Below are 56,658 nucleotides of genomic sequence, written 5' to 3' on the forward strand. Positions count from 1 at the left end.
GAAGACGGGCCCCACGTGCAATTCGGTTCAACCGCAACCCAAGTCGCATCGCGCCCGCCGGTGGGGAGGGTGCCGAAATCCGCCAGGCGAAGCCGTCGTGGATTTCGGTGCCCTCCCCACCGGCGTCAAGGGCGCGATGCCGCCGAGCGACAGCGAAGGCCAGCAAGCACAGCCAGCAAGCTCAGCTCAGCTCAGCTCAACTCAAAATACCGAGACGCCGTACGCGTTCAGGGCTTCGGTCACCGGCTGGAAGTACGTCGTGCCGCCGGTGGAGCAGTTGCCGCTGCCGCCCGAGGTCAGGCCGAGCGCGGTGGAGCCGGCGTAGAGCGGGCCGCCGCTGTCGCCCGGCTGGGCGCAGACGGTGGTCCGGATGAGGCCGGAGACCGAGCCTTCGGCGTAGTTCACCGTGCTGTTCAGCGCGGTGACGCGGCCGGAGCGGGTGCCGGTGGTGGAGCCGCGGCGGTAGACGGTCGCACCGACGGCCGGGGTGCCGGCGTTGGTGATGTCGATGTTGGTGCCGACGCCGCCGGTCTTGGTGATCGACGTGTTGGTGTAGCGGACGATGCCGTAGTCGTTGCCCGGGAAGCTGCTGCCGGCCGTGGTGCCGAGGGTGGTCGAGCCGTTGTTCCAGCTGGAGGAGCCGCGGGTGCAGTGGCCGGCGGTCAGGAAGTAGTTGGTGCCGGCGCTGTTGCGGACGTTGAAGCCGAGCGAGCAGCGGCCGCCGCCGGAGTAGATGGCGTCACCACCGGAGATCTTGATGCTCATCTTGCCGGTGACGCTCTCGATGCGGGCCGCGTCGCCGAGCTTGGCGACGGTGGCCTTGACCGCGGCGAGCTTCGCGCCGGTGACGGTTTCGTCGACGCTGACCACGACCTGGTTGCTGACCGGGTCGACGGCGAAGGCGGTGCCCGGCGTCTTCAGGTTGAGCTTGAGGTTCGCGTCGGCTGCCGCGAGGGTGGCGGCGCTGCGGGTCACGTAACGGGCGGTGGCGCCGGCGGCGGTCGCCTCGGCGGCGGTGGCGGCGTCGGTCACGTTGACCACCAGCTTGCCGGCCGCGTCGAGATAGGTGCCGGCGTCGCGGGCGCCCAGGCGGGAGTCGAGGGATGCGGCGAGGGCGGACGGTGCGAACGAGGGATCGCCGGCGACGGGCGCAGCCGTGGCGGGTGAGGCGGCGAGGCCACTGCCGACGAGAATGCCGACTGCCAGGCCGACGATCGGCCGGCGAAGCTTCGGGTTGAGCACGGTTCCTCCCAGGGGATGGGTGGGGGCTGGCACACCGGTCCGGCGTACCTGTGCTCACGAGTATTTAAATCGATCTATCGATAGGCAAGCTTCCGATTCGATCTTCGTTTATAGATCAAGAAGCCACTGAGCTGGGCGCATCGTGCCGCCATACCGCCGACTTATTACTCGTTCGGGATGAATGACTTATGAACGCCATTTGTCGGGCGAGATCGCTTGACCCGGCCGGCGACCCCGTGCCGCCGGCCGGATGCACAAGCACTAGGCACGATCGGTCACGGCGATCGGTGCGTCGTCGGCGAGGCGGTAGCCCAGGCCGTACACCGTGGTGATCAGCTCGGGATCGTCCAGTTTGGTCCGCAGCCGGCTGACGTGCACGTCGACGGTCCGGTTGGTGGTGTGCCGGTGGCCCCAGACGTGGGTGAGCAGCTGCGCCCGGCTGAACACCTGGCGCGGGTGGCGGGCCAGGAACAGCAGCAGGTCGTACTCCAGGCGGCTCAGCTCCAGGAGGTGACCGTCCCGGAAGGCGGTGCGCGCCCGCGGGTCCAGGCAGATCCGCCCGTCGGCACGCGGCTCGGCGGGGGCGTCCACCTCCACGGCGGCGGCCGGGCCGGCGGCGTCCACCAGCTCGCGCAGCGCGGCGAGCACCCGCTCCCGGCCGCTCGCGCCGCCGCTGATGCTGATCGTCACGGTCACCGGAGCGTCGTCGGCGGCGGTCTCCGGCGGGGGCGGGTCGGGCACCGGCCGCAACCGGACCGGGCGGGGGTACGTGGTATGCGGATGCGCGACTGCGAGAGCGGTCATGGCCTTCTCCTTCAATGACCGGGAGGACGTCGAGCGGCACCGATTGCGAGGCGACGCACAGCAAGGATACATTTCCTATCTGTTAGATAGGCATATCCGTCGCAGTGGCGGGCGTCATAACCTCATCGGTGGTAATTCCCCATCGGTTTACTAGGATATGGGACGGCGTTGACGGCACTGCTACCAGCCAGGACGGTAGAAGCATGCGTCGATCGCCGCAGGATTACTTTGAATCCCAACATGCGGTAAGGCCGCCAAGGGGGACCTCGTGACCGTCAGCTCGCTCGTGGACGCCAACCTCTTCCGGACCCTGCTGCGCCGCCACGCGGCGGCGGTGGTCGTCATCACCGCCCCCGGCCGGCCACCGGCCGGCTTCACCGCGACCTCGTTCACCTCGGTGTCGCTGGAGCCGCCGCTGGTGTCGTTCTGCCTGGCCCACACCGCCTCGGCGTGGCCGGCCGTGGCAGGCGCCGACGTCGTCGCCGTGCACGTGCTCACCGAGGAGCAGGAACACGTCGCGCGGACCTTCTCCACCCGCAACATCGACCGCTTCGCCACACACGGCGACTGGGAGCTCGGCCCCGGCGGGGTGCCGCTGCTCAACGGGGTGCTCGCCCGGCTGGTCTGCCGCGTGGTGCGCCGGGTGGAAGCCGGCGACCACAGCATCGTGCTGGCCGCTCCGGAAACCGGCGCGGTGCACGACGACCTGGCGGCCACGCCGTTGGTCTATCACGACGGTTCCTACACCCACCTACGCCGCGCGGCGTAGGCGACGACAGAAAGGAGGCGGACGCATGACGGCAATCGTGGTGGTGTCCGGCAACCCCCGCGCCGGGTCACGTACCTCGACGCTGGCCCTCGCGACGGGCGAGGCCATCGCGGCCCGGATCGGCTCACCGGGCCCGCGGGTGATCGAGGTCGGCGACCTCGGAGCGGGCCTGCTCACCCCCGGCGACGTGGCGACCAAGGACGCGGTCACCGCGCTGACCGAGGCACAGTTGCTCGTCATCGCCACGCCGACGTACAAGGGCAGCTACACCGGGATCCTCAAGGTGCTGCTGGACCAGCTCCCGGCCAACGCACTGGCCGGCAAACTCGCCGTCCCGGTGGTCACGGCCGGCGTCGCACCGCAGGCGGCCGCTGCCGAGGCGCTGCTGCGGCAGCTGCTGGTCGAGCTCGGCGCGATCGCGGTCCGCCCGGGACTGCCGGTGGTGGAGGCCGACCTGAACGACTCCGCCGTGATCGCGCAGAAGTACGCGGCCTCCCTGGACTGGTGACACGGCGAACGGCCGGCCGCGAGGGCGACCGGCCGTTCAGTTCGCCGGATCAGGAGGGCGCCGGGGCCTCGACGACCGGGATCACCACCTGGCGGGTGGCAATCTGCGGCACGTAGTCACTGAACCGCACCGTGACCGTCCAGGTGCCCGCCTGAGTCGCTGTGCCACGCAGGTAACCGGTGGACGAGAACGTCAGGCCCGGCGGCAGCGTCCCGCCGGCGAGCTTCCAGCTGCCCCGGCCGGTGGTGGTCCGGTTGAACTTGAAGATGTACGGGGTGCCGACGGTCACCGTGGTGGTCCGGGACGTTTTGATGCCGGGGGCCTTCGGCGGCGGCGCGGCGTAGAGCAGCCGGTCGGGCGAGCCGGCCCGGTGGGTGACCTTGCCCTTGGTCGAGTAGCCGACGAGCTTCTCCCGCACCTGGGCGGGAGTCAGCGCCGGGGCGGCGTCCAGCAGCATCGCGGCGGCGCCGGCCACGTGCGGGGCCGCCATCGAGGTGCCGCTGTAGGTGCCCCGCGCGGTGTCCGAGGCCGAGACCGCGGAGACGACATCGACGCCGGGCGCGAAGATGTCGACCACGCTGCCGTAGTTCGAGAACGGCGCGCGCCGGTCCCGGCTGTCGGTGGCGGCCACGGTGACCGCGGCGGGCAGGCCGGCCGGGCTGCCCAGCGAGGCGTTGACGTTCTCGTTGCCGGCCGCCACCACGAACGTGATGCCGGAGTTGATCGCCGTCTGCACGGCGGCCTCCATCGCCGGGCTGAAGCCGCCGCCCAGGCTCAGGTTGGCGACCGCCGGGTGGACCGCGTTGGCGGTGACCCAGTCGATGCCGTCGATCACGTCGGAGAGGCTGCCCTCGCCGTCGCAGTCCAGCACCCGCACCGCGACCAGCTTGACCTTCTTGGCCACGCCGTACGTGCTGCCGCCGATCGTCCCGGCCACGTGGGTGCCGTGCCCGTTGCAGTCCGCGGCCCGGGCGTCGCCGTCGACGAAGTCGTAGCCGTAGGTCGCCCGGCCACCGAACTGCTGGTGGGTGACCCGGATGCCGGTGTCCACCACATACGCGTGGACGTTGTCCCCGTCCGCGGTCGGCAGGTACGTCTTCGACCGGGTGCGCCCGCGCTGGTCGATCCGGTCCAGCCCCCAGGTGGGATTCTTCTGCACGCCGGCGACCCGGACCACCCGGTTCGGCTCGACCGAGCCGACCGACGGGTCGGCGGCCAGCGCGCGGGCCTGCGCGGCGGTCATCTCGGCGGTGTACCCGGGGAACTTCGCGAAGGTGCGCAGCACCCGGCCCCCACCGGCGCCGAGCGCCGAGACACCGGACCGCCGCTCCTTGAGCGTGACGATGTACTCGCCGGTCGGCGCCGGGGCAGCCTGGGTGGCGACCGGGGCGGCCAGGGTGGCGGAGGCAGCAACCGCCGCGGTCAGCACGGAGCCGAGGGTCCACTTACGCATACCCGAGGTGATCGGTACGCCAGGGGCCGGGTTGAGGTTTCAGGCCTGGTGCGCCAGCAGGGCCAGCCGGACCCGGTTCGGGCTGCCGGTCTTGGTCATCAACGCGGTGATGTGCGTCTTCACCGTGGTCACCCCGATGTGCATGCGCTCGGCGATCTCGGTGTTGCTCAATCCCTCGCCGACCAGCTCCAGGACCTCCCGCTCGCGGACGGTGAGATTCTCCACCCGTCGCGGGACGGCCGGCTTCGCGTCCACCGCGCGCCGGACCAGCCGGCGCAGCACGTCTTGGCTGAACGGGCTCTCCCCGCCCGCGGCCAGCCGGATCCCGTTGAGCAGCTCGGCGGGTGGCGCGTCCTTCAGCAGGAACCCGCAGGCCCCGGCCTGCAGCGCCGGATAGAGGTGGTCGTCGTCGCCGAACGTGGTCAGCACCAGCACCCGCACGGACGGCCGCTCCGCGACGATCCGGCTGGTCGCGGTGATCCCGTCGACGCCGGGCATGCGCAGGTCCATCACGATCACGTCGGGCACCAGCCGGGCGGCCAGCTCGATCGCGGTCCGCCCGTCGCCGGCCTCGCCGACGACCTCGATGCCGGGCTGCGCGTCGCAGAGCATCCGCAGTCCGGCACGGATCAGCTCCTGGTCGTCGACCAGCAACACCCTGATCACGCTCAATCCACCTCCCCCGGCAGCACGGTGGCGACCCGCCAGCCGCGGCCCGACGGCCCGGCGGTGAGTGCGCCGCCGAGCACCTCCACCCGTTCCCGCATGCCGGTCAGGCCGTGCCCGCCACCCGGAGGCGCCGGCGGAGCGGCGGCGAGGCCCCCGTCGTCGGTCACCTCCCAGTCGACATCGTCATCGGTCACCGTCACCCGCAGCCGGGCGGTGGCCGAGACGCCGGCGTGCTTGGCGACGTTGGTGAGCGCCTCCTGGGTGAGGCGCAGCACGGCCAGCCCGCGGACCGCGTCGAGGGCGCCCACCGCCGGGTCGATCTCGGCTTCCACGATCACGCCGGCCCGGCGGGCGGTCTCCACGGCGCCGTCCAGCGCGGCGGGCAGGGAAGCGGGATCGATGGCGGTCAAGGACGCGTCACCTCGTACGCCCTCGGGATTGCGGAGAACGGCAACCAGCCGCCGCAGATCCGCCAAGGCCGCCGTCCCGGTCCGATGGACGTCGTCGAAGACGTCGGCCACCTCGGGATCGACGTCCGACAGCACGTGCTGGGCCACTCCCACCCGCAGCACCATCGAGGCGACGTGGTGGGCGACCACGTCGTGCAACTCCCGGGCGATGGCGCCGCGTTCGTCGGCCCGCGCCACCCGGTGCTCGGACTCCCGGCGCTTCTGCTCCTCGATCGCCCGCTGCTCGGCCTGGCGGCCCAGCGCCTGGCTGGTCCGGACGAGCGTGCCGATCAGCACCGGCAGGCCCAGGTTGAAGACCAGCCCGACGATCGCCTCGGTGAGATCCGCGGCGTACGGCGCCTCGAAGATCAGGTAGACCGCCGCCACCAGGCCGACCGAGGCCCACAGATGCCACCGCCGGCGCGCCCAGAGCGTCATCTCGCCGACCGCCCACGCGGTCCCCACCTGATTGATCGTCGGGTCGTCCAGGGTCGCCAGGGCCACCGCGAAGAGTGCGGTCTGTGCCAGCAGGTTGGCCGGGACACGGTTGTGCAGCGCCAGCCCGAGGACGAACGCGGGCACCGCGAGGGCCCACTGCCCGGGGGTGGGCGGCTGCTGTCCCCGGCAGAGCACCAGCAGATAGACCAGGCCGCTCAGGTCCAGCAACAGCATCCGCGTGAGCCTGCTGCGGACGTCGAGGAGGCGGGCCATGCGGATCAGCCTAGGGTCTGCCATCGCGGGCGGATCGCCAGGTAGGCGGCCAGGCCGAGCGGGCCGAACAGGATCGTCAACAGCAGGATCGGGGCCATCACCAGGGCCGGCACCCCACGCTCGCGACTGTCCAGCCACGACCAGCGGCCGACGAACAGGTCGAAGGCGATCATGTGCGCCCAGCCCGCCGCCGCCCCGGCCGGGGAGCCGAGCAGCGCGGTCACCCCGGTCAGGGTCGGCGACGACACCGCGGCGAACACCGTGCCGAAGTCACCGATCACCAGCACCGCGTAGATCGCCACGATCGGCAGCACGATCAGCGGGGACGAGACGATCCGGCGGGTCCACGACCATCCGGGCACCAGGATCATCAGCGCCCAGAACGGCGCGGCCAGCAGGAAGGTCAGCTCGAACAGCACCTCGGTCATGCGTTGTTCCTACGGCCCGCGAGGAGCACCGCGGCGGCCGCCCCCGCCGATCCGATCGCCAGCGCGGCGAACGCGGCCAGGGTGAGCCCGTCCGGTCGCAGCAGCGGCTGCGCCCGCAGCGCCTGCCAGGTCAGCAGCAGCACGAGTACGCCGTAGGCACTCCCCGCGATCAGCACGAGCCCCGCCCGCACGCCCTCGGCGAGCCCGCCGGCCCACCGGCGCAGCGCGTACGCCAGCAGCGGCAGCGCCTGCAGCGCGTGCAGCCCGACGAAGTGACCGATCCGCAGGTCGCCGCCGGTGGTGCTCCAGCCGGTCAACGGCATGCCCGGGCCGCCGTCCGGCACGCCGACGTTGTGCGCGCCGACCATCCCGTCCACACCGCCCTGGCTGGTCATCAGGAAGGCGAGACCCATGCCGAGCAGGGCGACGAGCAGACCCAGGCGGATCGCGTACGCGGCCGGCCGGTCCGGGATGCGCTGCCGGAGCGCGATGATCGCGATCAGCACGTGCGCCAGGAACAGCACCATGATCGAGGTGCCCATCACCGACCAGAGCGTCGCGGAAAGCGGCGTGCTGACGTTGTAGTGGCTGGTCGTGCCCCGGACCACCTGGATCACGATGACGGCCAGCTCGATCACCGAGACACCGACGATGACGGCGGCGGCCCGCTCGGCCAGGCGGCTGCGGCGCGGCAGGATCGCCAGCATCCAGGCGAGCGTCCAGGCGTAGACGGCGAACGAGACGGCGAACTTGAACGGCTTCAGCCAGATCGGCACGCCGGTCAGGATCCGGTCGTCGACCAGGACCCCCACACCGGCCACGACCGCCAGCAGGGCCGCCACCGCGGTCATCACGAGCAACGGGCGGTTCCAGCGCATCGCACCGCGCTGAGCGGGAAGGTTGTCAACCGGAGGCGAATCAATGGTGGTCATGCGAGCAGCGTCCCGTTCGCCGAGCGCCCGGAGCGCCCGACCGGCGGCCCGTTCACCGGCCGTTCGAAGGAGCGCTTCTCCTCCCCTGGTAGGAGAAAGGTGATACTGAGGCCGTGGATCACACCCCCGGGCTGACCGAATTCCCCGCCGACGACGCCGGACGACGCAGCAGCACCGCGTTCGGCCGGGCCGTCGTCGCCGACGCTCTCCGTCACGTCGACCCGGCCGCCGCCGCAGCCGTCGAACGGGAGACCGACTGGCGTCGCGGCTACCTGCGCCATTTCAAGGCCCTGGTCGAGGCGGGACTCGCCGCCGACGGGGCGGTCGGCTACGAGATCGCCGAGGCCGGGCTCGCCTCGGTGCACGCCCGGATGCGGTACGTCCGTGACGACGGCGAGTTCACGCTGGCCCAGGCCCTGCTGGCGGCGCCGGACCAGCCGCTGGAGACGGTCGAGGTGACCGGCTCCGGCACGGCCGAGCGGGAACTCGTCCTGCCGTACCACGGCGAACTGCTGCGCGGCGACCAGCTGAGCCGGCGACTCGACGCCTGGATCGCCGCCGGTGTGGTCGAGGAGTCGTGCGCCGAGGCAGTGCGTGAGGTCGCCGCCAACCCGGACTGGCTGGATCTGAGCGACCAGCGTCTGGTGGCCCTGGGCGCGGGCGCGGAGATGGGCCCGGTCAGCGCGGTGCTCGGCTGGGGCGGCACGGTCCTCGCCGTCGACCTGCCCCGGCCCGACCTGTGGCAGCGGGTGTCCGGCGCCGCCGCGGCGAGCGCCGGCCGGTTGCTCGCCCCGGCGTCCGCCCCCGATCGGACGCCCGGCGCCGACCTGCTCCGGGACCTGGGCGCGGTCGCCCAGTGGCTGCTCACCTTCGACGACCGGCTGATCCTCGGCAACTACGGGTACGCCCCCGGTGCCGCCTATCCCCGGCTGGCGGCCGCCGTCGACGCGCTCGGCGTGCACCTGCGCCACCTGCGCCCGGACACCGCGCTGGCGGTGCTGGCCACCCCGACCGACGTCTACGCCGTGCCGGCGGAGGCCGTCGCCCAGGCGAGTGCCCGTTTCCACGACCGGTCCCGGCTGGCCGGGCTGACCGGCACCCTGGCCGGCGGCCGGCTGCTGCGCCCGAACTATCCGTGCGACGCGAGCCCCGGCATCAACGACAGCCTGGTCCCGCAGCAGGGGCCCAACTACGCCCTGGCCAAACGCATCCACCGCTGGCGTGCCACGGTCGCCCGCCGCGACGGCGTGGTCAGCTTCGCGGTGGCCCCGCCGACGCGCACCCGATCGGTCACCAGCAACCGGATGCTCGCCGCCGCCTACGCCGGCGCGCACCTCTTCCAGGTCGAGATCTTCGAGCCGGCGACGGCGAGCAAGCTGATGGCGGCGCTGATGGTCCACCAGATCCGCAAACCCCGCCCGGCCTCCCCGGCCGCCTGGCGGGACGAGGCGGTGGCGGCGGCGCACGGCGGACTGTGGCGGACCGGGTACCACCCGCGGACAGCGCTGCCGCTGGCGGCGGTGCGCGGCCTGCTGCCCGGCGCATGACGACCGCGGGGCTCGTTCTGGCAGCGGGCGGGGGGCGGCGGTACGGCGGGCCCAAGGCGCTCGCCGTGCACGAGGGCCGGCTCTTCGTCCAGCATGCCGCCGACACCTTGCGCTCGGCCGGCTGCGACCCGGTCGTCGTGGTGCTCGGTGCGGCCGCCGAAGAGGTCCGGCGGGCCGCCCCCGGACTGCCCGAGACGGTCGTCAACCCCGGCTGGGAGACCGGCATGGCCTCGTCGCTGCGAACCGGCCTGGCCGCGCTCCACGAGCGGGCGGACGCCGTCGTGGTCCTGCTGGTCGACATGCCCGGCGTCACCGCGGAAGCGGTCCGCCGGGTGATCGCCGACGCGGGGCCCGGCGCGCTGGCGATGGGCGGGTACGGCGACCGCCGCGGCCACCCGGTGCTGATCGGCCGCGACCACTGGGCCGGTGTCGCCGCATCCGCCTCCGGTGACACCGGCGCCCGCGACTATCTGCGCGCCAACAAGGTGACGGTCGTCCCGGTCGGCGACGTCGCCGACGACACCGACATCGACGTGCCGCCGCCCGCTACAGGTGGCCGGGCAGGTCGCGCAGCGACCTGATCCGGTCCGGTTCGCCGTGCGGCCCGGTCCCCGGCCGGTCCAGGTGCACTGCCCGCAGGCCCGCGATCCGCGCCGCCCGCACGTCGAACTCGTGCCTGTCGCCGACGCTGAGCACCTCCCCCGGCGCGATACCCCAGCGCCGGCAGGCGAGCCGGAAAGCCGCCGGGTCCGGCTTGGCCACACCCAGGTTCTCGGGGGTGAAGACCGGCCCGATCCCGGCCATCGAAATCCCGGCGAGCTTGGCCCGCTGCTGGGCCGTGGACCCGTTGGTCAGGACCGCGACGTCGAGCCCGGCGGACCGGACCGCGGCGAGAGCGTCGAGGGCGTCGTCGTAGGGCCGGTAGGCCGCCTGGTAGGCGTCGACGTAGCCGGCGAAGACGAGATCGAGGTCGCCGTCCGCCGGCCGGCCCACCGCCGGCAGAAAGTCGCGCAGCCGTCGCCGGCGTTGCTCGGCGAAGTCGACCTCGCGGGTACGCCACGCGGCCAGGTGCCGCTCGGCGATCTCGTCCCAGAGCGCGTGCACCGCGGCATCGAAGGGCACCCCGAGCGCCGGCAACCACGCCGCGAGCGCCGCCGCGACCGAGGCGTCATGGTCACCGAGCGTCCCGTCCAGGTCGAAGAGCACGCCGCGCAGAGTCACGCGGCCACCGTACGGGCACGCAGCCGCCGCAACATCCGGGCGTCCCCGAATCCGACCGCCCGCGCCGCCGCCTCCACCGTGGAGCCGTGGCCGATCAGATATTCGGCCCGTTCGACCCGCAACATCTGCTGGTAGCGCAGCGGCGTGCTGCCCGTCGCCGCGGTGAACAGCCGGGTGAGCGTGCGCTCGCTGACCCCGGCCGCACCGGCCAGCTCGGCCAGCGGCAACGGCGACGCGAAGCCGGCGTCGATCCGGTCCTGCACCCGGTGCACCACGTCGCTGAGGTGCGCCCGGTGCCGCAGCATCGCGCTCTCCTGCTGCTCGTCGCCGTTGCGCCGGGCGTAGACCACCATCTCCCGGGCCACTCGCGCGGCCACCGCCGGGCCGTGCCGCAACGCCACCAGGTGCAGGGCCAGGTCGATGCCGCTGGCGATGCCGGCCGACGTGACGACCCGGTCGTCGGCGACGTAGAGCACGTCGCGCACCACGCCGGCGGCCGGATGCCGCCGGGCCAGCTGATCCTGCAGATCGTGGTGGGTGGTGCAGCGCCGCCCGTCGAGCAGCCCGGCCCGGCCGAGCGCGTCGGCGCCGGCGCAGACACTGGCCACGGTCCCGCCCGCCGCGTGGTGGGCGGCGATCAGCTCCAGCGTCGCGGCGGTGAAGTGGCCGAAGCCGTCGCGCCATCCCGGGACGACGACCAGGTCCTGCCGATCGAGCGCCGGCCAGGAGAGCGACGCCTCCAGCGCCACGCCCTGCCAGGTCGGCACCGGGGATGCCTCGGCGTAATACGCCAACTCGTAGCCCGGCGCGGTGGAGAACACCTGCGCCGGGCCGGCCAGGTCGAGCAGGTGCACCTGCGGGGTCAGCACGAACAGCACCCTGCTCACGATCCGGTCACACCCCCACGAGCTCCGCGACGGAACGGATCGTGGCGAAACGGCCGGCCAGCGCGTACTCCGTCCGGGCCACCACGTCCTCGGCCGCCAGCGTACGGGGATCGTCCAGGTCGTCGGGGGCGTCCCGGTGCGGGATCGGGAACGTGGCGGTGGCGTCGGTGACAAAGGTGACCGCGTAGCCGAGGTCGGAGGCCACCCGTGTCGTCGTCTCCACGCACTGCTCGGTGCGCAGGCCGCACACGGTGATCGACCGGATCCCGGCGACGGTCAGCCGGTGCTGCAGGTCGGTGCTGGTGAACGCGTTGTGCACGGTCTTCACCAGCACCGGCTCGCCCGGCGCCACCGTCAGCTCGTCGACGACGCGCACGAAGCCGCTCGCCGGGTCGAAGACGCCGCCGGTGCCCGGTTCGGCGTGCACCACCCAGATGACCGGATCGCCGGCCGAGCGGGCGGCCTCGACCAGCCGGCGCACGTTGTCCACCACCGCCGGGTTGTTCACCCGCTGCCAGAGGGGGCGGGCACGGAACGATTCCTGAACGTCGATCACGACGAGAGCGTTGGTCATGCTTGTCATCAAACGCCGTCGGCGGGCTCGGCGGCAGACACCATCGCGTCCACCGCCGGACCGATCCGGTCACGCTTACCACTTTCCGGCGGTACGAGCCATCGCCTGCCAACTTCCCGAGTGTGTGAACTTGAGGTGCGAAACGAACCCCAAGTCCCCACGCGAGCGTGGTGGGGGTCAGCGGTGGCGGGTGGTGGAGCGGGTGCGGGCGTGGGACAGGAGCCGCTCGACCTCGCCGGCCGTCCACGGGCCCGGGTTCACCACGCTCGCCCAGCCCTGCACCGCGTACGCCGGGTGCGGCATCAACCGGTCCGCGGCGGTGAAGTCGATCCCGTCGCGATGCGCCGTGAACTCCTCCGGCCCGTACCCGAAAAGGCTCGTGAACTCGGCCCGGCCCACCTCGATGTTGAGCCGGTACGCATAGGGCCGGTCCAGCTCCGACCGGGTGTCGAAGTCCGGGACGTCATGCCCGACGATCGTGGCGAACGGATGCTTCCGCTGGTCGCCGGTGAAGAAGAACCGATCGCCCCAGGTATAGGACGGCATCCCCGATTCCGGCTCGATCCGGTGCTCCGCGACGCCGGGCAGCGCCAGAACCCGGGCCGCGGTCTCGGCCGCCGGGTCGTCACCGCGCCCCACGTGCAGGATCCCGTCGCTGCCGGCGACCGTCTCCGGGTCCAGCGGGAAATACCGTGGCTCCGCCGTCACCCGCGGCTCTCCGCGCACCGACCCGGTCGCGAACCAGCCGGTGCCGGCACCCATCACCCCTTCGAAGCTGTCCGCCGCGGGCGGCGCCATGCCCAGTGACGGGCTCTCCCCCAGGCTGCCGGCCACGAAGACATATCCGGACCCCTGCACCGTCGACAGGATCGCGCCGGCACCGAACCACTCGAGGTCCATCCCGGCGAGCTCCCACCGGCTCGGGTGCCGTTGCAGGTGGCGGTTGTGCGCGAACACCAGCGTCGGGCCGCGGCCGCGTTCGATCTGCCGGATGTCGAGCAGGTTCTGGGCCATCAGCGCGTCCCGGACACTCAGCAGCCGGTGGATGCGGTCGTCCTGCGGGGCCGGCACGGCCGCCGTCGCGTGATAGCGGAGCAGGCCGAGTGCGGCGTCGGCGTGTGCCACGGCCCGCTGCCAGGACTGCCGGGAGGACTCCGCGACGAGACGGGGCGCGTGGGCGTACAACATGGTCCGGAAGTCGTCGGCGATGGCCCGCAGCGCGGCAGCCTCGGGTGACCCGCCGGGCGATCGCGTCGCCTCCATGATCGCCGCGGTGTCGCTCCAGCGGGTCTCGTCGCCGAGCAACCGGTCCAGGTCGGCGGCGTCGGCGCCCAGATAGTCGCGCACGTGCCGCAGGTAACGGCCGGGGCTGGGCGCCGACATCATCTCGACCGGGGCGTCGAAACCGTGGAAGGTGAGCCGGTCGGCCGGCGGCACCTTCTCGTTGTGGGCCCGCATCCACGCGACCAGCTCACGGTTGGCGGTGAGGTGGCCCAGGCCGTGGCTGAAACCGGACGACCAGGGCGGCTCGTCACTGTCGCCGCGGAGGTAGTCGTCCACGGCCAGCCCGGCGATCCGGTCCGACTCGATCGCGAACGAGCGGAAGCCGTGCTCCACCAGGACCGCGAAGATCTCGTTGCGCAGCCGGGGGAACGCCGGCTCGACGTGGGTCGGCTCGCCCAGCGCCAGCACTTCCGGACGGTGCGCGGCCAGCAGGGACAGCAGCTCGGGTTCAAAAGCCATGACCTTCACCGTATCGTTGAACCGCCCAGTGAAGGTTTCGCTCGCACAGTCGAGGTGAGTGCTCCTGAAGCCTCAAAGACCGGTCGACCTCGCCCGGCGGCACGGGCTGTCCGCGCAGGCGATCCGCAACTATGAGCGCCAAGGCGTGATCCCGCCCGCGGAGCGCACCCCGAGCGGCTATCGGATCTACACCGAGCTGCACGTGCTGGCGCTGGACGCGTTCCTCGCGCTGGTCCGGGGGTTCGGCCACCGCACCGCCGGTGTGATCATGCGAGCCGCCGCCGAGGGCGACGTGGAGACGATGCTCTCCGCCCTCGATGCCGCGCACCTGCAACTGCACCGGGACCGGCAGACGCTGGCAGCCGTCGCGGCCGCGGCCACCCACCTGGCCGCGGGCCCGGCGGCGGCCGAACCATCCACCGCACCGGTCCCGGTCGGCACGCTCGCCCACCGGCTGTCGGTGCGGCCGGCGACGCTGCGCAAATGGGAGAAGGCCGGGATCCTCACGCCGGAACGGGACCGGGTCACCCGGCACCGGACGTACGCATCCGGCGACGTGCGGGACGCCGAACTGGCGCACCTGCTGCGGCGCGGCGGTTACCGGCTCGATCACATCGCCACCGTGGTGGCGCAGGTCCGGGCGGCGGGCGGAGCCGAGGCGCTCGCCGGTTCCCTGGCCGGATGGCGGGAACGGCTCACCGACCGCGGGCGGGCCATGCTGACCGGCGCCGCCCGGCTCGACGATTATCTGACACACGCCGGCCCCGCCTGAGGGGGATGACAGGCGGGGCCGGCGGCTCGTGCCGGTCAGTGCGGGTAGTCGCGGTAACTGCCGCTGTAGTACTCCCCGACCGACTCGCGGTACTCGTGTGAGTCGAAGGTGTCCTTGTCGTACTCCGGGGAGCCCTTGATCTGCTCCTTGGTCCGGTCCACGTAGACCTTCTTCTCCGCGTGATCGACGGTCTGCACCGTGCCGGCGGGCAGGAGAACCTTCCGCCCGAAGATCCACGGTCCGGTGTCGACCACCAGGAACGCGCTGCCGACGTCGTAGCTCGCCTGGTCGATCGAGCCGATGTGGCCATCGGTCGCCTCGACCTTGAAACCGACCAGGTCCACGCCGGACGGCACGCCCTCCTGGACGTCGTCCGCGTCGCCCGGCTGCGCTGCGGCGCCGATCGACGGGTCACGCCACGACCACGGGGTGAACGGCGTAGGTTGCATCACGGCCTCCTTCGCATCGACGGATCTGCCGTTGCCCGGGTCGTACCCGTCCGGTCCGTGGGCTAATCGTCGCCGTCGATCTCAGCGGTTGATGTCGCCTCCGCCCAGGGCGGCCAGGTCGGCGCGCGTGGGCAGCCCCTCGCAGTCACCCGGCACGGTCACCGCGAACGCGCCGGCCGCGATCGCCGTCCGCAGCCGCTGCTCCGGGTCCGCGCCGGCCTGCCGATCGGCGAGATATCCGGCGACGAACGCGTCCCCCGCACCGACCGGATCGAGTGACGTCACCGCCAGCGCGGGCAGCTGATGCCGGGCGCCGCCGATCAGCGCCTGGCAGCCCCGGGCGCCGTCCTTGACGATCACCTCGGACGGCCCGAGTTTCGCCAGACCGTCCACCGGGTCGCCGGTGTCCACGAAGATGGCCGCCTCCTCCGGGCCGGCGAAGACCACGTCGGCGCGGCTGACCAGGTCGCGCAGCACCGGCGCGGCGTCGAACCGGGACCAGAGCTTGCTGCGGTAGTTGACGTCCACCGAGACCGGCACGCCGGCCGACCGCGCGGACTCCACCGCGTGGAACACCGCGGCCCGGGCGCTGTCGCTGAGCGCGGGCGTGATGCCGGTGACGTGCAGGACACCGGCCGCCTCGATCTCGGCGACCGGGACGTCGGCCGGGCCCAGCCGGGAGCCGGCGCTGCCCGCCCGGTGGTAGTCGGCGTGGATGAACTGGCCGGACCGCTGGAAACGGATCATCAGACCGGTGAACGACTCGTCCTGGAGCGCGATCACCCGCACCCCGAAGGAGCGCAACCGGGATGCGATCAGCGCGCCCGTCGCGTCCGGGCCGAGCCGGCCCAGCCAGGTGGCGTCGCCGCCCAGGCGCGCCACCCCGACCGCGACGTTGCTCTCCGCCCCGGCGACGCCGAGGGTGAAACCGCGGGCGCTCTCCAGGGTGCCGACGCCGTCCGCGACGAAGATCCCCATGGACTCGCCGAAGGTGAGGATCCCGGTCATGAGCGCGCGAACGTCACCGCGTCAGCGGCGTGCCGGGCCCGGGTGGCCAGGGCGGTGAGGCTGCCACCGGTGGCGGCGTCGCCGATCAGCGGGCCGCCGACGCCGACCGCGACCGCGCCCGCGGCGATCCACTTGGCGATGTCGTCGAGGCCGATCCCGCCGGTGGGCATGATCTTCACATCCGGCAGCGGGCCGTGCAGGTCCTTCAGATACTGCGGGCCGAGACCGCCGGCCGGGAAGAGCTTGACCACCGGGGCGCCGTTCAGGTGCGCGGCGTAGACCTCGCTCGGCGTGTACGCCCCCGGGTAGAGCGGGACGTCCTGGCCGAGGTTCACGCCGATCGGCGAGACCAGGAAGGTGGCGCCCGCGTCGACGGCGGCCTTGGCGTCGTCCGGGGTGAGCACGGTGCCCGCGCCGACCACCACCGACTCGGGCAGTTGCCGGCGCAGACCGGCGATCGCCTCGATCGCACCGCGCGAGGTCAACGTGACCTCCATGGCGGTGATCCCGGCGGCGACCAGCACGTCGGCCACCGCGGCGAAGCCGTCGGCGCTGGGGGCACGGAGGATGGCGACGAGGCCGCTGTCGATGATGGCGGCGGAGACAGGATCGAGAGAAGTGTGTCGGTCGGTCACGTCTTCGATCCTGCCCGATGCAACTCGTTTGCAGTAAGCCCCCAGCTGCGGGTCAGCCGCCGACGAGGCGGCCGATCGTCTCGAGGATGTCCGCGTAGAACGTGCCGCCGATCCGGCGGAACAGCTCGAACGGCTTGTCCGGGCTGCCGAAGAACGGGCGCAGCGTCCAGGCGAGCTGGGTGCCGACGAAGCCGAACAGCAGGATCCAGATGTAGAGCAGCGTCATGCTGGTCGAGCCCTCGGGGCGGATCGGCGGGGCCGGGCGGGCGCCGATCGCGGAGAGCGGCTTGGCCGGGGCGGTGAGGACGGCGGTGCCACCACTGCCGTTGGCCGCCGGCGCGGCCTCGGCCGCCTTCTCCACGGCGGGCGGGGTCGCCGTCACCACGGCCAGCTTCTCCTGGTGGGCGTTGAGCGCTCGCATGCCGGCGGTCAGGAACCGCAGACCCACCAGCGCGGTCAGCACCAGGATCGCCACGTTGAGCAGCTTGAAGAACGAATAGCTCTGCGCGGTGATCAGGAAGAACAGGCTGATCGGGGCGAACGCCAGGGTCAGCACCGCGGTCACCGTGATGGTCACCATGATCAGGGTGAGCGCCTGGAGCACCGACAGTCGCGCCCCGAAGACGAGGTTGAACAGATAGAGCGTCGGCAGACAGATGGCCAGGGTGGCGAGGAACAGCAGGGGCAGCTTGACGAACGACGAGAGCGCCTGCAGCGCGCTGTTGGAGGCGCCCAGGACCGCGCCGTAGAACGCCAGGCTGAGCGCCGAGCTGATCAGCATCTGACCGGTCAGCTGCTTGAGGTCGCGCTCCTCGATGATCTGCTGCCAGACGCCGTCACGGTCGCGGAGCAGGCGTTCGATGATGAGAAGACTGCTCCCGGAGGGGTTGGCCATGCTGACTCCCGAGGGGGTGAGTGAAAAGTCCGCGGAGGCTACCCTGACGCCGTGACCGACCCAACGATCAGGGCCTCCGACGCGGAACGGTACCGTATCGTCGCAATGCTTGAAAAGCATGCGGCGTCCGGACGGCTCACCCTGGACGAATACACCGAACGCGTCGACCGCGTGCTGACCTGCGCGACGCACGGCGACCTGGCCGCCGTCACAGCGGACCTACCGGTGCTGGAGGAGTCCCGGGACGACTCCCATCACCTGCTGTGGGCGTTCCTCGCCGCGGCGGCGGTGCTGGTGCTCTTCACGATCGTTCTCGGTCTCGCCCGCTGAGCCCCCGCACCGCCCCGTTCGACGCCTCCACCGGCTCCGGCGGCGCGTCCCGAATGCTCAGCTCCTCGCGGACAGCCGCCTCGAACTGCTGCATCACCAGCGGCACCTGAGCCATCAGCTCACGGAAGTGGATCTGCGGCTGCACGCCGACCACCCCGGCCGGATTCATCTCGCTGTGCAGCCGCTCCAGCTGCAGGTGGACGGCGAGGGCGGCGCTGCGGACCGGGCCCGAGGCGAGCAGCCGGACCGTCATCAGCGCCGGGCCGACCTGATCCACGTACGCCAGACCGCTCGGCGGCTTCTCACCCGCCTCGTACGCCGACCGCAGCCGGTGAATCGCATGCTCGAAGGCGGTCAGCAGCTGGACGTACGCGTCACGGCGCTCCGAGTACCACCGGCGGGTGCGGCGCCGCCGGCTGAGCAGACTGTTGGTCCGGGTCTGGACGAGGACAGTCACAGCCGCCCCGGCAAGGGCGAACACGACTGCCACCAGAGGCAGTCCCCACCACGGAATCTGAGACACCCGCTTACCGTATCGACCCGGCCCCCGGACGGCTGTCAACCAGGCAGCCGCGCGAGCGCCGCGTCGATCGCCCGCGCCGCCTCGCCGGCGATCCCCGCGGCCCCGAGCAGGGCGGCGCGACGCCGCAGCGCCGCCACCCGATCCGGTCCCAGCCGCTCGGCGGCCGCCGCACGCGCCCGCTCAAGCCGGGCGGCCTCCGCCGGATAGACCTCGGCCGGCGGGGCCGCGGCGTCGATCAGCAACGCCGTCTCGTCCGCGCCGACCCGCACCAGCAGCACGACCAGGTTGCGCAGCGCGGCCGCGTGCAGGGTGTCGTTGCCGGCCCGCCGCCACAGCCGCAACACCTCCCGGAACGCGGCGAGTGCGGGCGCCGGGTCGCCGTGCCGGCTGCGCACCGCCACCGCGGCCGTGCCCGCCGCCGCCTGGAACAGCCGGTCGTCCACCGTCGCCGCGAGCGTGGCCGCCTCGTCGAGCACCTCCAGCGCCCGCTGAGGGTCGGCGTCGCCCAGCGCCTCGCCGAGCGCGTATCGTGCCTCGGCCCGCGCGCTCGGATTGCCGGTCACGTCCGCGATCTCCACCGCCGTCGCCGCCAGCTCGACCGCCTGGCTCACCTGCCCCGACCAGGCCCGGACCAGTGCTTCCCCGGCCAGCCCGGACACCCGGACAACTGGTTCGCCGGTCATCGCCCGGTAGTGCGCGATCGCCGTGGCAGCGTCACAGGTGACCAGGGCGACGTCCCCGAGCACCTCGTGTGCCGGCGGTCCCGGCGGCTCGGCCAGGCCCGCCAGCCGCCGCGCCTCGTCGAGGTCACCACGACCCCAGGCGTGGGTGGCGGCCGCCGCGAGCGCGTCCGGGTGGCGGGGGCCGTCCACGGCGGCCAGCCCCCAGGCCAGCACCTCGTACTGCTGGCACCGGTAGCCGTACCGGTACATCGCGGCGGCCAGCCGCACCCGGACCTCGGCCGGCCCGCGGGCGAAGGCCAGCCGCAGATCCGGCAGCAGCGCGTCGATCTCGCGCACCGCGCCGGCCTGGTCCGGCGCCCGCATCCGCCGGTCGAGGTCCTCGGCCAGGCCGGCCATCACCACCGCGTGCCGCTCCTCGGTCCCGGCGCGATCCTCGGCCGGCGACAGCGGCGCGACCTCCTCCCCGGCCATCCCCGCCGGCCCGGTGCGGCTCCTCGGCCGCTTCCCCGGCACCGTCCCGGTCCCGCCGGCCCGGGCGGCGGCCCGCTCCACGAGATCCCCACCCGGCTGCCCGCCCTGCCCGGGCGCCTCCGCCGCATAGGTCCGCACCGTCTCCAGCAGCCGGAACCGCCCCGCCCCGTGCCGGGCCACCAGCGACCGGTCCACCAGCCCGGCCAGCAGTCCCGCCACCCGGGCGCGCGGCAGCCTCTCGTCCGCGGCCACCGCCTCCGCCGCCGCGACGGTGAACCCACCGGCGAACACCGCCAGCCGCCGCAGCAGCCGTTCCGACGCCGGATCCAGCAGCCCGAACGACCACCCCACCACGGCCCGCAACGTCTGATGCCGCGGATCGCCACCCCGCCGCCCCCGGCTCAGCAGGTCCAGCCGGTCGTCCAGCCGCGCGTGCAGCTCCGCCACCCCCAGCGCCGCCGCCTGCGTGGCCGCCAACTCGATTGCCAGCGGCAACAGGTCCAGCCGCTCCACCACCTCGCCCACGGCCGGCGACATCGGCACCCGCGCCCGCTCACAGAACAGCCGCCGGGCCGTCTCCGGAGTCAACGGCCCCAGCCGCAGAACCCGCTCACCCTCCACCCGCAGGCTCTCCTGGCTGGTCACCACCACCCGCACCGCCCGCAAAGCTCCGGCCAGCTCCGCCGCCGCGCCGAGCACATGCTCACAGTTGTCCAGCACCACCACCGGGAACCGCTCGGCAGCCGCGGCGATCACCTGGAGCGGCTCCTCGTGCGGCGCCACCCGGGCGCCCACCGCGACCGCCACCGCCGCGAGGAAGTCCGGTTCGCCCACATCCGCCGCATCCACCCACGCCACCCGGGACGCCGCCCGCACCGTCTCCGCCACCAGCCGCGTCTTGCCCACCCCGCCGGGCCCCACCACACTCACCAGGCCCGGCGCCGCGAGCATCCCGGCCAATTGCCGCTGCTCGGCCTCCCGACCCAGAAAAGACGAGAAACGCAGGGGTACGCCCAATGCCGGGTCCCGTGGCTCCGAAGCGGCCTGGCTGCCGGGTCCGGGCGGTGCCGCCCGTTCCGGGCTCATCCGCCGATCACCCGGGCCGCTCCGGCTGCCCGCTCCAGCCGCTGCCGCCGCCTCGGGCTGAGCTACCACCCCGTTGACCGCGGCCCCGTCAGCGCGCACCCCGTGGGGCGCCGCCCCGTCAGCTCGTGCCCCGTTGGATGCCGCCGCGCCGTTCTCGCTCGTGCCCGCAACACCGCTCAGTTCGGCCGGTTCCGGCGCTCGATGCCTTCCCGGCAGGGTCCTCACCGACGTACCGGCGTGAGTGGCCGGAGTGCCGCGGAGCAGCGAGATCTGCGCCTGCCGGACCCGGTCGGACGGGTCCAGGCCCAGCCGCTCGACGACAGCATCGGAGTGGCGGCGCAACACCTCGAGGGCTTCACCGCGGCATCCGGCCGAGGTGAGGGCGGCGGCCAGGGCCAGGGCACCTTCCTCCCAGCACGGATCGGCGTCCACGACGACATGCAACTCGGCTGCCGCGTCGGCAGCGGGCACCTCGCCGGCGTGGCGGAGCAGCACCGTCCGGTGCAAGCTGACCAACCGGGTCGCCACGCCCCGGAACGGTTCACCGGCGAACTCGGGAAGTGGCAGCCCGCGCCACAGTCCGAGCGCCTCGGCCGGCGCGGCCCGGTCACGAACCAGGTCCTCGAAGCGCAACGCGTCCACATCGGCGCGACGCAGGCCCAGCCGGTACCCGGCCGGCTCCAGCGTGATGATTCCGGGCACGCCGAGCCGGGCACGCAACCGGGCCACATGCGACTGCAGGCTGTTGCGCGCCGACGGCGGGGGATCCTCCGGCCAGAGGGCGTCGATCAGCTCGGGCACCCCGACCGGTTGGCCGGCCCGCAACGCGAGCAGTGCCAGCACCACGCGCTGCGCGGCTCCAGCCAGGGTGACCGGCCCGTCGTCGCCCTCGACTTCGAGGGGTCCCAATACCCGGACCAGCACCACCTGACCGTAGGCCCCCGCCCCCGCCCCACCGCAACAAAAATCGGCGCATCGACGGATCCCCGACTCTTTTGATCTCCGAAGCCCTGTTCTTGGCCGGCTGCCAGGGCCGTCCCTTCGCTTCGGACCGCCTTCGAGCTTGCACTCACGGCGTGCTCGTCGGTTGGTTCCCAGTGCGTCCGGACGTGTCGCCTGCGGTGGGCTTGTGCCTCCGGCGGGAAATCTTCAAGCCTCTGGGATGGGGGACGCCATCCCGTCGTCCGTCGGGTCAGTGGAGGTGATAGAAGCGCCAGAAGTCGTTGTCGATGTCGAGCACCTCCGGGTGCCCGAAACCGGCGGCACGGGCCCACCCGAGCAGCGTCGGGGCACGCAGAACCGTGCCGTTGGCGACCACCGGGTTCTCGGCCCGGGTGGCGGGGAGGCAGTGCAGGACGCTGAACGCGTACTGCAGGCGCTCCACCTCACCGGCGGGCGCGGTGAACGTGTCGGCGACCCGCTCGTCGGCGACGAAGACGCTTCCGCCGGCCCGGAGCAGCGACCGGGCGTTGCGCAGCACTCCCACCGGATCACCCATGTCGTGCAGGGCCTCGAAGATCGTGACCAGGTCGAAGGTCCCGTCGAGCCGGCCGGCCGCGTCCGCCACCACGAAGCTCACCCGGTCGGCGACTCCGGCCGAGGCCGCCACCTCCCGTGCCGTGGCCACCGAGTCGGGGTCGAGGTCCACCCCGCGCACCGTGATCGACGGGTAGGCGAGCGCCATGGCCACCGACGAATATCCCATTCCGCATCCCAGGTCGAGCACCCGTGCCGGCGATCGCAGGGCGGCGTCGACGGCGGGCACCGCGGGCAGCCACGCCGTCGTCAGCAGGTGGTCGAACATCGGCCGGTTGAAGCCCGCGATCCCGTGGCGCACGTGGCCGTACGCCGAGTAGGGCACGCCTTCGCCGGTGCGGAAGGCGTCGATCACCCGTGGGGTGAGCAGCGCCGCGCCGAGGGCGAACTCCGTCGCCGCCCCGGCGTAGGCCGGCCCGCCCTCGTCGAGGAGCACCTCCGCGACACCGGGTGCCAGGGCGAACGACCACACCGGCGGCGAAGGGAGCGGGGACGCGGTCAGGAACCCGGCCGCGGCCTGCTGTTCCAGCCACTCCTGGGCATATCGTTCGTCGATTTCGGCGGCCTTGGCAAGCTCGGCCGGGGTGAGCGGGCCGTTCCGCAGGGCGGCATAGAGCCCGAGCCGGCGGCCCACCTCGACGGTGAGCAGTTCCACCGCGCCGGTGAGGGCGCCGATCAGGCGTTCGGCCAGTACGTCAGCAGTCATGCGGGACACCCTGCCCGGCTCCGCGTGCACGCCGGGTGCAGAGCGCTTGACCTCAACTTGAGTTCAGCTTGCAGGGTGTGCGCATGAGAGCTGCTGTCTTCGACAGGTACGGTCCGCCCGAGGTGTTGCGCATCGCCGAGCTGCCTGATCCGGTGCCCGGCCCGGGCGAGGTCCTGGTCCGGGTGCGCGCGGCCGGGGTGCAACCCTTCGACGTCGCCGTGCGCACCGGCACCATGTCCTGGATCCGAGCGGCCTTTCCGCAGCAGGTCGGCCAGGAGTACGCGGGCGTCGTGGAACGGGCCGGCCCGGATGTCGCCGATCTGGAGCCCGGCACGCCGGTCCTCGGTTCGACGATGCTGAACGCGGTGGCCGACCTGGTCACCGTCAAGGCGGAGAACGTCGTCCGTAAACCGCCGGAGCTGGACTTCCCGACCGCCGCGGGCCTGGTGGCGGCGTCCCAGACAGCGAGCGGTGCCCTGCAGGAGCTGAAGGTCACCGGGGACGACGTCGTCCTGATCCACGCCGCCGCCGGCAGTGTCGGCACGATCGCCACCCAGCTGGCCAGGATCACCGGTGCCACGGTCGTCGGTACCGCGAGCCCGGCCAACCATGAGTACCTCAGGACTCTGGGCGCGGTGCCCGTGTCGTACGGACCGGATCTGATCGAAGCCGTCCGCGCCACCGGGCTGCAGCCGACCGTCGCTCTCGACGCCGCCGGCGGGGAGGCGATCGGCCAGTCCGTCGCTGTCGGTATCGCGCCGGACCGGGTCGGCACCATCGTCGACGACGTGGCCGCCGCCGAGCACGACGCCCGGGTGGTCCGCGCCGGCCGTTCCCCGCAGCGCCTGGCCACGGTGGTCGACCTCGCCGCCCGGGGCCGGATCGTGCTGCCGGTCCGCGTCTTCGGACTGGAGCGGATCGCCGACGCCCATGCCGTCGTGGAGTCCCGCCACGGCCGCGGGAAGGTGGTGCTGACCCTGTGACGGGAACATTTCAGTAGCCGGCGGTTGCGGAAGTGGATCAATCGGTCAGTGCCCGGCGACCGCCGACGAAACGCCGGGCATGCGCTTGATGAGGCACTTCACCGGAAACGGCCCGGCCCCGATGCTCGCCGCCGCAGCGATGGCCCTCGCGATCGCCCTGTCCTCGGGCGCCGAGGCGGTGGCCGGTCCCGGCCCGGCCAGGGACAACGCGATCCGGATCATGCCGCTCGGTGACAGTCTCACGTTCGGCAAGGGCGACCCGTCCGAGAACGGCTACCGGCGTGACCTCTACGCCTGGCTCACCGAGTCCGGTGTCCGCACCGACTTCGTCGGCTCGCAGCGCAACGGCACCGGAGGCGACCTCGCGCACGAGGGTCACCCCGGCTGGCGGATCGACTGGATCACCCGGCACGTCGACGAGTGGATGCTGAGGTTCCAGCCGCAGGTCGTCCTCCTCGACATCGGCACCAACGACCTGCTGCGCAACCGGGCCGCCGGCGCGCCGCAGCGTCTCGCGGAGCTGGTGGACCGGATCGTCACCGCCGACCCGGCGGTCCGGGTCGTCCTGGCGAAGCTGCTGGTGGTGCCGGGCCGGCACGAGAAGGAGTTCCGCTCGTTCAACGCCGCGGTGACCCGGTTGGCGGCCCGCTATCCCGGCCACGTCACGCTCGTCGACATGTCGCGGATCCCGGCCCGGAACACCGTCGACAACGTGCACCCGAACGTGCTCGGCTATCGGCAGATGGCCTACCAGTGGTATCAGGGCCTGCGCGGGGCCCTGCCGACCAGCCGCACGCTGGCGCCGGTGCCCAGCCCGTTCGTCGCCGGGTGAGCGCGGCCACCGTCAGCGCAGGTAGGCGAGCCCGTCCAGGATGACGGGGCCGAGCGCCTGCACCCGGACGGTGTGCTCGCCACCGGTGGCCCAGGACCGGGTCCACACCGCCTGACGGTATTTCGCGGTCGCCGAGCGCAGATCCACGATGCCCGCGTCCTGCCCGTCGACGAAGATCCGGACCCGGCCGGACGACGCGGTCCGCCCGGTCACCAGGGCCGCCGAGCGGCCGGTGAAGGTCCAGCTCATGGTCGGGCCGGCGGCCGAGGTGGCGGCAGCGACGCTGCCGAGGTGGCCGGGGTCGCGCAGGGTGCGCCACGTTCCGGTCCGTGCGGTGCCGGCTTCGGACGACACCACCGGGGTACGCGTGACCGAAGCGTTCCGCAGGTTCCCCGCCGGGTCGGCCACCGTGACGGTCCACGCGCCCGCCTCCCCGGCGCGGGTGGTCGCGTTCAGGGCCCGGGCGGTTCCGCCCAGCACGGCCCGGGACGTGCCGGTCACGCGGACCGAGCGCAGCCCGTTGGGGTCGGTGGCCGCCCAGCCGAGGCGTACCGGCACCGAGGTGCTCAGCGTCCCGGCCCGCAACGTCACGGCGGGTGCGCTGGTGAATGCCGGCGGCACCGCGTCCGAGACCACTCGTGCGCTGGTCACCGTGGTTCGCCCGGACAGGTGCACGGCTTTGACGGCGACCGTGTGCGTCCCCGGGGTGAGCCGGATCCGTGCGGTGCGGTGACCGGCCGGGGTGGCGGTGAGCATCCGCCCGTCCAGCCAGACCTCGAACCGGTCCAGCATCCGGGTGGCGGTGCTGAGGTTCCAGAGCGGCCGCAGCAGTCCCTTGCTGTGGTACCTCCCGGCGTACGCACTCGCGCCGTTGAGCCGCGCGTACCGCAGCCCGGCCGGCGCGGCGCCGGCCAGCGCGCGGATCGACGGCAGCTGGGCGTAGAGCGCGTTGCCCGGGCACTCGGTCTTCCCGGTGTCCCGGTGCCCGGCGATCCGGTGCAGCACCGCCTTGCGCCCGACCGGGAACCGGTCGCTGCCGCCCGAGGTCAGCACCACCCGGCCGGCCGGCGGGCTGCCCCAGGCGCCCAGCTTGTACGCAGCGAGCTGCGCCACCGAGGCGCGGGCCGCCGCCGGGATCTGCACGCCGCCGAAGTTGCCGATCACCGCGATGGCGCTGGCGTTGTCGTTGAACCCGAGCGTGTGCGCGCCGAGCACCGACCGGTGCACGCCGCCCGCGCGTCCCTCGTAGATCCGCCCGCACTTGTCGACCAGGAAGTTGTAGCCGACGTCGTTCCAGCCCTTGCTGCGCACCTGGTAGGTCTGGATGCCGCGGAGCACGCCGGCGGCCTGGGCGCAGGAGTAGTCGTTGCCGGTGGCGGTGTGGTGCACGAACACGACCTGGATCCCGCCGGTGTATGCGGGACGTTCCTTCACGATCGCCTCGTTGGCGCCCCAGCCGGCCCGGGTCACCATCCTCGGCACCGGGCGCGGCGGCAGCCCCGGCGCCCGCTTCGGTTCCGCCGTCACGTCCCGGCGGGCCGCCACCATCTCCGGCCGGCCCCCGCCGTCCCGGACGTCCGGGTTGACCAGATCGACCCGCAGTCCGGCCGGGAGCGGCCGCCCGGCGGTGACCATCCGGGCCTGGATCCCGTCGGACGGACCGACCCAGAGCGGGTCGCTGGCCCCGCGCACGTGCGGGCCGCCGGCCCCGCCGGAGGCGTCCGGGTTGTCGGTCTCCAGCAGCTTCCAGGACGTCCACCGCCCGGTGCCGATCGAGCGGGTGCGCACCTCGATGGGCCCTTCGGCCTCCGCGCGCGGGTCCGCCCACGTCACGCCGACCAGGCTGAACGGCCCGGTGTCCCGGCGCGGCAGTTCGGCCGTGCGGACGCCGCCGCTCTGTTCCGCGATCAGGCGCAGGTCGCCGGACCGGGGGCCGGCCGATGCGAGCGGGAACGTCTGCAGCGCCGCCGGCGCCGGTTCCCCGGCTGCTTGTCCGGCGTAGAGGCCGGTCAGGGCCAGGGTGGCGGTGAGCGGTAGGGCGAGCCGGTTGCGGCGCATGGAGAACTCCCCGGCCACCGGCGGAAGGCGTCATTTCGGGCGGACCGGCGGCCATGTGACACCTTGCCGGGACCGTGATCCACCCGTGGCGAGTTTTGCGAAAAATCCTCTGATTTATTGGTTCGCGAGCCAAATGGCCGCATTCAGCGCCGTCGCGTAACTCACCCACACCCAGTACGGCAGCAGCAGCGCCGCGGCCGGGCGGGACACCGGCCGGAACTTCCACACGGTGATCCCGATCAGGACCCAGAGAACCACGATGTCGAGCAGGGCGAGGCCGTACTGACCGAATCCGAAGAAGATGGGCGTCCAGATCGCGTTCAGCGCCAGCTGCGCGGCGTACCAGTTGAGCGCGGGCGTCCAGCCGGCCCGCCGCCAGACCAGCCAGCCGCTCACCGCGATCATCACGTAGAGCACCGTCCAGACCGGCCCGAACAGCCACGACGGCGGCGCCCAGGCGGGACGCTCCAGCGCCTGGTACTCCGAGGCGGTGCCGGCCACCCCGAGCCCGCCGAGCAGGGCGGCGAACGCGGCCGCGGCGCCGAACCCGGCCAGCGCCAGCCACGGGTTGACGGAGCGGCCCGGACGCACCACGTGACTGGTCATGCGGTTCGGGTACCCCGGGATCAGGGGAACGAATCCGCCGCCTGCCGGACCAGGCCGGTGATCACCCAGTCCGCGACCCGGGCGAAGTCCGGCGCCGGGCCGCCCGCCCCCTCGGCGAAGACCGCGGCCAGCCGGGGGAACCCACCGCTCGTGATCACCTCGCCCAGCTGCGTGGCCTGCTCGGCCCCGGTCGGGTCCCCGGCCAGCTCGCCGGCGACATAGGTGGCGACGAAGCCGGTCAGCATGCCGAGCAAGGTCATCCGGGTCATCCCGGGCAGTCCGGCCGGCTCCAGCGCGCCCAGCCCGTGCTCCAGATAGCCGATCAGGTTGCGGCCGGTCAGCGCCCGCCCGGCCAGGGCGCCGGGCAGCCACGGGTGCCGGCGCATGAGGTCGCGCTGGGTGCAGACCAGGGCGAACACGTCGGCGCGCCAGTCACCGGTGAGCGCGGGCAGCTCCGGCTCGCCGGCCACCGCGTCCACCATCAGGTCGATCAGGCGCTCCCGGTCCGGCACATAGGTGTAGAGCGACATCGCGCCCGCGCCGATCTCCGCGGCCACCCGCCGCATGGTGACGGCGTCCAGCCCGTCGGCGTCGGCCAGCCGGATCGCGGCGTCGACGACCTGCTCACGTGTGTACGCCGGAGGACGACCTCGAGCCATGTGACATCTCCTGTTACTATTTTCGGTACAGCGTACGAAAAAGGGAGCCGGACATGCGCAGACTGCCCTTGCCCCTCCGATTGATGCAGCGCCGGGCCCGCAGGGGCCCCGCCGCACGCTACGACGTCGCCTGGGAGCCGGCCGTGCCGGTGCCCGGCCCGGCCGGGAAGCTGCTCACCGACCACTACGCGCCGATCACCACCGAGCCGTGCCCGACCGTCCTGCTGCGGGCGCCGTACATCCGGGCCGGCTTCCCGTTCAACTGGCTCTACGGCCTGCTCGTCGCCGAGCAGGGGTTCCACGTGCTGTTGCAGACCACCCGCGGCACCGGCGGCTCGGACGGCGAGTTCCACTCCTGGGGCAACGAGACGGCCGACGGCCTGGCCGCGGTCGAGTGGATCCGCAAGCAGGAGTGGTTCACCGGCGACCTGTTCACGCTCGGCGCCAGCTACACGGCGTACACCCAGGCCAGGCTCGCGGAGAACCCGCCACCGGAGTGGCGCGCCGCGATCGTGCAGCTGGCGCACTTCGACCCGCACCGGTTCTTCTGGTCGGGCGGCGCGTTCGCCCTCGAACGCGCCCTGGTGGGCGGGATGGGCCTGTTCGACGGTGCCGCGCAGACGCTCTGGACCAACGTCAAGGCCATCGCCCGGCTCCAGCGGCACCTGAAGCGGACCCTCTTCGAGGTGCCGTTGTCCGAGAGCTATCAGCTGCTCTACAAGGGCCGGCGCCCGGAGTTCGAGCGCTGGCTGTCCTCGCCGGACGCCGCCGACGAGAAGTGGGCGGGCGCCGACGGCACCGCGGCGATCTCCGCGGTGGAGATCCCGGTGAGCCTGAGCGCCGGCTGGCACGACCTCTCCACCGATCAGGTGATCGACGTCTATCAGCGGCGCCGCGCCGCCGGGCTGCCGGTCGACCTGCTGATCGGCCCGTGGACCCACACCAGCGCCCTGGAGCAGGGCTGGGCGGAGGTCTTCGGCCAGACGATGCGCACGCTGCGCGGCGAGACGCCGGCGCAGCCGGTGCGGATCCACGTCGGCGGCGCCGACGAGTGGCGCGATCTCCCCGACTGGCCGCCGGCCGCGACCGCGCTCCGCCTGCACCTGGGTGAGCAGACGTTGCAGTCAGACCCAGGACCGAATTCGACCACTTTTCGGTACGACCCACAGGATCCGACCCCGAGCATCGGCGGAGCTCTGCAGTCACCGACCCAGGGCACGCGCGACAACGCGCCGCTGGAGAAGCGCCCGGACGTGGCCGTCTTCACCGGACCGGTGCTGGACGAGGCGGTCGAGGTGATCGGCGAGGTGCACGCCGAGTTCGACGCGACCACCACCGCGGTCAGCGGCGACCTGTTCGCCCGGCTCTGCGACGTCGACCCGTCCGGAAAGTCGATCAATGTCTGCGACGGCCTCACCCGGTTCACCGGCGACAGCCGGGTCGCCGTGGCGATGGGCTCCACCGCGCACCGGTTCCGGCCCGGGCACCGGATCCGGCTGCTCGTCGCGGGCGGGGCGCACCCGAGGTTCCTGCGCAATTACGGCACCGGCGAACCGCCCGGCCCGGCCACCCGGATGGTCGCGACCGAGACCACCGTCCGGCACACGTCGGTTCTGGTGCTCCCGGTTGTTTAGCGCTCCTCGATGCGGGGGTAAGGCGTCGCCGCCCCCATCTCGCGTGGTGATCCGCCGATGCGCCGAGCGTCGGCGAATCACCACGCGAGCACTTCCCCACATCGAGGAGCTCTCATGTCCCTTCCCGGCCTCTTCTACATCATCGCGGTCATCCTGCTGATCCTGGCGGCGTTGCCGATCAGCACCCGCGGTATCAGCCTGGCCCTGCTGGGCGCGGCCTTCGCCCTGCTCGGGTTCTCCTGGGACACCATCACGGCCTGACCGTTCTGCTCCTCCGTCACCGTCACGCGGTGGCCGTGGTGCTCACAGCCACCGTCACGCGGTGACCGTCCGGCGGTAGACGACGGCCTGCCACGGGCCGAGAGTGAGGTCCACCGGCGCCGGTTCCACGTTGGTCAGCAACAACTCGGCCGACGACCAGGCGCCCGCGTCCTCGATCTCGGCCCGTACCGTCTCCCCGGTGAAGTTGCCGATCACCAGCAGTTCGGTGCCGCCGAGGCACCGGGTGAAGGCGTAGAGCCGCTCGTCCTCGGGCAGCAGCATGGTGAAGTCACCGCCGGCCACCGCCGGCTCGGTGTGCCGCAGCTCGATCAGCTTGCGGTAGTAGTGGAAGACCGACTCGGGGTCGGCCCGCTGTGCCGCGGCGTTGATCTCGGCATGGTTCGGGTTCACGGCCAGCCAGGGCGTGCCGGTGGTGAAACCGGCCTGCGGCGAGCCGTCCCACTGCATCGGGGTCCGCGCGTTGTCCCGGCCGCGGGCCCGCAGGACGGTCAGCACCTCTTCGGCGGAGCGCCCCTCCAGTTCGAGGGCCTGCCGGTACTGCCCGAGCGCCTCGATGTCGCGGAAGTCCTCGATCCCGCCGAACGGGTAGTTCGTCATCCCGAGCTCTTCGCCCTGATAGACGTACGGCGTGCCGCGGTGCAGGTGCAGCACGGTGCCGAGCATCTTCGCCGACGCCACCCGGTACGCGGGGCTGTCGTCGCCGTACCGGGAGACGACCCGCGGCTGGTCGTGGTTGTTCCAGTAGAGGCTGTTCCAGCCCAGGTCGGCGAGCCCGGCCTGCCATCGCCCGAGGATCGCCTTGAGCTGGGTGAGCTGGAGCGGCATCAGCAGCCACGGGTCGGGTCCCCGGTCCACCCAGACGTGGTCGAACTGGAAGACCATGTCGACCTCGTGCCGGTCCGGGTCGGTGTGCAGCCGGGCCTCCGCCACCGTGACACCGGGCATCTCACCGACGGTCAGCAGACCCTCCCGGCCGGCGAAGACCTCGCGGTGCATCTCCTGGAGGAACTCGTGCAGGCGGGGACCACCGATGAAACCGGCCGAGCCGTCCGCGTACGCGGCGCCGGCGCTCAGCCGCCCGTCCGGCAGGGAGCCGTCCGGACCGACCGCCTTGGAGATCATGTTGATGACGTCCATCCGGAAGCCGTCCACCCCGCGGTCCAGCCACCAGCGCATCATGGCGTAGACAGCCTGCCGGACCTCAGGGTTCTCCCAGTTCAGGTCCGGCTGCTTGGGTGAGAACAGGTGCAGGTAGTACTCGCCGGTCTTCTCGTCGTACTCCCAGGCCGGCCCGCCGAACACGGAGCCCCAGTTGGTCGGCTCGGCCCCCGGCGTCCCCGCCTGGATCCCGGCCCGCGCCGGCCGCCACCAGTACCAGTCCCGTTTCGGGTTGTCCGGTGACGAGCGGCTCTCCAGGAACCACGGGTGCTCGTCCGAGCTGTGGTTCACCACCAGATCCATGATCAGCTTCATGCCGCGCTCGTGCACGCCGGCCAACAGCTCGTCGAACGTCGCCAGGTCACCGAAGGCCGGCTCGATGTCCTGGTAGTCGCTGATGTCGTACCCGTTGTCGTCCTGCGGCGAGGGGTAGATGGGGGACAGCCACAACACGTCCACACCGAGCTCGGCCAGGTGGTCGAGGTGGTCGATGATGCCGCGCAGGTCGCCCATGCCGTCGCCGTCGGAGTCCGCGAAGCTCCGCGGGTAGATCTGGTAGACGACCGCCTTCTTCCACCACGAATCCGTCATTCGTCTTCTCTAACACGAGAACGGGGCCGGGACCGGGCATGCATACTGACCACGTGGTTATGACCAGAAATTCTTTTTTGTCATGAAGGTCGCACTGTTGGGGCCGATCGCCTGGCGTACGCCGCCACGGCACTACGGCCCCTGGGAGTTGATCACCAGCCTGCTGGCCGAGGGGCTGACCGCACGGGGCGTCGACGTCACGCTCTTCGCCACCCTCGACTCGGTCACCGGAGCCACCCTCGACGGCGTCGTGCCGACCGGGTACGAGGAGAGCGACGAGATCGACGGCCGGGTCTGGGAGGCCATCCACGTCAGTCACGCGCTGGCCCGCTCCGGCGAGTTCGACCTGATCCACAACCACCTGGACTGGCTTCCGCTCGCCTTCTCCGCGCACTGCCGGGCGCCGATGCTCACCACCGTGCACGGCTTCTCGGGGCAGAACATCCTCCCCGCGTACCGCCGGGCCCGGTCGCACTTCGTCTCGATCTCGGACAGCGACCGCTCCCCCGACCTGGACTATCTGGCCACCGTCCACCACGGCGTCGACCTGTCCGGGCTCCCGGTGCATCCGGACGGCGGCGACGACCTGATCCTCTTCGGGCGGATCCACCCCGACAAAGGGACCGACATCGCCATCGAAATCGCCCGCCGGGCCGGCCGGCGTCTGGTGATGTGCGGAATCGTGCAAGATCGTGAGTTCTTCGCCGAACGCGTGGAACCGCACGTCGACGGCGACCGGGTGGTCTATCTCGGTTCGATCGGGCCGGACGAGCGCGGAACCATTCTCGGATCCGGCGCCGCGCTGCTGCACCCGATCCGGTTCGCCGAGCCGTTCGGGCTCTCCGTGGTCGAGTCGATGGCCTGCGGCACGCCGGTGGTCGCGTACCGCAGAGGGTCGATGCCCGAGGTGGTCGACGAGGGGGTGACCGGCCGCCTGGTCGACACGGTCGACCAGGCGGTCGCCGCGGTCGAGCGGATCGGGGAGATCGACCGGGTCGCCTGCTCCGCGCGTGCCCGGCAGCGGTTCTCGGCCGACCGGATGGTCGACGAGTACCTGACGATTTACCGAAAAATCGTCAGCTGATTAGGTAGATCTTGTTAACGTCGCAATGTGAATTGCGCGTTAACCGGGCCCTTTTTTCGGACCGTCTCCGCGCCGTTCTCGCGCGGTTTACGACACCGTGCCCGCGCGCGCTGAGTCCGTGCTGCGGATAGGCAGCCGGCCGAGGAGAAAGGCCCTGTCATGCCCGCGACATACGGGTTCCTGAGCACTTATCCCCCCACCCAATGCGGTTTGGCGACATTCAATGCCGCACTGGCGACACATCTCACCGCCGGCGCCGCCGGCTCCGGTGTGGTGCGGTTGCTCGCCGGCGACAGCGCCGGCGGAGGGATCGCTCTGGACCGGGCCGCGCCCCGCGTCGTGCACACCTGGCACACCGACCGGCCCGGCGGCTGGGTCGCCGCCACCACCGCCCTCAACCGCTTCGACGTGGCGATCGTGCAGCACGAGTACGGCATCTACCCGGGCGACGCGGGCGCCGAGATCCTGCCGGTGCTGCGCGCCCTGCGAGTGCCGGTGATCGTCGTGCTGCACACCGTGCTGACCCACCCGGACCCGTTGCAGCGCAGCGTCCTGGAACAGATCGGCGCGGCCGCCGACGCCGTCGTCACGATGACCGACACCGCCCGGTGCCGGCTCACCACGCACTACGACGTCGACTCCCGCAAGATCACGGTGATCCCGCACGGCGCCGGCAGCCACGCCGGTGTGCCCCGCGAGGACCACGACCGTCCGCACCTGCTCACCTGGGGACTGCTCGGGCCGGGCAAGGGCATCGAGTGGGCGCTACGGGCGCTCGCGCTGCTCGGCGACGTGGCGCCGAGCCCGGTCTACACAGTGGCCGGGCGGACCCACCCCAAGGTGCTGGAACAGCAGGGCGACGTCTACCGGGACTCGCTGAAGGCGCTCGCCGAGGAGCTGGGCGTCGCCGACCAGGTGCGCTGGTCGGACGTCTATCTGGAGGCGGCCGACCTGTCCCGGCTGATCCGCTCGGCGGACGCCGTGGTGCTCCCCTACGACTCGACCGAGCAGGTCACCTCCGGGGTGCTGATCGAGGCGGTCGGCGCCGGGGTGCCGGTGGTGGCCACCGAGTTCCCGCACGCCGTGGAGCTGCTGGCGGACGGGCCGGGGCTGCTCGTACCACATCAGGATCCGGAGGCGATGGCGATGGCCGTCCGCCGGGTGCTCGCCGAGCCCGGTCTGCCCGGCCGGCTCACCGGCCTGGCCGGCGGCCCGACGCTGCGCTGGCCCGCGGTGGCCGCGCGCTACCAGTCCCTGGCGGCCCGCCTGGTGGCCGGCCGCCGCCCGCTGGCCGCCGCCACGATCCCCGCATGAGCACTTTCCGGCGTGGTGACTCGGCATCCGGAGCGCACCCCACGAACCAGCGTGGGGACTTCGGGTGCGGAGCGCGCCGCAGGTCACCACACAGGTTCGAGGGGCCGGGAGGTGGGGTGGCGTGACGTCCCCGCTGCGGCTGATCCCTCCGCCGATCCGGCTCGTGGACGCTCCGGAACCGCGCTGGGACCACGTGTTCCGGCTCTCCGACGACACCGGGCTGCTCGAGCACGCGCGCAACGCGATCGCCCGGCGCGAGCACGGCTACTGCGTCGACGACGTGTCGCGTGGCCTGCTGCTCGCCTGCCGGGAGCCGCGCCCGGCACCGGAGCTGATCCGGCACGCCGAGCGCTACCTGGCCTTCCTCACCCACGCGCAGGGCGCCGACGGCTCGTTCCGCAACCGGCTGAGCTACGACCGGCGGTGGCTGGACGAACCGTCGCCGGGCGACTGGTGGGGCCGGGCCCTGTGGGGGCTCGGCACCGCCGCCGCCCGGGGCGGGACCGGCGGGATCCGGCGCGAGGCGATGAACGCGTTCCGCCAGGGCGTGCGCTGCCGGTCGCCCTGGCCGCGCGCGATGGCCTTCGCCGGGCTCGGCGCCGCCGAGGTGCTGCGCGCCGACCCGCACGACCGGGACGCCGCCCGGCTGCTCGGCGACGCGGCGACCGTGGTCGGGGTGCCCGGCTCGGACCCGGACTGGGCCTGGCCGGAACGCGAGCTGACGTACGCGAACCCGTCGCTCGCCGAGGTGGTGATCGCCGCCGGCGACCTGCTCGGCGACGAGGGCCTGCTCGCCGACGGGCTGCGGATGCTCTCCTGGCTCTGCGACATGCAGGACAACCACGGCCACCTCTCGACCGTCCCGGTCGGCGGGTGGCGGCCCGGGGTCGCGCGGCACCGGTTCGACCAGCAGCCGATCGAGGCCGCCGCCACCGCGGACGCCTGCGCCACGGCCGCCGCGGTCACCGGGGACGAGCGCTGGGACGCCCCGCTGTTCCAGGCGATCACCTGGTTCCTCGGCGACAACGACACCGGAACGGTGATGTACGACCCGGAGACTTCCGGTTGTTATGACGGATTGACGGCTGATGGTCCTAATCTGAACCAAGGAGCCGAATCCACCCTCGCGCTCGTCTCCACGCTGCAGCATGCCCGCACGCTGGCGAGCCGGAGCGCGACCCGACCGTCAGGCGGCCTAGCGTGACCGCAACTGTGAATACGCAAGACGTCACCCGTCACAACATCACCATGACGCCGGATGCCCGCCGGGTGGTGATCAAGCTGTTCGTGCCGGGCGAGGACGCGCACATCACCCACAACCGGGCGTCCTGCCTGATCGAACGGGTCCTCCAGCTCGACGAGTCGGACATCAGCACGCTGCTGGACGACGTGCTGAGCCGGTTCTCCGGCCGGCACCACGACGTCCTCGGCGTCTTCCAGCACCACTACGAGGTGGTCCAGCACCGGGTCCCGGCCGAGATCGAGCTGTCCCCGGCCGCCCGCACCCTGATCGGCGCGTACTTCAGCCACGAGTTCTCGGTGGAGGCCGCGGCCCTGTGCAACCCGTCGATCGTGCCGCACCCGGACCAGAGCGACCTCGCGCCGGGCGAGCTGCGCGCCGCGCTCAGCCTGCGGCAGATCGGCGAAGGACACATCTCCTCGATCGGGTTCTGCAGCGTGGTGCTCGGCCCGGGCTCGGCGATGCGGCTGGAGGACCGGGGCGGCCCGCTGGGCATCGGCCAGCGGGTCGGCGCGAAACACATGAAGCACCAGCTCTTCGCGGCGCTGGGCGACGAGGACATCGACAACGAGGCCTCGGCGTACGTGCTCGGCGCCCTGCCGGACCGGTACGACGACCAGATCTTCGAGGACATCCTGAGTCACCTGCCGGCGGAGATCCTGGCCCGGCCCAGCACCCCGATGACCCTGGAGCTGATCCGGCGGATCGTCGGCGACGACTACGCGGTCACCTTCCCTGCCACCATGCCGCTGCACCAGCGGGTGATGTGGCCCACCACGCCCTCGGAGAGCCGGGGCATGGAGGACGCCCGCTTCGTGCAGGTGATCGACCCGGACGGGCGGCCGGCCTACCAGGCGACCTACACGGCGTACGACGGGTTCAACATCGCCGGCCGGGTGATCTACAGCCGGGACCTGCGGCACTTCGAGGTGACAGCGCTGCACGGCCCGGCCGCCCGCAACAAGGGCATGGCCCTGTTCCCGCGTTACATCAACGGCCGGAAGATGGCCCTCTGCCGTTCCGACGGCGAGACGCTCGGCCTCGCCATCCGCGACGAACAGCACCGCTGGCAGCCGGCCGGTCCGCTGCTCGTCCCGCACCGCGGCTGGGACCTGATCCAGGTCGGCAACTGCGGTTCACCGATCGAGACCGAGGCCGGGTGGCTGGTGCTCACCCACGGCGTCGGCCCGATGCGGCGGTACGCGATCGGCGCGATGCTGCTCGACCTGGAGAACCCGGAGCGGGTCATCGCGGACCTGCCGCAAGGCCTGATCGACCCGGACGAGATCGAACGGGAGGGGTACGTGCCGAACGTGCTCTACTCCTGCGGTGGGCTCGTGCACGACGGGCGGTTCTGGCTGCCGTACGCCTCCAGCGACGTGCGGATCAGTTTCGCCAGCATGCCGCTGGACCGCCTGCTGCACCGGATGGTCCCGGTCACCTGACCGCTTCGTCCTCCCGGCGCCGCACCCGATCCCGGGTGCGGCGCCAACCTTTCACGGCCCCGCGTCGTCTGGAAAACCATGAGTACGGACGACTCCTTCGTGGCGTTCGTGTCCGCCCGCTCCGCGCGGCTGGTCGCCTACGCGGAGCTGCTCTGCGGCGACCGCGAGCGGGCCCGCGACCTGGTACAGACCGTGCTGACCCGGGCCTACCCCCGCTGGGACCGGATCGAGCAGGACGACCCGTACGGCTACGTGTGCCGGGCCGTCACCAACTCGGTGACGGACTGGTGGCGCCGGGCGCACCGGCGACGCGAACAGCTGGTGGAGACGCTGCCGGAGAACTCGTCGACGGTGGACGAGACAGCCGCCCTCGCCGACCGGCACACCCTGGTGGCCGCGTTGCAGCAGCTGACCGTCGCCGAGCGGTCCGTGGTGGTGCTGCGGTACCTGCACGACTACACGGAACGTGACGTCGCCCAGATCCTCGGGGTCCAGGTCGGCACGGTGAAATCGACGTGCCACAAGGCGCTCCGCAAGTTGCGGGTGGCCATCGACCCCGATCCGGGCATGGCGGCCACCCGGACGAGCCGAGGGGACAACTGATGCGCACCTCCGACCTTCGGGACGCCCTGAACGAGGTCGCGGCCGGGACGGCGCCCCTGTCGGCCGCCGACGTGCTCGCCGCCGGCAAACGGCACCGGCGCCACCGGCGGGCGGCCGCTGTCACCGGTGCGGCGCTGGCGGTCTTCGCTGTCACGGCGGTCGTGCTGGTGGCGCCGTGGCGGCAGGACGCCCAGCCCGTACCCCTGCCGGCAGAACCGCGACCGACCGCTTCCGTGACGTGGTCGCCGAGTGCGCCGCCGCCCTCGTCGGCGGCACCCGCGTACCCGGATCCCTCGGCGATGTCGCAGCGTTACGAGTTCTTCCCGGAGACGAAGCTGGGCCCGATCTCCAGCCGCACCATGATCGCCGACCGGGAGACCGAGGGGCCCGGCAAGCGGATCGAGCTGCTGCGCACCCGCGAGCGCTTCGCCCTGCCGCCGGGCCACCCGCACGCCGACCGGCAGGAGGACACGACGATCTCCGGGGTGCCGGTCCGGATCGAAGTGATCGGCGCCGCGCAGCAGATCTCCTGGATCCAGAGCGGGAACCTTTACACGCTGACCGTGGTGGACCGGACCGAGGCGGACACCCGGGAGCTGGTCAGCTTCATCATGCTCTGGTACCAGCGGAAGCGTTAACCCGGGCTACACGGTGCCGGCCACCACCCAGATGGTCAGGACGGCCAGGAAGGTGCCACTCGCCCCGGCCGCGTCGACGCACGCCAGCCACTCGTCGCGCAGGCCCGGCGGGGTGGCCCAGGCTTCCTCCGGCACGTGCGGGTTGACCATCGGCAGCACCACGGCAGCCGAGGCCGGAGTGTCGAAGAAGCAGGTCACCGGGGTCGCCTCGAGCGCGGAGAGCCCGGCCGCGACGAGCCGGCGGCGCAGCGTACGCCCCATGTCGAACTGTGTCGGGGTGAAGTGCCCGCGGGTGTGTGACATGACCATGTCGCCCAGCCCGGACGGCATCCCGTCGAAGGCCAGCGACGCCCAGTCGGTGTCGATCAGGCAGATCCGGCCGCCGGGGCGGGTCACCCGGATCAGCTCGGAGATCGCCAGCTCGGCGTCCTCGACGTGCTGGAGGACCCGCTCGCACCAGACGCCGTCGACGCTGTCGTCGCGCAGGTCCAGCCTGCACACGTCGCCGGTCAGGTACCGCACGTTGCTGCCGTCGTGCCGGCCGATCGCGGCGGCGGTGATCGCCGCGGAGTGGTCGAGGGCCACGACCTCACCCTCGTCGCCCACCTCGGCGGCCAGCAGCCGGGCCACCTCACCGCCGCCGGAGCCCGCGTCCATCAGACGCTGCCCGAGCGCCGGGCGGAGCGCGCCGAGCGCCGCCGCGCGAACCCGGCGGATCTCCGGGTGCCGACCCATCGCGGTCAGCGCGTCCAACACCAGCGCGGTCATCGGCTCGGGAAGACCGTCGATGTCGGAAAACGGAGTCCGTTCTTTCTGCATCGCTCGATTGTTCCCGCGCGAAGGGCTGTTCGACGGTCCCCGTCATCCATCCGACATGAGCCTCATTCATCACGCTGTGTAGTGAGGCGTGCGTCACTGGTAACGGTGGGGCTGGTGTGCAACAGGACGGCAACGGATGTGAAAAACTTCCGGGCATGATCGAGCGGGTTAGGTTCGGGCTGGTCGGGTACGGCACCGGCGGCCGGGTGTTTCACGCGCCGCTGATCGCCTCGGCGGAGAACATCGACTTCGCCGGAGTGGTCACCACGTCGGCCGACCGTCGCGCCCAGGTCGCGGCGGATCTCCCCGGCGTCCGGACATATGATTCGATCGCCGGCCTGGCCGCCGACGGGGTGCAGGGGGTGGCGATCTCCACGCCGGTCGCGACCCACGCCACGCTGGCCCGGGAAGCGATCGCGCTCGGCCTGGCCGTGGTGGTCGACAAGCCGTTCGCCGGGGACGCCGAGACCGCCCGCAAGGTCGTCACTGAGGCCGAGGCGGCGGGCGTGCCGCTGACGGTCTATCAGAACCGGCGCTGGGACTCCGACTTTCTGACCATCCGCAAGCTGCTCGAGAAGGGCTCGCTCGGCGAGGCCCGCCGCTTCGAGTCCCGGATGGAGCGCTGGGCGCCGGACCGCACACCCAAGGCCGCCGGCGGTGGCACCCTCCTCGACTTCGGCTCGCACCTGGTCGACCAGGCGCTCCAGCTGCACGGCCCGGCCACCCGGGTGTACGCGGAGATGCGCGGCGAACCCCTCGACGACGACTTCTTCGTGGCGTTGCACCACACCTCGGGCGTCGAGTCCCACCTGTGGGGCAGCTGGCGGCAGGCCGGCCCCGGGCCGCGGTTCCGGGTGACCGGCTCGGCCGGCACCTACATCTCCCGGGAGCTCGACCACCAGGAGACGCTGCTCAAGGACGGCCGCACCCCGGCGAAGCTCGGCGACCGCTGGGGCGTGGAACCCGAGCACCGCTGGGGCCACCTGTTCCGCGGCGCGACCGGCGCCCCGGTCGAGAGCTGCCGCGGCCGGTGGGACACCTTCTACCCGGCGGTCGCCTCGGCGGTGCTGGGCTCCGGCCCGCTGCCGGTCGACCCGTGGGACTCGGTGCGCGCCATAGAGGTCCTCGACGCCGCCCGCCGCAGCGCCGCCACCGGCACCGCGATCTCCCTGACCTGACCCGGGCAGCCCACCGCAGTTCCGCCAGCCGGCGCTACCCACCCGACGCCCGCCCACCCGACGCCGCCCAACCGGTGTGTGAAGTTTCGGTTCGATATGAGCCGAAACTTCACACGCGGCATGATGCCGGCGCGTTTCGGCTGCCTCACCGCCGGCTGGGTCGTGGTCACGGGTAGGCGCGTGGCTGGACGTCGTCGTCGATCACGCGGGCGGTGGCCAGCACGTCGGCGAAACGGTCCGGGCCGAGGTCGAGTCCGGCCGGGACCCAGCTGATCTCGGTGCTGTCAGCTTCGGTCATCGCGGTCAGAACCTGTCCAGGTGCGAGACCGGCCGACTGCAGCGCGCGGATCTCCCGGACATTGATCCCCGGCGGGAGCGGCCCGTTGCCGAGGTCTGTGCCGTAGCGGACACTCCCGCCGTGCTCCAGGAAGCCCCGCAGATTGCCGACGGCGACCTCACGCGCCGGGTCGGGATCACCCCAGCCGTGGATGTCGAGCGTGCTGATCCAGCGCATCCGGGCGGCACAGTCCCGCAGGAGAGCGTCCTCGAGCCGCTCTGTCCAGGGCGTATGCGCCAGGATGTCGGCACCGGCGGCGTAGGCGGCGGCAACCGTCCCGGGCCCCTCGGCGTGCACGACGACCTCCAGGCCGGCGGCGTGCGCGGCGTCGGCGAGAGCCCTGAGCGTCGGTTGCGGCAGTAGAGGACCACCGGCGTGAGCGGTCACCTTGATCAACGTCGCGCCGCCGGACCAGGCGGCCGCCACCGCGTCGCCGGCGTCCGCCGGGGAGTGGACCTCTCGCCAACTGCCGGCCGGTGCCCACGCGCGGTCACTGGGATAGCCGCCGGGAGCGGTCAGGAAAAAACCGGCATATCGGATCTGCGGCAGCTTCGACCCGGGCCGCCGGGCTCGGGTCGCCAGTTCTTCGACCTTTGCCGGTACGCCACCGAGGTCCCACACCGACGCGATCCCCCCGGTGCGAACCGTGCCGAGGTCGACCAGCGCCGAGTGCACATGGGCATCGACCAGCCCCGGCAGCAGCGTGCCCGGGAAACGGCGGGTGCCCTCGGCCGGCGCGAGCTCGGCCGGAACCGGCTTGACCACCCCGTCCGCGGCGACGCGCAACGCCACACCGGCCCGGAGCCGTCCACCCCACCACACCGTGTCGGCAGTCAGCCACCCGATCCGCGGCGTGACCGTCGGCCGCCGTCCCCCGGCAGCGGCTCCGCCCGGAGCCCCGGCCCCACCGCCGGACGTGCCGCACGCCGACCGCAGACCGGCCAACGCACAGCCGCCCCCTGACGCCCCACCACAGCAGCCCGCGCCGGGCGCCGAGCCCGGCGAAGAACCCGCGCCAGAAGTGGACGCCGGGCCGGCGGCGGACGCCGGCTCCTGGGTCTCCCGGCTCACCGCTGCTTCTCGACCAGGTCGCGCAGGACCGACAGCCCCTGACAGACCTCACCGAAGCTGGTGCTCAACGGCGCCGGCCCGATGCGCAGCCCGTCCGGCCGCCGATAGTCCGGGATCACCCCGCTGTCCCACAGCGGCTCCAGCAGCTGCTCGAAGCCGGCCCGCCGCAACGTCACGTGCCCACCCCGGCGGCCGGCCTCCCGCGGGCTTGCCACGGTCACCCCGTGCGGGGCCAGCCAGGCCTCCGCCAGCTCCAGCACGAACCCGGTCAGCAGCAGTGACTTGGCCCGCACCGCGTCGATCCCGGCTTCGGCGAGCATGTCCAGGTTGGCGTGCAACGGCACCATGGCCAGGATCGGCGGTGTCCCGCTGAGCAGGGCCCGGATGCCCGGCGCCGGCTCGTACCCGTGGCCCATCTCGAACGACGCCCGGTGCCCCATCCAGCCTTGGATGGGCTGGCGCACCGTGTCCTGCAGCGAGCGCCGCAGATAGGCGAAGGCCGGCGCCCCGGGCCCGCCGTTCAGATATTTGTAGGTGCACCCGACGGCGAGGTCGACGCCCCACTCGTCGAGGGAGATCGGCACCGATCCGGCCGAGTGGCACAGGTCCCACATGGTCAGCGCGCCGGCCGCGTGCGCGATCCGGTTGATCTCCGCCACGTCGGCGAGCCACCCGGACCGGTACGCCACGTGGGAGAACAGCACCAGCGCGGTGTCCTCGTCGACGGCTTCGGCAACCTGGGACGGCTCGATGCCGGTCAGCGGGTCCGTGGTGATCCAGACGAGCGAGAGGCCCTGCGCGGCGGCGATGCCTTCCAGGACGTACCGATCGGTGGGGAAGTTGTCGGTGTCGAGCACGACCTTGCGCCGCCCCGGCCGGGCGGCCACCGCGGCCGTCGCGAGTTTGTAGATCAGCACCGTGGTGGAGTCGGCGATCACGGTCTGCCCGGGCGCTGCGCCCAGCGCCACCGCGCCGAGCCGGTCGCCGAGGGTGAGCGGCCATTCCAGCCAGCCTTCGGTCCAGCCGCGGATCAGCCGGCCGCCCCACCGGTCGCGGACGAACTCGTCCATCAGCCGGGCGGTGGCTTCGAGGGGCCGCCCGAGCGAGTTGCCGTCCAGATAGGAGAGCAGTTCACCGGCGGGTGGGGTGATGAATCTGTCCCGGTAGGGGGCGAGCGGGTCGGCCGCGTCCAGAGCCGCGGCGCGGGCCGGCAGATCGTCGCTCAACGAGGCACTCCGACTTCGGTACGAACGGCGTAGAGCTCCGGGAAGAATGTCAGGTCGAGCGCCGCCTTCAGGAACGCGACCCCGCTGGAGCCGCCGGTGCCGCGTTTGAAGCCGATGGTGCGTTCCACCGTCTTGAGGTGGCGGAACCGCCAGAGCTGGAAGTTCTCCTCCAGGTCGACGAGTTCCTCGCACGCCTCGTAGACGTCCCAGTTCTGTTCGGCGTTCTCATAGATGTGCTGGAAGACCGGCACCAGGTCGGCGTGGTACTCGTACGGCTCGGTGACGTCGCGCTGCAGGATCTCCACCGGCACCTGGTGGCCGCGGCGGGCCAGGAAGTGCAGGAACTCGTCGTAGACGCTGGGCGTCCCGAGCGCGTCCTCGAGCAGGGCGAGCGCCGCCGGGTGGTCCTTGAAGAGTGCGAGCATCCGCCGGTCCTTGTTGCCGAGCCGGAACTCGATCGCCCGGTACTGGTACGACTGGAAGCCCGAGGACGTGCCCAGGAAGCTGCGGAACTCCGCGTACTCGCTGGGGGTGAGGGTGGCCAGCACCGACCACTGCTCGGTGAGGGTGCGCTGGATGTGCTTGACCCGGGCCAGCCCCTTGAGCGCCGGGCGCAGCTCGTCCTTGGCCAGGTGCTCCTGCACCGCGCGCAGCTCGTGGATGACCAGTTTCAGCCACAGCTCCGAGGTCTGGTGCTGGAGGATGAACAGCAGCTCGTCATGGTGCTCGGGCACGCTGACCGGATGCTGGGCGTTGAGGATCTCGTCGAGGCGCAGGTACTCCCCGTACGAGAGATTGACCTTGAAGTCCTTGACGATGCCGTCTTCGAGGGGCCGTTGTGCCGACATGATCACTTCCTTGGGGACAGGGTCACAGCGGGCCCCAATACACCCACTGACCGTCGTGGCGGACGAACCGGCTCTTCTCCTCCAGCACGCCCGCGGTGCCTCCGTCGCGATAGTGCGCCCGGAATTCGACGGTACCCTCGGCGTCGAACAGACCGCCGCCACCGGTGCTCAGCACCTCGAGCCGCACCCAGCGCAGCCCGGGGTCGCCGGCGGCCGACTCGGGACGGGTCTGCGGATGCCAGGTGCGCAGCAGGTGGTCGGCCCGGTCCAGCGCGAACGCGCTGAAGCGCGAGCGCATCAGAGCTTCCGGGTCGGCCGCCGGCTTCCCGTCATGCACCGGACCACAACACTGCGGGTACGCCCGGAGCCCGCACGGGCAGAGCGAGGGGGTCCGGGGAGCGCGCCTGCGAGCCATGGCCCCCAGTCTTCCTCAGCCCGCCTGCTGCTCCACAACGATCGCGCTGATCACCTTCTGACAACGATCCAGCTCTTCGATGAGCCCCTGCATCTCCTCGATGGCGGACACCGCGTTCTGGGTGTCCGCGCGGATGCCGCCGACCTGGGTGCCGATCTCGCTGGTCGCGGTGGCGGTCTCGTTCGCCAGGTCCTTGACCTCGCTGGCCACCACGGCGAAGCCGCGTCCCGACTCGCCGGCCCGAGCCGCCTCGATGGTCGCGTTGAGTGCCAGCAGGTTGGTCTGTTTCGCGATCGTCGCGATCAGCTGCACCACTTTGCCGATCTCGGTGCTGCTCGCCTCCAGCCGCTGGATCACCTGCACCGCGGTCTCGGCGGCGCGGACCGCGGCCTGGGTGGCGGTGGCCATGTCGTTGCTGACGTTGGCGAGGCGGTTCGCCGAGTCCCGCTGCCGGTCCTGCGCCGACCAGTCGTTCTGCTCCCAGTCCGACATGTGCTGACGGCCCCTTTCTGCCCGATCTCCGCAAACATCCCATCCCGTCCACCGGCGGGGAGCAGTTTTTGCGAAAGACTGGGCCGGTGGACGACGCGCGGACGGTCATCGATCAGGTGTGGCGCGCCGACGCGGCCAGGGTGCTGGGTGTGCTGGCCCGCCGGCTCGGTGACCTGGATCTGGCCGAGGAGGCGCTGCAGGAGGCGGTGGCCGAGGCGCTGCGCCGGTGGGACGCGGAGGGCGTACCCCGCAATCCGCCCGGATGGCTGGTGACGACCGCCTGGCGCAAGGCCGTCGACAGGTTGCGCCGGGAGGCCACCGGCCGGGCCAAGGCGGCCGAGCTGGCGGCCGTCCCGCCCGGCCCGCCCTCGGCCGACGACCGGCTCGCCATGATCTTCGCCTGCTGTCATCCCGCGCTGCCGGAGCCGTCCCGGATCGCGCTGACCCTGCACGCCGTGGCCGGCCTGCCGGCCGAGACCGTCGCCGCCGCGTTCCTGCTGCCCCGGGCCACCGCCGCCCAGCGGCTGGTGCGCGCCAAGCGGCACCTCCGCGAGCACCGGGTCCGGATCGCCGCCCCACCGCCCGAGGAGTACGCCACCCGGCTGCCGGCCGTGCTCCGCGTGCTCTATCTGCTCTACAACGAGGGCTACCTGGCCTCCTCGGCGGACACCGCGGAGCGCCGCGACCTGGCCGGCGAGGCGCTGGAGCTGTCCCGGCAGCTCAGCGCGCTGATGCCGGGCGAGCCGGAGGTGGCCGGCCTGACCGCGTTGCTGGAGCTGCACGAGTCACGGTCGGCGGCCCGTTTCGACGCGGCCGGCCGGCTGGTCCTGCTGGAGGACCAGGACCGGGCCCGCTGGGACACCGACCTGATCGTCTCCGCGCTGCGCCGCCTGGCGCGGGCCGCCGCGAGCGACGCGCCCGGCCCGTACCAGCTGGAGGCCGCCATCGCGGCGCAGCACGCGCTCGCACCGGCCTACGAGCGGACCGACTGGGTGACCGTGCATCAGCTCTACGGCCTGCTGGCGACGATGCGGCCGACAGCGGTCGTGCTGCTCGGCCGGGCCGTGGCGACCGGTTTCGTCGACGGGCCGGAGAAGGCGCTGGCCGAGGTGGACGCCCTGGCCGGGCGGCTGGACGGGTACCGGCTGTGGCACGCGACCCGGGCCGGCCTGCTGCGCCGGCTCGGCCGGGACGCCGAGGCCGCCGAGGCGACGCGGCGGGCGCTCGCGCTGGCCACCAACCCGGCCGAGCGGGAACTGCTCACGCGTCGCCTCGACGAGCTGGATCTCAGCGCTCCATGAGCGGCCGGACCTCCACCTTGTCGCCGACGGCGGTGATGCCGGGCCAGCCGGCGGCCACCGCGACGGCCTCGTCCATGTCGTCGCACTCCAGCAGGATGAAGCCGCCGACGACCTCCTTGAGCTCCAGGTACGGCCCGTCGGTGACCTCCGGCCTGCCGTCCGGGCCCGGGCCGACCGTCTTGGCGGTGCTGGTCGGCTGCAGCTCGGCGCCGCCGTCGAGCACCTTCCCGGCCGCGGCCCATTTCTGCCACCACTGGCCGACCTCCGCCATCAGGCCGTCGGGCAGTTTCGGCTCGAACCAGTTGGTCTCGTCGCCGGTCAGGATCATCACGTAGCGCACGGTGTCTCCCGTCGAGATGGATTCAGATCATCTGGTTGACGAACGGGCCCGGGCGTAATCGACATCGCCGGCCGTCGAGCATCGCGCGGACCGCCCGCTGAAGGGCTTTCATCGTCGGATGCAAGTCTTGCCGAGCCGCTGTTCGCGCTGAGCGACGGCTTAACCGATTCACGTCGGACGGACATCTACTCCGCGTGCACCCTCGCGCGGCCCGCTCGACAGTGGCAGCATGAGGTGTCGCAAGCCTCTGTTCGTACCCGCAAGATGAAGTTCTGTTCTTGCAATAATCTGACGTAGGATTCCGTCGTGACGAAACGACTAGCCGAGGTGGCGAAGAAGGCCGGTGTCAGCGAGGCCACCGTCAGCCGGGTGCTCAACGGGCGCAGCGGCGTCTCCGAGGCGACCCGCGCGTCGGTGCTGACCGCGCTCGACGTCCTGGGTTACGAGCGGCCCACCAAACTGCGCGGCGAGCGCGCCCGGCTGGTCGGCCTGGTCCTGCCCGAGCTGCAGAACCCGATCTTCCCGGCGCTCGCCGAGGTGGTCACCGGCTCGCTCGCGCAGCGCGGATTCACGCCGGCACTGTGCGCCCGGACCATCGGCGGCGTGCCGGAGTCCGACTACGTCGAGATGCTTCTCGACCACCAGGTCTCCGGGGTGATCTTCGCCGGTGGGTCGTACGCGCTGGCCGACGCCTCGCACGAGCACTACCGTCGGCTCACCGACCGGGGCCTGCCGGTGGTGCTGGTCAACGCCGGCGTCGACGAGCTCGGCTTCCCGCGGGTCTCCACCGACGACGCCGTCGCCGTCGAGCAGGCGTACGGGCATCTGCGCTCCCTCGGGCACGAACGGATCGGCATGGTCCTGGGCCCGGAGGGACACGTCCCGTCCCGCCGCAAGCTGACCGCGATGATCCAGGTCGCCGGCTGGGAGGACGAGTCGTGCGTGGAGCGGTCGAGCTTCTCCATGGAGGGCGCCCGGGTGGCCGCGACCAAGCTGGTCGAGCGCGGGGTGACCGGCATCATCTGCGCCAGTGACGTGCTGGCGCTCGGTGCCATCCGGGCGGCCCGGCGGCTCGGCCGGGCGGTGCCGGCCGACGTGTCGGTGGTCGGTTTCGACGACTCCGCGTTCATGACCTGCACCGATCCGCCGCTGACCACGGTGCGGCAGCCGATCGAGACGATGGGCCAGGCCGCCGTGGACATCCTGGTCAGCCAGATCGAGGAGGCCCGGGTGCTCAGCGACGAGCTGCTGTTCGAGCCGGAGCTGGTGGTCCGGGGCTCCACCGGACCGGCGCCCAGCCACTGACGTCTCTTTTCAGGCCGCCGACCTTGGTCGGCGGCCTTTTTGCTGTCTACCTAAACGGGCCTACCGGGACATTCTGCTGAAATGTCTTCCGCTGCCGCGCTGCAGTCGTGTTTTTTCAAAGCACGATCGAAACCTTGCCGACACAAGTCCGCCTCGTTACAGTGACTCCACTCACTCCCTCCTGGTCGTGATCACTACACCGATAACGAAACCCTTGGATACACCCGTTCCCGAAGGGATGGACAGATGTCCGTACCGCAGTACCGGAAGGTTGCGGCGCTGGCGCTCGTGGCCGGCCTGGGGCTCAGCCTCACGGCGTGCTCCACCAAGAGCGACGACTCCGGCCAGAGCGCCGACGGCAAGGTCACCATCACGGTCGACTGCCAGCCGGTCGGTGCCCAGAAGGAGCTCCTGGCGAACTGGAACGCGGACGTCGCCGCCTTCCAGCAGGAGAATCCCGACATCACCGTCAAGAGCGTCAGCGTCGGCGAGCAGTGCAACAACCCGCCGGACTTCACCGCCCGCCTGGCCGGCGGCACCATGACCGACGTCTTCTACGGATACATGACCGACCTTCAGCAGGTGCTGGACTCCGGTCAGGCGATGGACATCTCGTCGTTGGTCAGCAAGGACTCCATCCCGACCTGGGACAGCGTCGACCCGGCGCTGAAGGACGTCTTCAGCGCCGACGGCAAGCTCTACGCGGTGCCGGTGAAGAACTACTCGATGGGCCTGGTCTACAACAAGACCCTCTTCGCCAAGGCCGGCCTCGACGCGAACAACCCGCCGAAGACCTGGGCCGAGGTCCGCGCCGCGGCCAAGAAGATCTCCGGGCTCGGCGACGGCATCGCGGGATATTCGGAGTACAGCGCCGGCAACACCGGCGGCTGGCACTTCACCGCGCTGCTCTACTCCCAGGGCGGACAGATCCTGAGCGAGGACGGCAAGAAGGCGGCCTTCAACAACGCCCAGGGCAAGCAGGTCCTGCAGAACCTCAAGGACATGCGGTACGGCGACAACAGCATGGGCAGCCGCCAGCTGCTGCAGTGGGGCGACCTGCTGACCAACGCCGGCGCCGGCAAGGTCGGCATGTTCATCGGCGCGCCGGACAGCACGCAGGCGATCGTCAGCCAGTTCCAGGGCAAGTACGAGGACTGGGCGATGGCACCGCTGCCCGGCCAGGACGGCCCCGCCAAGGGCACCCTGGGCGGCGGCGAGGGCTACTTCTTCAAGAAGGACCTCACCCCGGAGCAGGTCAAGGCCGGGCTCAAGTGGCTGGCGTACCAGAAGCTCACCCCCGGCAAGGGCCAGTTCGACTACGTGCGGGCCAAGCCGCAGAACTACCCGGTGGGCCTGCCGCAGCCGCTGCTGTTCGCGGGCGGCAGCGAGGCACAGAAGCAGGAGCTGGAGCTGCGCAAGGCGAACGCCAACGTGGACACCGCCAACTTCGCGCTGTTCGAGGCGACCCCGGTGCCGATCAAGGGTGAGCCGCGCAACGCCCAGGCGATCTACGCGGTGCTCGACTCGGCGATGTCCGGTGTCCTGACCGACCCGAACGCGAACATCGACGCGCTGCTCAAGACGGCCGAGGAGAAGGTCAACCAGCTGCTGGCCGCCGGCAGCTGACCCGGAGGGTGCGGGGACCGGCCGGTCCCCGCACCGCCCGAACGATTACAGGAGAACGTTCCTTGGCGATCCTTGAAGCCCCGGCCCCACCCCGGCCGGTGGCGCCCCCGAGCACCACCCGGCGCAGCCGCAAACTCCGGGACAACCTCACCGGGCACACGTTCCTGATCGGCGCGGTCGTCTGCTTCGCCCTCTTCATGTGGTACCCGATGATCCGCGGCGTCGTGATGAGCTTCCAGCGCACCCGGCGCGGCGAGACCAGCTGGGTCGGCTGGGACAACTACACCCGGATCATGGCCGACCCGAGCTTCTGGGTCGCCTGGAAGAACACCTTCTACTTCACCGCGCTCGCGCTGGTGCTCGGGTTCGCGGTGCCGTTCTTCGTGGCGATCCTGCTCAACGAGTTCCGGCACGCCAAGGGTTACCTGCGGGTCCTGGTCTATCTGCCGGTCATGCTGCCGCCGGCGTCGGCGCTGTTCCTGTTCAAGTTCTACGCGTACGACCCGAGCGAGGCCGGCCTGTTCAACGCGATCCTCTCGGCGGTCGGCCTGCCGACGTCGGAGTGGATGCAGTCGCCGACGATGACCATGCCGGCCATGGTGCTCGCCTCCACCTGGATGAACATGGGCGGCGCGGTGCTGATCTATCTGGCCGCCCTGCAGAACATCCCCGGCGAGCTCTACGAGGCGGCCGAACTCGACGGCGCCGGCGTCTGGAAGCGGATCCGGCACGTGACCATCCCGCAGACCCGGCTGATCCTCGCGCTGCTGGCGATGCTGCAGATCGTGGCCACCATGCAGTTGTTCATCGAGCCACTGATCCTCGCCAACGGCGCGGGCACGCAGGACTCGGCCACCTCGGTCGCGTACCTGATCTATCAGCACGGCTTCTTCCAGAACGACCTGAACGGCGCCGCGGCCCTCGGCGTGATCATGCTGATCGTGCTGGCCGCCTTCTCCGCCGCCTATGTGCGCCTGACCACGAGACAGGACTGAGCGACGACATGACCCGCACCCTCATCTCGCCCTCCCAGCTCCGACGGGGCCGCGGCAAAGTCATCTACTGGACGCTGCTCACGCTCGTCGTCGCGGTGTTCACCCTGGTCTTCCTCGGGCCGCTGTACTGGATGGTGACCGGCGCGCTGAAGTCCGGCCAGGAGATCGCGCAGACGCCGCCGACGCTGTTCCCGCAGGATCCGCAGACGCAGAACTACGTGGACGCGTGGAACAACCTCGACCTGGCGAAGCTGCTGTTCAACACCTTCTACTACGCGGCCGGTGCGGTGCTGTTCCAGCTGGTGTTCGACACCGCCGCGGCGTACTCGCTGTCCAAGCTCCGGCCGGTCCTCGGCAACGCGATCCTCGGCCTGATGCTGGCCACCCTGATGATTCCCGCGATGGTGCTGATCGTCCCGCAGTACGTGACCGTCATCGACCTGCCGATCCTGCACCTGAACCTGCTCGACTCGCCGTTCGCCATCTGGCTGCCGCTGGTCGCCAACGCGTTCAACATCTTCCTGCTCAAGCGGTTCTTCGACTCGATCCCCGAGGAGCTGATGGCGGCCGCTTTCGTGGACGGCGCGACGCCGCTGCGCACGCTCTGGTCGATCATCCTGCCGATCTCGCGGCCCATCCTCGGCGTGGTGTCGATCTTCGCGGTGACCGCGGTCTGGAAGGACTTCCTCTGGCCGAAGTTGGTCATGCCGTCACCGGAGACGCGCACGGTCAGCGTCGGCATCTACTCCTTCGCGGGCGGCACGCCGATGAACGTCGTGATCGCCGCCTCGGTCATCGCCGCGATCCCCACCGTCGTGATCTTCCTGCTCTTCCAGCGGAACATCATGTCCGGCCTGACCTCCGGCAGCCTCAAAGGCTGACCCGCGTGTGAAGTTGGGGTCCGTATCGGACCCGAACTTCACACACCGGAAGTGTCTCTGCACAGACGTACCTACGTAACGACAGAAAGCAGGTGCTCGTGTCCACACCAGACGCAGGTCCGTGGTGGCGTAGCGCGGTCATCTATCAGGTGTACCCGCGCAGCTTCGCCGACGCCGACGGTGACGGCGTCGGCGACATCGACGGCATCCGGGCCCGCCTGAGCCACCTGCGCGACCTCGGCGTCGACGCGATCTGGATGAGCCCCTGGTACCCGTCACCGATGGCCGACGCGGGTTACGACGTCGCGGACTTCCGCGACATCGACCCGGTCTTCGGCACCCTCGAGGGCGCCGAGGCGCTGATCGCGGAGGCGCACGCCGCCGGCATCCGGATGATCGTGGACATCGTCCCCAACCACATCTCCAGCGAGCACCCGTGGTTCAAGGCCGCGCTCGCCTCACCGGACGCGCCGGAACGGGAGTACTTCTGGTTCCGTCCCGGCAAGGGCTCCGGGATGCCCACCGACTGGACGGGGGAGTTCGGCGGGACCACCTGGACCCAGGCCCCGGACGGCGAGTGGTACCTGCACCTGTTCACCCCGGAACAGCCGGACCTGAACTGGGAGCACCCGGACGTGCAGGCCGAGTTCGAGAGCATCCTGCGGTTCTGGTTCGACCGCGGTGTCGACGGCATCCGCATCGACTCGGCGGCGCTGCTGCACAAGGACGCGACGCTGCCCGAGGTGACCGACGGCGCCCCGCACCCGTTCCACGACCTCGACCGGGTGCACGAGGTGTACCGGTCGTGGCGGCGGATCGCCGACGAGTACCCGGACCGGGCCCTCATCGGCGAGGTGTGGATGCCCGAGGTCGAGCGGTTCACCAACTACCTGCGCCCGGACGAACTGCACGCCGCCTTCAACTTCGACTTCCTCGGGTGCGCCTGGGATCCGTACCTCATGCGGGATTGCATCAACCGCACGCTGGAGGCACACGCCACGGTCGGCGCCCCGCCCACCTGGGTGCTCTCGAACCACGACGTGACCCGGCACGTCACCCGGTACGGCCGGGCCGACACGACGTTCAGCTTCGACAACAACCTGGACGGCACCCCGGTGGACCTCGAACTCGGCACCCGCCGGGCCCGGGCCGCCGCGCTGCTCTCGCTCTCGCTGCCCGGCGCGGCCTACGTCTATCAGGGCGAGGAACTGGGTCTCTGGGAGAACGAGAACATCGCGGTCGAGGAGATCCACGATCCGATGTACGCCCGGCGCGGCCACACCCGCGACGGCTGCCGGGTGCCGCTGCCGTGGTCCGGTGACGAGCCGCCGTTCGGGTTCAGCACCGCCGCACCGTGGCTGCCGCAACCGGCCGAGTGGAAGGACCGGACCGTGCAGGCGCAGACCGGCGACCCCAGCTCGATGCTGGAGCTCTACCGGGAGGCGATCCGGGTCCGGCACGCCGAGCCGGCCCTGCACCACGCGCCTCTGACCTGGCTCGACGTCGATCCCGCAGTGATCGCCTATACCCGCGGGCCGGGTTTCGCCTGCGTCCTCAACCTCTCCGGCGCACCGATCCCCCTGCCGGAGCACGAGACCTGCCTGCTCACCAGCGGCCCGCTCGACGGTGACCTCCTCCCCCAGGACTCTGCTGTCTGGCTGCGCCTGAGAACCGCCTCCTAAGTCCCCCGCGCGGGCCGCGTCCCACCGATCGCGGCCCGCGCGGGTCCCCCGGAATCCGACGAAAGGTGCGCTCCCCACCATGTCAAGATTCAGACTGAGATTCATCGCGACAGCCGCCGCCGCGGCCGTCGTCGCCGCCCTCCTGCACGCCCCGGCCGCCCAGGCCGCCGGCCCCAACCTCGCCGCCGGCAAGACCTTCTCCGCGAGCAGCTTCACCGACGTCTACCCGGCCGGGAACGCCGGCGACGGCAACGCCAACACCTACTGGGAGAGCAACAACAACGCCTTCCCGCAGTGGCTCCAGGTCGACCTCGGCACCGCCACCCAGGTCAACCAGGCCGTCCTGAAACTGCCCCCGGCCGCCGCCTGGGCCACCCGCACGCAGACCCTGAGCATCCAGGGCAGCACCGACGGCACCACCTTCAGCACCCTGAAGGCGTCCACCGGCTACACCTTCAACCCGGCCTCCGGCAACACGGTGACCATCGACTTCACCGCGGCCGGCGCCCGGTTCGTCCGGGTCAACGTCACCGGCAACACCGGCTGGGCGGCGGGACAGCTGTCCGAGGTGGAGATCTACGGCCCGGTGAGCGGCGACAGCCAGGCACCGAGCGCACCCGGCAACCTCGCCCACTCGCAGCCGGCCAGCGGCCAGGTCCGCCTCACCTGGAACGCGTCGACCGACAACGTCGGCGTGACCGGTTACGACGTCTACGCCAACGGCCAGCTCCGGAGCACGGTCACCGCGCTGACCTTCACCGACTACCAGCCCGACAGCGCGACGGTGTCCTACTACGTGCGGGCCAAGGACGCGGCCGGCAACGTGTCGGCCCCGTCGGCCACCGTCACCCGCACCGGCGCGTCCGGGGACACCCAGGCGCCCACCACGCCGGGCACGCTCTCCTACACCCAGCCGGCCACCGGGCAGATCCGGCTGGCCTGGGGCGCGTCCACCGACAACGTGGGCGTGACCGGCTACAACGTCTACGCCAACGGGACGCTGAAGACCACGGTGACCGGGCTGACGTTCACGGACAGCCAGCCGGCGACGGCCACGGTGGCCTACTACGTCAAGGCAACCGACGCCGCGGGCAACGAGTCGGCGGCCTCGAACACGGTCACCCGCACCGGATCCCCGGTGACCGGTGGCAACCTCGCCGTCGGCAAGCCGATCGAGGCGTCGTCGACCATCCACACCTTCGTGGCGGCGAACGCGAACGACAACGACACCGCCACCTACTGGGAGGGCAGCGCGTACCCGGCGAACCTGACCCTGAAGCTGGGCTCGAACGCCACCGTTCAGTCGGTCGTGGTCAAGCTGAACCCGGCCACCGAGTGGGGCACCCGGCAGCAGACCTTCGCCGTCCTCGGGCGGGAGCAGTCGGCGTCCGGGTTCACCACGATCGCCGGCTCCGCGTCGTACACCTTCAATCCGGCCTCGGGTAACACCGTGACCGTCCCGGTCAGCGCAACCGCCGCGGACCTGCGTCTCTCCTTCACCGCGAACTCGGGCGCGCCCAGCGGCCAGGTCGCGGAGTTCCAGGTCATCGGCGTCCCGGCACCGAACCCGGACCTCACGGTCACCGCCATGTCGTTCTCCCCGGCCACGCCGGTCGAGACGGACGCGATCACGGTGTCGGCCACGGTGCGCAACGCGGGCTCGGCCGCCTCGCCGGCCTCCAACGTCAACCTCTACCTGGGTACGACCAGAGTCGCCACGGCCGGCGTCGGCGTCCTCGCGGCCGGCGCCGCCACGACGGTGTCCGCGAGCATCGGGGCCCGCAACGCCGGCACCTACCCGCTGTCGGCCAGGGTGGACGAGGCCAACACGGTCGTCGAGACGAACGACGCGAACAACTCGTACACCAACCCGTCGAACCTGGTCGTCGCGCCGGTGAGCAGCTCGGACCTGGTCGCCTCGGTGGTCAGCTGGTCGCCGGGAACCCCGGCCGCCGGCCAGTCGGTCAGCTTCTCGGTGGTTCTGAGGAATCAGGGCACGGCCGCGTCGGCGGGCGGCGCGCACGCAGTGACCCTCACGCTGTTGAGCGGCACGACAGTGGTGCGCACCTTCACCGGCTCGTGGACCGGCACCCTGGCCGCCGGCGCCTCCTCGCCGGCGATCAACCTGGGCACCTGGACCGCGGCGAACGGCCGGTACACGGTCCGCACCGTGGTCGCCGCCGACGCCAACGAGCTGGAGGTCAAACGGGCCAACAACACCAGCGAGAAGTCGTTCTTCGTGGGCCGCGGCGCGAACATGCCGTACGACATGTACGAGGCCGAGGACGGTCAGACCGGCGGCGGCGCGCAGACCGTCGGCCCGAACCGGACCGTCGGCGACCTGGCCGGTGAGGCGTCCGGCCGCCGGGCGGTCACGCTCAACCAGACCGGGGCGTACGTGCAGTGGACCACCCGGGCGGCGACCAACACCGTGGTCGCGCGGTTCTCCATCCCGGACGGCACGAACAGCTCGATCAACGTCTACGTCAACGGGTCGCTGAACAAGACCCTGCCGCTGACCTCGAAGTTCGCGTGGCTGTACGGCAACGAGACCAACCCGCAGAACTCGGGTACCGGTCCGCGCCACATCTACGACGAGGCGAACATCATGCTGACCGGATCGTTCCCGGCGGGCAGCACGATCAAGCTGCAGAAGGACGCGGCGAACTCCGGCGCCATCGCGATCGACTTCATCAACACCGAGCAGGTTGCTCCTTTGAGTAATCCGGACACCGCTCGCTATGTCGTACCGTCTGGTTTCGATCACCAGTCGGTGCAGAACGCGCTGGACGCCGCCCGTCAGGACAGCACCAAGATCGGCGTCTACCTGCCGGCCGGCGACTACCAGACGGCCAACAAGTTCCAGGTGTACGGCAAGGCCCTGCGGGTCGTCGGTGCCGGCCCCTGGTACACCCGCTTCCACACCCCGTCCACCCAGTCCGAGACGGACGCCGGCTTCCGGGCCGACGCCACCGCCAACGGGTCGACGTTCGCGAACTTCGCGTTCTTCGGCAACTACACGATCCGCATCGACGGCCCCGGCAAGGTGTTCGACCTCGCCAACGTCGCCGACATCACGATCGACAACATCTGGGCCGAGCACACGGTGTGCCTCTACTGGGGCGCCAACACCGACCGGATGAAGATCACCAACTCGCGGATCCGGAACATGTTCGCCGACGGCGTCAACATGACCAACGGCAGCACCGACAACCTGGTCGACAACAACGACGCCCGGGCCACCGGTGACGACAGCTTCGCGCTGTTCTCCGCCATCGACGCCGGCGGCTCCGACGAGATCAACAACGTCTACTCGAACCTGTCGTCGACGCTGACCTGGCGGGCCGCGGGTCTCGCGGTCTACGGCGGGTACGCGAACACGTTCAAGAACATCTACATCGCGGACACCCTGGTCTACTCGGGCATCACGATCAGCTCGCTGGACTTCGGCTACCCGATGAACGGTTTCGGCGCCAGCCCGCCGACCGTGTTCGACAACATCTCGATCGTCCGGGCGGGTGGCCACTTCTGGGGCAACCAGGTCTTCCCGGCGATCTGGGTCTTCTCCGCGTCGAAGGTCTTCCAGGGCATCCGGGTCTCCAACGTGGACATCGTCGACCCGACGTACGCCGGCATCATGTTCCAGACCAACTACGTGGGCGGCCAGCCGCACAACCCGATCAAGGACACCGTCTTCACCAACGTCACGATCACCGGTGCCCAGCGCAGCGGTGACGCGTACGACGCGAAGTCCGGTTACGCCGTCTGGGCCAACCCCATGCCGGAGGCCGGTCAGGGCCCGGCCGTCGGGTCGGTGACCTTCAACAACCTGCAGCTGTCCAACAACTACCGCGACATCGAAAACCCCACGACCACCTTCACCATCACCCGCAACTGACGAGTGGGTGAAGTTCGGGCGCGCTCCGCGCCCGAACTTCACCCACCAACCCAGCGCGTGCCGGCCGAGCGCGTGGCAACCCAGTG

General features: G+C 71.6%; 54 protein-coding genes (1 of these 54 only partly in view). 25 read left to right on the plus strand and 29 right to left on the minus strand.

Annotation, left to right across the window (positions count from 1 at the left end; translation table 11 throughout):
* Positions 1-201: 201 nt before the first annotated feature.
* Positions 202-1,242 carry a S1 family peptidase gene (locus AC0NH5_RS00005; protein WP_474398325.1) on the minus strand — a complete coding sequence of 347 codons (1,041 nt, stop codon included), beginning with the start codon at positions 1,240-1,242 and terminating at the stop codon, positions 202-204.
* A 261-nt stretch (positions 1,243-1,503) separates the two neighbouring features.
* On the minus strand, positions 1,504-2,046 hold the full coding sequence (locus AC0NH5_RS00010; RefSeq protein WP_474398328.1) for a winged helix-turn-helix domain-containing protein: 543 nt from the start codon (positions 2,044-2,046) through the stop codon (positions 1,504-1,506).
* A 268-nt stretch (positions 2,047-2,314) separates the two neighbouring features.
* On the opposite strand from AC0NH5_RS00010, the gene AC0NH5_RS00015 reads away from it, so the two are divergent.
* Together AC0NH5_RS00015 and AC0NH5_RS00020 are read left to right on the plus strand one after the other, a co-directional pair.
* Positions 2,315-2,815 carry a flavin reductase family protein gene (locus tag AC0NH5_RS00015; protein WP_474398330.1) on the plus strand — a complete coding sequence of 167 codons (501 nt, stop codon included), beginning with the start codon at positions 2,315-2,317 and terminating at the stop codon, positions 2,813-2,815.
* A gap of 25 nt (positions 2,816-2,840) precedes the next feature.
* Positions 2,841-3,323 carry an NADPH-dependent FMN reductase gene (locus tag AC0NH5_RS00020; RefSeq protein ID WP_474398331.1) on the plus strand — a complete coding sequence of 161 codons (483 nt, stop codon included), beginning with the start codon at positions 2,841-2,843 and terminating at the stop codon, positions 3,321-3,323.
* 49 nt (positions 3,324-3,372) lie between these two features.
* Here the strand turns inward: AC0NH5_RS00020 and AC0NH5_RS00025 are convergent, their stop codons facing one another.
* Genes AC0NH5_RS00025 through AC0NH5_RS00045 form a run of 5 tightly spaced genes read right to left on the minus strand, consistent with a single transcriptional unit; the run spans position 3,373 to position 7,965 of the window.
* The gene (locus AC0NH5_RS00025; RefSeq protein WP_474398334.1) at positions 3,373-4,776 is read right to left on the minus strand and encodes a S8 family serine peptidase; all 1,404 of its coding nucleotides are present in this window, start codon (positions 4,774-4,776) and stop codon (positions 3,373-3,375) included.
* Between the two features lie 39 nt (positions 4,777-4,815).
* Positions 4,816-5,442, minus strand: a complete 627-nt coding sequence (locus AC0NH5_RS00030; RefSeq protein WP_474398338.1) for a response regulator transcription factor — start codon at positions 5,440-5,442, stop codon at positions 4,816-4,818.
* 2 nt (positions 5,443-5,444) lie between these two features.
* Complete coding sequence (locus AC0NH5_RS00035) at positions 5,445-6,605, minus strand: sensor histidine kinase (protein ID WP_474398341.1); 1,161 nt, start codon at positions 6,603-6,605, stop codon at positions 5,445-5,447.
* Positions 6,606-6,610: 5 nt separating this feature from the next.
* Entirely contained in the window at positions 6,611-7,033 is a 423-nt protein-coding gene (locus AC0NH5_RS00040) for an ABA4-like family protein (RefSeq protein WP_474398343.1), read from the minus strand.
* Positions 7,030-7,965 (minus strand): hypothetical protein, encoded by a 936-nt coding sequence (locus AC0NH5_RS00045; protein ID WP_474398346.1) that lies wholly within the window; start codon positions 7,963-7,965, stop codon positions 7,030-7,032. Before AC0NH5_RS00045 ends, AC0NH5_RS00040 begins: the two co-directional genes overlap by 4 nt.
* Before the next feature lie 113 nt (positions 7,966-8,078).
* Here AC0NH5_RS00045 and AC0NH5_RS00050 point away from each other — a divergent pair, with 113 nt between their 5' ends.
* Positions 8,079-9,512: a hypothetical protein gene (locus AC0NH5_RS00050; RefSeq protein ID WP_474398348.1), complete on the plus strand. Its 1,434-nt coding sequence runs from the start codon at positions 8,079-8,081 to the stop codon at positions 9,510-9,512.
* A complete protein-coding gene (locus AC0NH5_RS00055) occupies positions 9,509-10,093 on the plus strand; it encodes a nucleotidyltransferase family protein (protein ID WP_474398351.1) in 585 nt (194 codons plus the stop codon). Before AC0NH5_RS00050 ends, AC0NH5_RS00055 begins: the two co-directional genes overlap by 4 nt.
* Here the strand turns inward: AC0NH5_RS00055 and AC0NH5_RS00060 are convergent.
* The 4 genes from AC0NH5_RS00060 to AC0NH5_RS00075 all read right to left on the minus strand — a co-directional run bounded on the left by AC0NH5_RS00060 (position 10,059) and on the right by AC0NH5_RS00075 (position 13,937).
* A complete protein-coding gene (locus AC0NH5_RS00060; protein ID WP_474398353.1) occupies positions 10,059-10,733 on the minus strand; it encodes an HAD family hydrolase in 675 nt (224 codons plus the stop codon). The genes AC0NH5_RS00055 and AC0NH5_RS00060 overlap by 35 nt on opposite strands.
* Positions 10,730-11,620 (minus strand): GlxA family transcriptional regulator, encoded by an 891-nt coding sequence (locus AC0NH5_RS00065; RefSeq protein WP_474398355.1) that lies wholly within the window; start codon positions 11,618-11,620, stop codon positions 10,730-10,732. The genes AC0NH5_RS00060 and AC0NH5_RS00065 overlap by 4 nt, the downstream gene beginning before the upstream one ends.
* Positions 11,621-11,627: 7 nt before the next feature.
* On the minus strand, positions 11,628-12,194 hold the full coding sequence (locus AC0NH5_RS00070) for a cysteine hydrolase family protein (protein WP_474398357.1): 567 nt from the start codon (positions 12,192-12,194) through the stop codon (positions 11,628-11,630).
* Between the two features lie 177 nt (positions 12,195-12,371).
* On the minus strand, positions 12,372-13,937 hold the full coding sequence (locus AC0NH5_RS00075; RefSeq protein ID WP_474398359.1) for a DUF6194 family protein: 1,566 nt from the start codon (positions 13,935-13,937) through the stop codon (positions 12,372-12,374).
* A gap of 58 nt (positions 13,938-13,995) precedes the next feature.
* On the opposite strand from AC0NH5_RS00075, the gene AC0NH5_RS00080 reads away from it, so the two are divergent.
* Positions 13,996-14,709 (plus strand): MerR family transcriptional regulator, encoded by a 714-nt coding sequence (locus tag AC0NH5_RS00080; protein ID WP_474398361.1) that lies wholly within the window; start codon positions 13,996-13,998, stop codon positions 14,707-14,709.
* Positions 14,710-14,744: 35 nt separating this feature from the next.
* On the opposite strand, the gene AC0NH5_RS00085 is transcribed toward AC0NH5_RS00080, so the two are convergent.
* The 4 genes from AC0NH5_RS00085 to AC0NH5_RS00100 form a co-directional block, all read right to left on the minus strand.
* Positions 14,745-15,158, minus strand: coding sequence for a PRC-barrel domain-containing protein (locus AC0NH5_RS00085; protein WP_474398362.1), 414 nt, complete (start codon positions 15,156-15,158; stop codon positions 14,745-14,747).
* Positions 15,159-15,239: 81 nt separating this feature from the next.
* Positions 15,240-16,166 (minus strand): sugar kinase, encoded by a 927-nt coding sequence (locus AC0NH5_RS00090; RefSeq protein WP_474398364.1) that lies wholly within the window; start codon positions 16,164-16,166, stop codon positions 15,240-15,242.
* Positions 16,163-16,801, minus strand: a complete 639-nt coding sequence (locus AC0NH5_RS00095) for a bifunctional 4-hydroxy-2-oxoglutarate aldolase/2-dehydro-3-deoxy-phosphogluconate aldolase (RefSeq protein WP_474398366.1) — start codon at positions 16,799-16,801, stop codon at positions 16,163-16,165. Before AC0NH5_RS00095 ends, AC0NH5_RS00090 begins: the two co-directional genes overlap by 4 nt.
* Before the next feature lie 52 nt (positions 16,802-16,853).
* Positions 16,854-17,696: a hypothetical protein gene (locus tag AC0NH5_RS00100; protein WP_474398368.1), complete on the minus strand. Its 843-nt coding sequence runs from the start codon at positions 17,694-17,696 to the stop codon at positions 16,854-16,856.
* A 51-nt stretch (positions 17,697-17,747) separates the two neighbouring features.
* Here AC0NH5_RS00100 and AC0NH5_RS00105 point away from each other — a divergent pair, with 51 nt between their 5' ends.
* The gene (locus AC0NH5_RS00105; protein ID WP_474398371.1) at positions 17,748-18,026 is read left to right on the plus strand and encodes a DUF1707 SHOCT-like domain-containing protein; all 279 of its coding nucleotides are present in this window, start codon (positions 17,748-17,750) and stop codon (positions 18,024-18,026) included.
* On the opposite strand, the gene AC0NH5_RS00110 is transcribed toward AC0NH5_RS00105, so the two are convergent.
* The 3 genes from AC0NH5_RS00110 to AC0NH5_RS00120 all read right to left on the minus strand — a co-directional run bounded on the left by AC0NH5_RS00110 (position 17,998) and on the right by AC0NH5_RS00120 (position 23,031).
* The gene (locus AC0NH5_RS00110; protein ID WP_474398374.1) at positions 17,998-18,549 is read right to left on the minus strand and encodes a hypothetical protein; all 552 of its coding nucleotides are present in this window, start codon (positions 18,547-18,549) and stop codon (positions 17,998-18,000) included. The genes AC0NH5_RS00105 and AC0NH5_RS00110 overlap by 29 nt on opposite strands.
* 35 nt (positions 18,550-18,584) lie before the next feature.
* On the minus strand, positions 18,585-21,713 hold the full coding sequence (locus AC0NH5_RS00115) for an AfsR/SARP family transcriptional regulator (protein WP_474398376.1): 3,129 nt from the start codon (positions 21,711-21,713) through the stop codon (positions 18,585-18,587).
* A gap of 268 nt (positions 21,714-21,981) precedes the next feature.
* Complete coding sequence (locus AC0NH5_RS00120) at positions 21,982-23,031, minus strand: class I SAM-dependent methyltransferase (protein WP_474398378.1); 1,050 nt, start codon at positions 23,029-23,031, stop codon at positions 21,982-21,984.
* Positions 23,032-23,114: 83 nt separating this feature from the next.
* Here AC0NH5_RS00120 and AC0NH5_RS00125 point away from each other — a divergent pair, with 83 nt between their 5' ends.
* Positions 23,115-24,014, plus strand: a complete 900-nt coding sequence (locus AC0NH5_RS00125) for an NADP-dependent oxidoreductase (RefSeq protein ID WP_474398381.1) — start codon at positions 23,115-23,117, stop codon at positions 24,012-24,014.
* Positions 24,015-24,093: 79 nt separating this feature from the next.
* Positions 24,094-24,846, plus strand: a complete 753-nt coding sequence (locus tag AC0NH5_RS00130) for an SGNH/GDSL hydrolase family protein (protein ID WP_474398383.1) — start codon at positions 24,094-24,096, stop codon at positions 24,844-24,846.
* A gap of 12 nt (positions 24,847-24,858) precedes the next feature.
* Here AC0NH5_RS00130 and AC0NH5_RS00135 read toward each other — a convergent pair whose 3' ends face one another.
* The 3 genes from AC0NH5_RS00135 to AC0NH5_RS00145 all read right to left on the minus strand — a co-directional run bounded on the left by AC0NH5_RS00135 (position 24,859) and on the right by AC0NH5_RS00145 (position 28,169).
* A complete protein-coding gene (locus tag AC0NH5_RS00135) occupies positions 24,859-26,904 on the minus strand; it encodes a peptidoglycan recognition protein family protein (protein WP_474398386.1) in 2,046 nt (681 codons plus the stop codon).
* A 114-nt stretch (positions 26,905-27,018) separates the two neighbouring features.
* The gene (locus tag AC0NH5_RS00140) at positions 27,019-27,510 is read right to left on the minus strand and encodes a TspO/MBR family protein (protein WP_474398387.1); all 492 of its coding nucleotides are present in this window, start codon (positions 27,508-27,510) and stop codon (positions 27,019-27,021) included.
* A 20-nt stretch (positions 27,511-27,530) separates the two neighbouring features.
* Positions 27,531-28,169 (minus strand): TetR/AcrR family transcriptional regulator, encoded by a 639-nt coding sequence (locus tag AC0NH5_RS00145; protein ID WP_474398389.1) that lies wholly within the window; start codon positions 28,167-28,169, stop codon positions 27,531-27,533.
* A gap of 53 nt (positions 28,170-28,222) precedes the next feature.
* Here AC0NH5_RS00145 and AC0NH5_RS00150 point away from each other — a divergent pair, with 53 nt between their 5' ends.
* The gene (locus tag AC0NH5_RS00150; protein WP_474398391.1) at positions 28,223-29,803 is read left to right on the plus strand and encodes a CocE/NonD family hydrolase; all 1,581 of its coding nucleotides are present in this window, start codon (positions 28,223-28,225) and stop codon (positions 29,801-29,803) included.
* Between the two features lie 114 nt (positions 29,804-29,917).
* Positions 29,918-30,064 (plus strand): hypothetical protein, encoded by a 147-nt coding sequence (locus AC0NH5_RS00155; RefSeq protein ID WP_474398393.1) that lies wholly within the window; start codon positions 29,918-29,920, stop codon positions 30,062-30,064.
* 54 nt (positions 30,065-30,118) lie between these two features.
* Here the strand turns inward: AC0NH5_RS00155 and AC0NH5_RS00160 are convergent, their stop codons facing one another.
* Entirely contained in the window at positions 30,119-31,834 is a 1,716-nt protein-coding gene (locus AC0NH5_RS00160) for a glycoside hydrolase family 13 protein (RefSeq protein ID WP_474398396.1), read from the minus strand.
* A gap of 82 nt (positions 31,835-31,916) precedes the next feature.
* Between AC0NH5_RS00160 and AC0NH5_RS00165 the strand changes: the two genes are divergently transcribed.
* From AC0NH5_RS00165 to AC0NH5_RS00190, 6 genes are all read left to right on the plus strand, one after another.
* Positions 31,917-32,918, plus strand: coding sequence for a glycosyltransferase family 4 protein (locus AC0NH5_RS00165; RefSeq protein ID WP_474398399.1), 1,002 nt, complete (start codon positions 31,917-31,919; stop codon positions 32,916-32,918).
* A 159-nt stretch (positions 32,919-33,077) separates the two neighbouring features.
* Positions 33,078-34,232 (plus strand): glycosyltransferase, encoded by a 1,155-nt coding sequence (locus AC0NH5_RS00170; RefSeq protein ID WP_474398400.1) that lies wholly within the window; start codon positions 33,078-33,080, stop codon positions 34,230-34,232.
* Positions 34,233-34,353: 121 nt separating this feature from the next.
* Positions 34,354-35,436 (plus strand): glycosyltransferase, encoded by a 1,083-nt coding sequence (locus AC0NH5_RS00175; RefSeq protein WP_474398402.1) that lies wholly within the window; start codon positions 34,354-34,356, stop codon positions 35,434-35,436.
* 44 nt (positions 35,437-35,480) lie between these two features.
* Positions 35,481-36,917: a glycoside hydrolase family 130 protein gene (locus AC0NH5_RS00180; protein WP_474398405.1), complete on the plus strand. Its 1,437-nt coding sequence runs from the start codon at positions 35,481-35,483 to the stop codon at positions 36,915-36,917.
* A 78-nt stretch (positions 36,918-36,995) separates the two neighbouring features.
* Complete coding sequence (locus AC0NH5_RS00185; RefSeq protein ID WP_474398406.1) at positions 36,996-37,520, plus strand: SigE family RNA polymerase sigma factor; 525 nt, start codon at positions 36,996-36,998, stop codon at positions 37,518-37,520.
* Entirely contained in the window at positions 37,520-38,158 is a 639-nt protein-coding gene (locus AC0NH5_RS00190) for a hypothetical protein (RefSeq protein WP_474398409.1), read from the plus strand. Before AC0NH5_RS00185 ends, AC0NH5_RS00190 begins: the two co-directional genes overlap by 1 nt.
* 6 nt (positions 38,159-38,164) lie before the next feature.
* Here the strand turns inward: AC0NH5_RS00190 and AC0NH5_RS00195 are convergent, their stop codons facing one another.
* The gene (locus AC0NH5_RS00195; RefSeq protein ID WP_474398411.1) at positions 38,165-38,977 is read right to left on the minus strand and encodes a methyltransferase domain-containing protein; all 813 of its coding nucleotides are present in this window, start codon (positions 38,975-38,977) and stop codon (positions 38,165-38,167) included.
* A 155-nt stretch (positions 38,978-39,132) separates the two neighbouring features.
* Here AC0NH5_RS00195 and AC0NH5_RS00200 point away from each other — a divergent pair, with 155 nt between their 5' ends.
* On the plus strand, positions 39,133-40,155 hold the full coding sequence (locus AC0NH5_RS00200) for a Gfo/Idh/MocA family protein (protein WP_474398413.1): 1,023 nt from the start codon (positions 39,133-39,135) through the stop codon (positions 40,153-40,155).
* A gap of 166 nt (positions 40,156-40,321) precedes the next feature.
* Here the strand turns inward: AC0NH5_RS00200 and AC0NH5_RS00205 are convergent, their stop codons facing one another.
* From AC0NH5_RS00205 to AC0NH5_RS00225, 5 genes are all read right to left on the minus strand, one after another.
* Positions 40,322-41,437 carry an amidohydrolase family protein gene (locus AC0NH5_RS00205; RefSeq protein ID WP_474398415.1) on the minus strand — a complete coding sequence of 372 codons (1,116 nt, stop codon included), beginning with the start codon at positions 41,435-41,437 and terminating at the stop codon, positions 40,322-40,324.
* A 122-nt stretch (positions 41,438-41,559) separates the two neighbouring features.
* Entirely contained in the window at positions 41,560-42,789 is a 1,230-nt protein-coding gene (gene kynU, locus AC0NH5_RS00210; RefSeq protein WP_474398416.1) for a kynureninase, read from the minus strand.
* Positions 42,786-43,637: a tryptophan 2,3-dioxygenase gene (locus AC0NH5_RS00215; protein WP_474398417.1), complete on the minus strand. Its 852-nt coding sequence runs from the start codon at positions 43,635-43,637 to the stop codon at positions 42,786-42,788. Before AC0NH5_RS00215 ends, kynU begins: the two co-directional genes overlap by 4 nt.
* A 22-nt stretch (positions 43,638-43,659) precedes the next feature.
* Positions 43,660-43,974, minus strand: a complete 315-nt coding sequence (locus AC0NH5_RS00220) for a YchJ family protein (RefSeq protein ID WP_474398419.1) — start codon at positions 43,972-43,974, stop codon at positions 43,660-43,662.
* A 93-nt stretch (positions 43,975-44,067) separates the two neighbouring features.
* Complete coding sequence (locus tag AC0NH5_RS00225) at positions 44,068-44,544, minus strand: methyl-accepting chemotaxis protein (protein ID WP_474398421.1); 477 nt, start codon at positions 44,542-44,544, stop codon at positions 44,068-44,070.
* 86 nt (positions 44,545-44,630) lie between these two features.
* Here AC0NH5_RS00225 and AC0NH5_RS00230 point away from each other — a divergent pair, with 86 nt between their 5' ends.
* On the plus strand, positions 44,631-45,845 hold the full coding sequence (locus tag AC0NH5_RS00230) for an RNA polymerase sigma factor (protein WP_474398422.1): 1,215 nt from the start codon (positions 44,631-44,633) through the stop codon (positions 45,843-45,845).
* Here AC0NH5_RS00230 and AC0NH5_RS00235 read toward each other — a convergent pair.
* Positions 45,832-46,185, minus strand: coding sequence for a YciI family protein (locus tag AC0NH5_RS00235; RefSeq protein ID WP_474398424.1), 354 nt, complete (start codon positions 46,183-46,185; stop codon positions 45,832-45,834). The genes AC0NH5_RS00230 and AC0NH5_RS00235 overlap by 14 nt on opposite strands.
* Positions 46,186-46,491: 306 nt before the next feature.
* Here AC0NH5_RS00235 and AC0NH5_RS00240 point away from each other — a divergent pair, with 306 nt between their 5' ends.
* The 7 genes from AC0NH5_RS00240 to AC0NH5_RS00270 all read left to right on the plus strand — a co-directional run.
* The gene (locus AC0NH5_RS00240; protein WP_474398426.1) at positions 46,492-47,490 is read left to right on the plus strand and encodes a LacI family DNA-binding transcriptional regulator; all 999 of its coding nucleotides are present in this window, start codon (positions 46,492-46,494) and stop codon (positions 47,488-47,490) included.
* A gap of 246 nt (positions 47,491-47,736) precedes the next feature.
* A complete protein-coding gene (locus tag AC0NH5_RS00245) occupies positions 47,737-49,116 on the plus strand; it encodes an ABC transporter substrate-binding protein (RefSeq protein ID WP_474398428.1) in 1,380 nt (459 codons plus the stop codon).
* A 62-nt stretch (positions 49,117-49,178) separates the two neighbouring features.
* Positions 49,179-50,111, plus strand: coding sequence for a carbohydrate ABC transporter permease (locus tag AC0NH5_RS00250; RefSeq protein WP_474398430.1), 933 nt, complete (start codon positions 49,179-49,181; stop codon positions 50,109-50,111).
* Between the two features lie 8 nt (positions 50,112-50,119).
* The gene (locus AC0NH5_RS00255; protein WP_474398431.1) at positions 50,120-50,992 is read left to right on the plus strand and encodes a carbohydrate ABC transporter permease; all 873 of its coding nucleotides are present in this window, start codon (positions 50,120-50,122) and stop codon (positions 50,990-50,992) included.
* Positions 50,993-51,090: 98 nt separating this feature from the next.
* Complete coding sequence (locus AC0NH5_RS00260) at positions 51,091-52,674, plus strand: glycoside hydrolase family 13 protein (RefSeq protein ID WP_474398433.1); 1,584 nt, start codon at positions 51,091-51,093, stop codon at positions 52,672-52,674.
* A 79-nt stretch (positions 52,675-52,753) separates the two neighbouring features.
* A complete protein-coding gene (locus AC0NH5_RS00265) occupies positions 52,754-56,572 on the plus strand; it encodes a discoidin domain-containing protein (protein ID WP_474398436.1) in 3,819 nt (1,272 codons plus the stop codon).
* A gap of 57 nt (positions 56,573-56,629) precedes the next feature.
* Positions 56,630-56,658 carry the beginning of a hypothetical protein gene (locus AC0NH5_RS00270; RefSeq protein WP_474398439.1) on the plus strand. 1,054 nt of this gene lie beyond the right edge of the window, so only the first 29 of its 1,083 coding nucleotides appear in the window; it begins with the start codon at positions 56,630-56,632; the stop codon falls past the right edge of the window.

The sequence above is a fragment of the Actinoplanes sp. 13 genome (assembly GCF_056134165.1).

Excerpts from the sequence above, each read along its gene's own strand:
- AC0NH5_RS00140 (WP_474398387.1), bottom strand. The coding sequence starts at position 27,510 with ATGACCAGTCACGTGGTGCGTCCGGGCCGCTCCGTCAACCCGTGGCTG.
- AC0NH5_RS00255 (WP_474398431.1), top strand. The coding sequence starts at position 50,120 with ATGACCCGCACCCTCATCTCGCCCTCCCAGCTCCGACGGGGCCGCGGC.
- AC0NH5_RS00165 (WP_474398399.1), top strand. The coding sequence starts at position 31,917 with ATGAAGGTCGCACTGTTGGGGCCGATCGCCTGGCGTACGCCGCCACGG.
- AC0NH5_RS00160 (WP_474398396.1), bottom strand. The coding sequence starts at position 31,834 with ATGACGGATTCGTGGTGGAAGAAGGCGGTCGTCTACCAGATCTACCCG.
- AC0NH5_RS00145 (WP_474398389.1), bottom strand. The coding sequence starts at position 28,169 with ATGGCTCGAGGTCGTCCTCCGGCGTACACACGTGAGCAGGTCGTCGAC.
- AC0NH5_RS00010 (WP_474398328.1), bottom strand. The coding sequence starts at position 2,046 with ATGACCGCTCTCGCAGTCGCGCATCCGCATACCACGTACCCCCGCCCG.
- AC0NH5_RS00090 (WP_474398364.1), bottom strand. The coding sequence starts at position 16,166 with ATGACCGGGATCCTCACCTTCGGCGAGTCCATGGGGATCTTCGTCGCG.
- AC0NH5_RS00180 (WP_474398405.1), top strand. The coding sequence starts at position 35,481 with ATGACGCCGGATGCCCGCCGGGTGGTGATCAAGCTGTTCGTGCCGGGC.
- AC0NH5_RS00125 (WP_474398381.1), top strand. The coding sequence starts at position 23,115 with ATGAGAGCTGCTGTCTTCGACAGGTACGGTCCGCCCGAGGTGTTGCGC.
- AC0NH5_RS00225 (WP_474398421.1), bottom strand. The coding sequence starts at position 44,544 with ATGTCGGACTGGGAGCAGAACGACTGGTCGGCGCAGGACCGGCAGCGG.
- AC0NH5_RS00190 (WP_474398409.1), top strand. The coding sequence starts at position 37,520 with ATGCGCACCTCCGACCTTCGGGACGCCCTGAACGAGGTCGCGGCCGGG.
- AC0NH5_RS00130 (WP_474398383.1), top strand. The coding sequence starts at position 24,094 with ATGCGCTTGATGAGGCACTTCACCGGAAACGGCCCGGCCCCGATGCTC.
- AC0NH5_RS00200 (WP_474398413.1), top strand. The coding sequence starts at position 39,133 with ATGATCGAGCGGGTTAGGTTCGGGCTGGTCGGGTACGGCACCGGCGGC.
- AC0NH5_RS00265 (WP_474398436.1), top strand. The coding sequence starts at position 52,754 with ATGTCAAGATTCAGACTGAGATTCATCGCGACAGCCGCCGCCGCGGCC.
- AC0NH5_RS00055 (WP_474398351.1), top strand. The coding sequence starts at position 9,509 with ATGACGACCGCGGGGCTCGTTCTGGCAGCGGGCGGGGGGCGGCGGTAC.
- AC0NH5_RS00135 (WP_474398386.1), bottom strand. The coding sequence starts at position 26,904 with ATGCGCCGCAACCGGCTCGCCCTACCGCTCACCGCCACCCTGGCCCTG.
- AC0NH5_RS00155 (WP_474398393.1), top strand. The coding sequence starts at position 29,918 with ATGTCCCTTCCCGGCCTCTTCTACATCATCGCGGTCATCCTGCTGATC.
- AC0NH5_RS00170 (WP_474398400.1), top strand. The coding sequence starts at position 33,078 with ATGCCCGCGACATACGGGTTCCTGAGCACTTATCCCCCCACCCAATGC.
- AC0NH5_RS00100 (WP_474398368.1), bottom strand. The coding sequence starts at position 17,696 with ATGGCCAACCCCTCCGGGAGCAGTCTTCTCATCATCGAACGCCTGCTC.
- AC0NH5_RS00025 (WP_474398334.1), bottom strand. The coding sequence starts at position 4,776 with ATGCGTAAGTGGACCCTCGGCTCCGTGCTGACCGCGGCGGTTGCTGCC.
- AC0NH5_RS00215 (WP_474398417.1), bottom strand. The coding sequence starts at position 43,637 with ATGTCGGCACAACGGCCCCTCGAAGACGGCATCGTCAAGGACTTCAAG.
- AC0NH5_RS00245 (WP_474398428.1), top strand. The coding sequence starts at position 47,737 with ATGTCCGTACCGCAGTACCGGAAGGTTGCGGCGCTGGCGCTCGTGGCC.
- AC0NH5_RS00045 (WP_474398346.1), bottom strand. The coding sequence starts at position 7,965 with ATGACCACCATTGATTCGCCTCCGGTTGACAACCTTCCCGCTCAGCGC.
- AC0NH5_RS00040 (WP_474398343.1), bottom strand. The coding sequence starts at position 7,033 with ATGACCGAGGTGCTGTTCGAGCTGACCTTCCTGCTGGCCGCGCCGTTC.
- AC0NH5_RS00195 (WP_474398411.1), bottom strand. The coding sequence starts at position 38,977 with ATGCAGAAAGAACGGACTCCGTTTTCCGACATCGACGGTCTTCCCGAG.
- AC0NH5_RS00075 (WP_474398359.1), bottom strand. The coding sequence starts at position 13,937 with ATGGCTTTTGAACCCGAGCTGCTGTCCCTGCTGGCCGCGCACCGTCCG.
- AC0NH5_RS00035 (WP_474398341.1), bottom strand. The coding sequence starts at position 6,605 with ATGGCCCGCCTCCTCGACGTCCGCAGCAGGCTCACGCGGATGCTGTTG.
- AC0NH5_RS00020 (WP_474398331.1), top strand. The coding sequence starts at position 2,841 with ATGACGGCAATCGTGGTGGTGTCCGGCAACCCCCGCGCCGGGTCACGT.
- AC0NH5_RS00120 (WP_474398378.1), bottom strand. The coding sequence starts at position 23,031 with ATGACTGCTGACGTACTGGCCGAACGCCTGATCGGCGCCCTCACCGGC.
- AC0NH5_RS00085 (WP_474398362.1), bottom strand. The coding sequence starts at position 15,158 with ATGCAACCTACGCCGTTCACCCCGTGGTCGTGGCGTGACCCGTCGATC.
- AC0NH5_RS00185 (WP_474398406.1), top strand. The coding sequence starts at position 36,996 with ATGAGTACGGACGACTCCTTCGTGGCGTTCGTGTCCGCCCGCTCCGCG.
- AC0NH5_RS00070 (WP_474398357.1), bottom strand. The coding sequence starts at position 12,194 with ATGACCAACGCTCTCGTCGTGATCGACGTTCAGGAATCGTTCCGTGCC.
- AC0NH5_RS00150 (WP_474398391.1), top strand. The coding sequence starts at position 28,223 with ATGCGCAGACTGCCCTTGCCCCTCCGATTGATGCAGCGCCGGGCCCGC.